Annotated in this window: 49 protein-coding genes and 2 tRNA genes (2 of these 51 only partly in view); 39 read left to right on the top strand and 12 right to left on the bottom strand. The window is 73.9% G+C overall.

The annotated features are described in order from the left end of the window. Nucleotides 1-261 carry the 5' portion of an SDR family oxidoreductase gene (locus tag LIV55_RS03905; RefSeq protein WP_229299235.1) on the bottom strand. The gene continues 498 nt to the left of window position 1, outside the view, so the window shows 261 of its 759 coding nt (coding positions 1-261); the start codon lies at nt 259-261; its stop codon lies off the left edge, out of view. On the opposite strand from LIV55_RS03905, the gene LIV55_RS03900 reads away from it, so the two are divergent. The 6 genes from LIV55_RS03900 to cimA all read left to right on the top strand — a co-directional run bounded on the left by LIV55_RS03900 (nt 260) and on the right by cimA (nt 8,179). Continuing rightward, entirely contained in the window at nt 260-754 is a 495-nt protein-coding gene (locus LIV55_RS03900; protein WP_224766977.1) for a DedA family protein, read from the top strand. The two genes, LIV55_RS03905 and LIV55_RS03900, sit on opposite strands and share 2 nt — an antisense overlap. A gap of 410 nt (nt 755-1,164) precedes the next feature. Further along, nucleotides 1,165-3,006: a dihydroxy-acid dehydratase gene (ilvD, locus tag LIV55_RS03895; protein ID WP_201467387.1), complete on the top strand. Its 1,842-nt coding sequence runs from the start codon at nt 1,165-1,167 to the stop codon at nt 3,004-3,006. 115 nt (nt 3,007-3,121) lie between these two features. After that, nucleotides 3,122-4,192 carry a 3-isopropylmalate dehydrogenase gene (locus LIV55_RS03890; RefSeq protein WP_229299234.1) on the top strand — a complete coding sequence of 357 codons (1,071 nt, stop codon included), beginning with the start codon at nt 3,122-3,124 and terminating at the stop codon, nt 4,190-4,192. Nucleotides 4,193-4,306: 114 nt separating this feature from the next. Next, a complete protein-coding gene (locus LIV55_RS03885; RefSeq protein ID WP_229299233.1) occupies nt 4,307-5,401 on the top strand; it encodes a branched-chain amino acid aminotransferase in 1,095 nt (364 codons plus the stop codon). A gap of 25 nt (nt 5,402-5,426) precedes the next feature. Continuing rightward, nucleotides 5,427-6,224 (top strand): HAD family hydrolase, encoded by a 798-nt coding sequence (locus LIV55_RS03880; protein ID WP_229299232.1) that lies wholly within the window; start codon nt 5,427-5,429, stop codon nt 6,222-6,224. 368 nt (nt 6,225-6,592) lie between these two features. Continuing rightward, nucleotides 6,593-8,179: a citramalate synthase gene (cimA, locus tag LIV55_RS03875; protein ID WP_229299231.1), complete on the top strand. Its 1,587-nt coding sequence runs from the start codon at nt 6,593-6,595 to the stop codon at nt 8,177-8,179. A gap of 173 nt (nt 8,180-8,352) precedes the next feature. Here cimA and LIV55_RS03870 read toward each other — a convergent pair whose 3' ends face one another. Beyond that, entirely contained in the window at nt 8,353-11,814 is a 3,462-nt protein-coding gene (locus LIV55_RS03870) for a bifunctional proline dehydrogenase/L-glutamate gamma-semialdehyde dehydrogenase (protein ID WP_229299230.1), read from the bottom strand. 87 nt (nt 11,815-11,901) lie between these two features. On the opposite strand from LIV55_RS03870, the gene LIV55_RS03865 reads away from it, so the two are divergent. Further along, on the top strand, nt 11,902-13,074 hold the full coding sequence (locus tag LIV55_RS03865; protein WP_191564466.1) for a PucR family transcriptional regulator: 1,173 nt from the start codon (nt 11,902-11,904) through the stop codon (nt 13,072-13,074). A 4-nt stretch (nt 13,075-13,078) separates the two neighbouring features. On the opposite strand, the gene LIV55_RS03860 is transcribed toward LIV55_RS03865, so the two are convergent. After that, a complete protein-coding gene (locus LIV55_RS03860) occupies nt 13,079-13,942 on the bottom strand; it encodes a 3-methyladenine DNA glycosylase (protein WP_229299229.1) in 864 nt (287 codons plus the stop codon). Nucleotides 13,943-14,065: 123 nt separating this feature from the next. Between LIV55_RS03860 and LIV55_RS03855 the strand changes: the two genes are divergently transcribed. The 6 genes from LIV55_RS03855 to LIV55_RS03830 all read left to right on the top strand — a co-directional run bounded on the left by LIV55_RS03855 (nt 14,066) and on the right by LIV55_RS03830 (nt 19,023). Then, nucleotides 14,066-14,971 carry an SGNH/GDSL hydrolase family protein gene (locus LIV55_RS03855; RefSeq protein WP_191564468.1) on the top strand — a complete coding sequence of 302 codons (906 nt, stop codon included), beginning with the start codon at nt 14,066-14,068 and terminating at the stop codon, nt 14,969-14,971. 23 nt (nt 14,972-14,994) lie between these two features. Beyond that, complete coding sequence (locus LIV55_RS03850; protein WP_068274523.1) at nt 14,995-15,771, top strand: fumarylacetoacetate hydrolase family protein; 777 nt, start codon at nt 14,995-14,997, stop codon at nt 15,769-15,771. An 80-nt stretch (nt 15,772-15,851) separates the two neighbouring features. Beyond that, nucleotides 15,852-17,105, top strand: a complete 1,254-nt coding sequence (locus LIV55_RS03845; RefSeq protein WP_229299228.1) for a WXG100 family type VII secretion target — start codon at nt 15,852-15,854, stop codon at nt 17,103-17,105. 28 nt (nt 17,106-17,133) lie between these two features. After that, nucleotides 17,134-18,675 (top strand): glutamate--tRNA ligase, encoded by a 1,542-nt coding sequence (gene gltX, locus LIV55_RS03840; RefSeq protein WP_229299227.1) that lies wholly within the window; start codon nt 17,134-17,136, stop codon nt 18,673-18,675. A gap of 93 nt (nt 18,676-18,768) precedes the next feature. Continuing rightward, nucleotides 18,769-18,840: transfer RNA gene (locus LIV55_RS03835), tRNA-Gln, on the top strand. A 110-nt stretch (nt 18,841-18,950) separates the two neighbouring features. Continuing rightward, a tRNA-Glu gene (locus tag LIV55_RS03830) sits at nt 18,951-19,023 on the top strand. A gap of 185 nt (nt 19,024-19,208) precedes the next feature. Here the strand turns inward: LIV55_RS03830 and LIV55_RS03825 are convergent. Further along, nucleotides 19,209-19,958, bottom strand: coding sequence for an IclR family transcriptional regulator (locus LIV55_RS03825; protein ID WP_068274529.1), 750 nt, complete (start codon nt 19,956-19,958; stop codon nt 19,209-19,211). A 130-nt stretch (nt 19,959-20,088) separates the two neighbouring features. Here LIV55_RS03825 and leuC point away from each other — a divergent pair, with 130 nt between their 5' ends. From leuC to LIV55_RS17100, 3 genes are all read left to right on the top strand, one after another. Further along, nucleotides 20,089-21,525, top strand: a complete 1,437-nt coding sequence (gene leuC / locus LIV55_RS03820; RefSeq protein WP_191565006.1) for a 3-isopropylmalate dehydratase large subunit — start codon at nt 20,089-20,091, stop codon at nt 21,523-21,525. Between the two features lie 3 nt (nt 21,526-21,528). Continuing rightward, nucleotides 21,529-22,122 (top strand): 3-isopropylmalate dehydratase small subunit, encoded by a 594-nt coding sequence (gene leuD / locus LIV55_RS03815; protein ID WP_201467374.1) that lies wholly within the window; start codon nt 21,529-21,531, stop codon nt 22,120-22,122. Nucleotides 22,123-22,293: 171 nt separating this feature from the next. Continuing rightward, on the top strand, nt 22,294-22,986 hold the full coding sequence (locus LIV55_RS17100; protein ID WP_308012867.1) for an HU family DNA-binding protein: 693 nt from the start codon (nt 22,294-22,296) through the stop codon (nt 22,984-22,986). A gap of 59 nt (nt 22,987-23,045) precedes the next feature. On the opposite strand, the gene LIV55_RS03805 is transcribed toward LIV55_RS17100, so the two are convergent. Beyond that, complete coding sequence (locus tag LIV55_RS03805) at nt 23,046-23,255, bottom strand: hypothetical protein (RefSeq protein WP_191565009.1); 210 nt, start codon at nt 23,253-23,255, stop codon at nt 23,046-23,048. 84 nt (nt 23,256-23,339) lie between these two features. Here LIV55_RS03805 and LIV55_RS03800 point away from each other — a divergent pair, with 84 nt between their 5' ends. Together LIV55_RS03800 and LIV55_RS03795 are read left to right on the top strand one after the other, a co-directional pair. Next, nucleotides 23,340-24,113, top strand: coding sequence for a lysophospholipid acyltransferase family protein (locus LIV55_RS03800; RefSeq protein WP_191565010.1), 774 nt, complete (start codon nt 23,340-23,342; stop codon nt 24,111-24,113). Further along, a complete protein-coding gene (locus LIV55_RS03795) occupies nt 24,110-25,105 on the top strand; it encodes an NAD(P)H-dependent glycerol-3-phosphate dehydrogenase (RefSeq protein WP_229299226.1) in 996 nt (331 codons plus the stop codon). Before LIV55_RS03800 ends, LIV55_RS03795 begins: the two co-directional genes overlap by 4 nt. Before the next feature lie 115 nt (nt 25,106-25,220). Here LIV55_RS03795 and LIV55_RS03790 read toward each other — a convergent pair whose 3' ends face one another. Then, on the bottom strand, nt 25,221-26,339 hold the full coding sequence (locus LIV55_RS03790) for a trans-sulfuration enzyme family protein (protein WP_123093293.1): 1,119 nt from the start codon (nt 26,337-26,339) through the stop codon (nt 25,221-25,223). Nucleotides 26,340-26,397: 58 nt separating this feature from the next. Here LIV55_RS03790 and LIV55_RS03785 point away from each other — a divergent pair, with 58 nt between their 5' ends. Next, nucleotides 26,398-27,525: a D-alanine--D-alanine ligase family protein gene (locus tag LIV55_RS03785; protein WP_123093292.1), complete on the top strand. Its 1,128-nt coding sequence runs from the start codon at nt 26,398-26,400 to the stop codon at nt 27,523-27,525. A 4-nt stretch (nt 27,526-27,529) separates the two neighbouring features. Here LIV55_RS03785 and LIV55_RS03780 read toward each other — a convergent pair whose 3' ends face one another. Next, nucleotides 27,530-28,018, bottom strand: a complete 489-nt coding sequence (locus LIV55_RS03780) for a DUF3515 family protein (protein WP_224767050.1) — start codon at nt 28,016-28,018, stop codon at nt 27,530-27,532. After that, entirely contained in the window at nt 28,015-28,248 is a 234-nt protein-coding gene (locus tag LIV55_RS03775; protein WP_068274551.1) for an Lrp/AsnC family transcriptional regulator, read from the bottom strand. Before LIV55_RS03775 ends, LIV55_RS03780 begins: the two co-directional genes overlap by 4 nt. A gap of 108 nt (nt 28,249-28,356) precedes the next feature. On the opposite strand from LIV55_RS03775, the gene thiL reads away from it, so the two are divergent. Then, the gene (gene thiL / locus LIV55_RS03770) at nt 28,357-29,367 is read left to right on the top strand and encodes a thiamine-phosphate kinase (RefSeq protein WP_229299225.1); all 1,011 of its coding nucleotides are present in this window, start codon (nt 28,357-28,359) and stop codon (nt 29,365-29,367) included. A 274-nt stretch (nt 29,368-29,641) separates the two neighbouring features. On the opposite strand, the gene rpmB is transcribed toward thiL, so the two are convergent. Continuing rightward, nucleotides 29,642-29,836, bottom strand: a complete 195-nt coding sequence (rpmB, locus tag LIV55_RS03765) for a 50S ribosomal protein L28 (RefSeq protein ID WP_068274554.1) — start codon at nt 29,834-29,836, stop codon at nt 29,642-29,644. Between the two features lie 196 nt (nt 29,837-30,032). On the opposite strand from rpmB, the gene LIV55_RS03760 reads away from it, so the two are divergent. From LIV55_RS03760 to mutM, 9 genes are all read left to right on the top strand, one after another. Further along, entirely contained in the window at nt 30,033-31,715 is a 1,683-nt protein-coding gene (locus LIV55_RS03760; protein WP_229299224.1) for a DAK2 domain-containing protein, read from the top strand. A 4-nt stretch (nt 31,716-31,719) separates the two neighbouring features. Further along, a complete protein-coding gene (locus tag LIV55_RS03755; RefSeq protein WP_229299223.1) occupies nt 31,720-33,921 on the top strand; it encodes an ATP-dependent DNA helicase RecG in 2,202 nt (733 codons plus the stop codon). A 108-nt stretch (nt 33,922-34,029) separates the two neighbouring features. Next, nucleotides 34,030-34,605 (top strand): 16S rRNA (guanine(966)-N(2))-methyltransferase RsmD, encoded by a 576-nt coding sequence (gene rsmD, locus LIV55_RS03750; protein ID WP_068274561.1) that lies wholly within the window; start codon nt 34,030-34,032, stop codon nt 34,603-34,605. Nucleotides 34,606-34,710: 105 nt separating this feature from the next. Beyond that, nucleotides 34,711-35,271: a hemerythrin domain-containing protein gene (locus tag LIV55_RS03745; RefSeq protein ID WP_123093290.1), complete on the top strand. Its 561-nt coding sequence runs from the start codon at nt 34,711-34,713 to the stop codon at nt 35,269-35,271. A gap of 54 nt (nt 35,272-35,325) precedes the next feature. After that, complete coding sequence (gene coaD / locus LIV55_RS03740; RefSeq protein ID WP_229299222.1) at nt 35,326-35,823, top strand: pantetheine-phosphate adenylyltransferase; 498 nt, start codon at nt 35,326-35,328, stop codon at nt 35,821-35,823. 130 nt (nt 35,824-35,953) lie between these two features. Further along, nucleotides 35,954-36,547, top strand: a complete 594-nt coding sequence (locus LIV55_RS03735) for a YceD family protein (protein ID WP_191564480.1) — start codon at nt 35,954-35,956, stop codon at nt 36,545-36,547. Between the two features lies 1 nt (nt 36,548). Then, complete coding sequence (gene rpmF / locus LIV55_RS03730) at nt 36,549-36,743, top strand: 50S ribosomal protein L32 (protein WP_068274571.1); 195 nt, start codon at nt 36,549-36,551, stop codon at nt 36,741-36,743. An 11-nt stretch (nt 36,744-36,754) separates the two neighbouring features. Further along, nucleotides 36,755-37,546, top strand: coding sequence for a ribonuclease III (gene rnc, locus LIV55_RS03725; RefSeq protein WP_123093288.1), 792 nt, complete (start codon nt 36,755-36,757; stop codon nt 37,544-37,546). Then, nucleotides 37,539-38,414 carry a bifunctional DNA-formamidopyrimidine glycosylase/DNA-(apurinic or apyrimidinic site) lyase gene (gene mutM, locus LIV55_RS03720; protein WP_229299221.1) on the top strand — a complete coding sequence of 292 codons (876 nt, stop codon included), beginning with the start codon at nt 37,539-37,541 and terminating at the stop codon, nt 38,412-38,414. The genes rnc and mutM overlap by 8 nt, the downstream gene beginning before the upstream one ends. A 34-nt stretch (nt 38,415-38,448) precedes the next feature. On the opposite strand, the gene LIV55_RS03715 is transcribed toward mutM, so the two are convergent. Continuing rightward, a complete protein-coding gene (locus LIV55_RS03715; protein ID WP_229299220.1) occupies nt 38,449-40,359 on the bottom strand; it encodes an acyltransferase family protein in 1,911 nt (636 codons plus the stop codon). Nucleotides 40,360-40,447: 88 nt separating this feature from the next. Here LIV55_RS03715 and LIV55_RS03710 point away from each other — a divergent pair, with 88 nt between their 5' ends. The 7 genes from LIV55_RS03710 (at nt 40,448) to ftsY (ending at nt 52,390) form a co-directional block, all read left to right on the top strand. Next, on the top strand, nt 40,448-40,732 hold the full coding sequence (locus LIV55_RS03710; RefSeq protein ID WP_229299219.1) for an acylphosphatase: 285 nt from the start codon (nt 40,448-40,450) through the stop codon (nt 40,730-40,732). Between the two features lie 63 nt (nt 40,733-40,795). After that, nucleotides 40,796-41,119, top strand: a complete 324-nt coding sequence (locus tag LIV55_RS03705) for a chorismate mutase (RefSeq protein WP_229299218.1) — start codon at nt 40,796-40,798, stop codon at nt 41,117-41,119. Between the two features lie 102 nt (nt 41,120-41,221). Further along, nucleotides 41,222-44,788 carry a chromosome segregation protein SMC gene (smc, locus tag LIV55_RS03700; protein ID WP_229299217.1) on the top strand — a complete coding sequence of 1,189 codons (3,567 nt, stop codon included), beginning with the start codon at nt 41,222-41,224 and terminating at the stop codon, nt 44,786-44,788. Nucleotides 44,789-44,876: 88 nt separating this feature from the next. Continuing rightward, nucleotides 44,877-45,089: a hypothetical protein gene (locus tag LIV55_RS03695; RefSeq protein ID WP_123093283.1), complete on the top strand. Its 213-nt coding sequence runs from the start codon at nt 44,877-44,879 to the stop codon at nt 45,087-45,089. Between the two features lie 72 nt (nt 45,090-45,161). Next, complete coding sequence (locus LIV55_RS03690; protein ID WP_229299216.1) at nt 45,162-47,117, top strand: M13 family metallopeptidase; 1,956 nt, start codon at nt 45,162-45,164, stop codon at nt 47,115-47,117. Nucleotides 47,118-47,231: 114 nt separating this feature from the next. Continuing rightward, nucleotides 47,232-50,774: an ATP-binding cassette domain-containing protein gene (locus LIV55_RS03685; RefSeq protein WP_229299215.1), complete on the top strand. Its 3,543-nt coding sequence runs from the start codon at nt 47,232-47,234 to the stop codon at nt 50,772-50,774. Between the two features lie 29 nt (nt 50,775-50,803). Beyond that, nucleotides 50,804-52,390: a signal recognition particle-docking protein FtsY gene (ftsY, locus tag LIV55_RS03680; RefSeq protein WP_191564472.1), complete on the top strand. Its 1,587-nt coding sequence runs from the start codon at nt 50,804-50,806 to the stop codon at nt 52,388-52,390. A gap of 76 nt (nt 52,391-52,466) precedes the next feature. Here ftsY and LIV55_RS03675 read toward each other — a convergent pair whose 3' ends face one another. Then, complete coding sequence (locus tag LIV55_RS03675; protein WP_163562388.1) at nt 52,467-53,195, bottom strand: hypothetical protein; 729 nt, start codon at nt 53,193-53,195, stop codon at nt 52,467-52,469. 355 nt (nt 53,196-53,550) lie between these two features. Then, nucleotides 53,551-53,931: a thiol-disulfide oxidoreductase DCC family protein gene (locus LIV55_RS03670; RefSeq protein WP_229299214.1), complete on the bottom strand. Its 381-nt coding sequence runs from the start codon at nt 53,929-53,931 to the stop codon at nt 53,551-53,553. A 187-nt stretch (nt 53,932-54,118) separates the two neighbouring features. Between LIV55_RS03670 and LIV55_RS03665 the strand changes: the two genes are divergently transcribed. The 3 genes from LIV55_RS03665 to LIV55_RS03655 form a co-directional block, all read left to right on the top strand. Next, entirely contained in the window at nt 54,119-55,561 is a 1,443-nt protein-coding gene (locus LIV55_RS03665; RefSeq protein WP_123093277.1) for an ammonium transporter, read from the top strand. Continuing rightward, nucleotides 55,558-55,896 carry a P-II family nitrogen regulator gene (locus LIV55_RS03660; protein ID WP_068274613.1) on the top strand — a complete coding sequence of 113 codons (339 nt, stop codon included), beginning with the start codon at nt 55,558-55,560 and terminating at the stop codon, nt 55,894-55,896. Before LIV55_RS03665 ends, LIV55_RS03660 begins: the two co-directional genes overlap by 4 nt. A 73-nt stretch (nt 55,897-55,969) precedes the next feature. Then, nucleotides 55,970-57,671: the 5' portion of a [protein-PII] uridylyltransferase gene (locus LIV55_RS03655; RefSeq protein ID WP_201467353.1), read on the top strand. It continues 683 nt past the right edge of the window; the window shows 1,702 of its 2,385 coding nt (coding positions 1-1,702); it begins with the start codon at nt 55,970-55,972; its stop codon lies off the right edge, out of view.

Here is a 57,671-nt window from a genome sequence, read left to right as displayed (position 1 = left end):
CGGGGTGCCCGCCCGGCGGGCCGCGTCGAGCACCGCCCGCGTCCCGCCGACCGTCATCGAGCGCCACCGCCGCGGGCTCGTCGTGTCGGCGGTGTGGACCACCGCCTCCGCGCCCGAGAGGAGGGGGTCGAGACCGGTGCCGGCCTCGAGGTCGACGCCGGTGCGCCGGCTGGCGACGACGGTCTCGTGGCCGTCCTGCTCGAGGTGGTGGACGACCTGGCTGCCGAGGGCGCCGAGCCCTCCGGTGACGACGACGCGCATGCCCGTCAGCATGCCCGAGCCCACGACGTACCGTGGCCGGGTGGAGGAGATGATGCGCGACTGGCCCGTGGGCCTGGCCTTCGTCGTCCTCCTCGTCGCGGCCCTGGTGCGCGGGTCGGCCACCTACGCCATCGGTCGGGGTGCCCGCTCGGCGGCTGCGCGCCGCTCCGGCGCCGACCGGCCGGGCCCGACGATGGCGCGGGCCGAGCGTCTCGTGCGCCGGGTCGGCCCGCCGGCCGTGAGCCTGGGCTTCCTCACCGTCGGGCTGCAGAGCGCGATCAACCTCAGCGCGGGGGCGATGCGGATGCCGCTGTCCCGCTTCGCGCCGGCGCTCGTCGTCGGTGCGACCCTGTGGGCGACGGTCTACACGACGATCGGCTTCGCGGTCATCGAGGCAGCGCTCGGTCGGGGCTCGTGGTGGCTCCTCGGGGCCGTCGTCGTCGCGGTGGCCGTCGTGCTCGCCGGCCGTGCGCTGCGCCGCCGCGCTCGCTGACCGCGTCACGACGAGACGACCGTCACGTCCACCTGCTGGACACGGGGTCCACGACGTGGACATCGCAGGCGTAGCCTCGACGCAGGCGACGTGACCGGGCCGGCGGAGACCCCGCACATCCCACGTCCGCGCACCCCCACCGGGGACCGCGCCGTCGCCGCCCACGTACGCACCACCGTCAGGAGCACGTCATGAGTGACGAGGCCACGCAGGCGCGCCGCGCGCTGCAGGAGAGCATGGACCGCCGCGACCAGGGCAGCGACGACTGAGCCTGCCCCCCTCGCGACGACGCAGCCGCCACGGATCCCGTGGCGGCTGCTCCCGTCTCCGCCCGCTCGACGGGTCACCCCTTCGCCCGCTCGACGGGACACCCCTTCGCCCACCGCACGACGAGAACTAGGTTTGACGACATGCCCCAGCTGCGATCCCGCACCACGACCCACGGCCGCAACATGGCGGGAGCCCGCGCGCTGTGGCGCGCGACCGGCATGGGCGAGGGCGACTTCGGCAAGCCGATCGTCGCGATCGCCAACTCCTTCACCCAGTTCGTGCCCGGGCACGTGCACCTCAAGGACATGGGCCAGCTCGTCGCCGGCGCCATCACCGAGGCCGGGGGAGTGGGCAAGGAGTTCAACACCATCGCCGTCGACGACGGCATCGCCATGGGTCACGCCGGCATGCTCTACAGCCTGCCCAGCCGTGAGGTGATCGCCGACTCCGTCGAGTACATGGTCAACGCGCACTGCGCCGACGCCCTCGTGTGCATCAGCAACTGCGACAAGATCACGCCCGGCATGCTGCTCGCCGCCCTGCGGCTCAACATCCCGACGGTCTTCGTCTCCGGCGGCCCGATGGAGGCCGGCAAGGCCGTCATCGGCGAGGACGGCGAGGTCGCGACGCGTCTCGACCTCATCGACGCGATGATCAAGTCGGTCGACGACACCGTCTCCGACGAGGAGATCACCCAGATCGAGCAGTCCGCCTGCCCGACGTGCGGGTCGTGCTCGGGGATGTTCACGGCGAACTCGATGAACTGCCTCACCGAGGCGCTCGGGCTCTCGCTGCCCGGCAACGGCTCGACGCTGGCGACCTCCGCGGCCCGCCGCGAGCTCTTCCTGGACGCCGGTCGCCTCGTCGTCGACCTGTGCCGCGACTACTACGACGGCGACGACGAGTCGGTCCTGCCGCGCTCGATCGCCGGCAAGCCCGCCTTCGCCAACGCGATGCGGCTCGACATCGCCATGGGCGGCTCGACGAACACGATCCTGCACCTGCTCGCCGCGGCGCAGGAGGCCGGCGTCGACTTCGACCAGCACGACATCGACGCGCTGTCGCGGGTCACGCCGTGCCTGGTCAAGGTCGCCCCGAACAGCACCGACTACTACATGGAGGACGTGCACCGCGCCGGCGGCGTGAGCGCCATCCTCGGCGAGCTGCACCGCGGCGGCATGCTCGAGACCGAGGTCCGCGCGGTCCACTCGCCCTCGCTCGAGCAGTGGCTCTCCGACTGGGACATCCGCAGCGGGGCCGCGACGGCGAAGGCGACCGAGCTCTTCCACGCCGCTCCGGGTGGTGTGCGCACGACCGAGGCCTTCAGCTCGACGAACCGGTGGACGAGCCTGGACACCGACGGCGAGGGCGGGTGCATCCGCTCCGTCGAGCACGCCTTCACCAGCGAAGGGGGCCTGGCCGTCCTCCACGGCAACCTCGCCCCCGACGGCTGCATCGTCAAGACCGCCGGTGTGCCCGAGCACCAGTGGAGCTTCTCCGGGCCGGCGCGCGTCGCCGAGAGCCAGGAGGACGCGGTGTCGATGATCCTCTCCGGCGGCGTGCAGGCCGGCGACGTCGTCGTCGTGCGCTACGAGGGCCCGAAGGGGGGTCCGGGCATGCAGGAGATGCTCTACCCGACCTCGTACCTCAAGGGCGTGGGCCTGGGCCCGAAGTGCGCGCTCATCACCGACGGCCGCTTCTCCGGCGGCTCCTCGGGGCTCTCCGTCGGCCACGTCTCGCCGGAGGCCGCTGCCGGCGGCGCCATCGGGCTGGTCCGCGACGGCGACGTCATCGAGTTCGACATCCCGAACCGCCGGGTCCAGCTGCTCGTCGACGACGAGGAGCTCGCCGCCCGGCGCGAGGAGCAGGACACGAAGGGGTGGACCCCGGTCGACCGCGACCGCCCCGTCTCCCCGGCGCTGAAGATCTTCGCGAAGTTCGCCCAGTCCGCCGACAAGGGCGCCGCCCGCCTCGTCGACTGACCCCCGCCTCGCTGGTCGAGGTGCGAGCGCCAGCGAGCCTCGAGGCCGCCACGTGCTGGACCGCTATGTGGGACACGGTGTCCACATCACGGGACTGCGTCGTAGCCTCGGGGGCATGACGCAGACGCAGGTGGACACCCCTTCGCAGGCCTCCTCGGGCACCCTCGACCTCGCGGTCATCGGGGGCGACGGGATCGGTCCGGAGGTCGTGGCGGAGGCGCTCAAGGTGCTCTCGGCGACCGGCGTCGGCGCCAGCACCACCGACTACGACCTCGGCGCGAGGCGCTGGCACGCCACCGGCGAGACCCTCCCCGACTCGGTCGTCGAGGAAATCCGCGGGCACGACGCGATCCTGCTCGGCGCCATCGGCGACCCGAGCATCCCCTCCGGCGTCCTCGAGCGCGGCGTGCTGCTGCCGCTGCGCTTCGCGCTCGACCACTACGTCAACCTGCGCCCGGCCAAGCTCTACCCCGGAGTGACGAGCCCCCTCGCCGACCACGTGACGAGCAAGGGCCTCGACTTCGTCGTCGTCCGTGAGGGTACCGAGGGCCCGTACGTCGGCAACGGCGGTGCGCTGCGCGTCGGCACGCCCCACGAGATCGCCACCGAGACGAGCGTCAACACGCGCTTCGGCGTCGAGCGGGTCGTGCGTGACGCCTTCGCCCGCGCGCAGGCGCGCCCGCGCCAGCACCTCACCCTCGTGCACAAGCACAACGTGCTCACCCACGCCGGTCACCTCTGGCGTCGCACGGTCGAGGAGGTCGGCGCCGAGTTCCCCGACGTCGAGACCGCCTACCAGCACGTCGACGCCGCGACGATCTTCCTCGCGACCGACCCGGCCCGCTTCGACGTCATCGTCACCGACAACCTCTTCGGCGACATCATCACCGACATCGCCGCGGCCGTCGCCGGCGGCATCGGCCTCGCCGCGAGCGGCAACATCAACCCCACCGGGGCCGCTCCGAGCATGTTCGAGCCGGTCCACGGGTCGGCGCCCGACATCGCCGGCCAGGGCATGGCCGACCCCACCGCCGCGATCCTCTCCGCTTCCCTCCTGCTCGCCCACGTCGGCCGCGCCGACGAGGCCGCGCGGGTCGAGGCGGCCGTCGCGGCCGACCTCGCCGAGCGTGGCGACCGAGTACGCAGCACGAGCGAGATCGGCGACGCCGTCGCCGCTCGTCTCTAGCCCGCGCCCCGTCACCCCCTTCGTCGACCGGGCTCCGCCCGACGTCGGTGCGGCGCCCTCACCCCCCGCCGCTAGTCTGCCCAGAGCAGACGCACACCCACGTCAGGAGCACCGATGACGCTGTCCTACACCCACGAGCAGCACCCGTCCCCCCGCAGCGACGCCGAGCGCGAGGCGATCCTCGCCGACCCCGGCTTCGGCAACCACTTCACCGACCACATGGTCACGGCGACGTGGACTCGTGACGAGGGCTGGCACGACGGTCGCGTCCACCCCTTCGGCCCGATCGCGATGAGCCCGGCCGCCGCGGTCCTGCACTACGCGCAGGAGGTCTTCGAGGGGATGAAGGCCTACCGCCACGAGGACGGGTCCGTGTGGACCTTCCGCCCCGAGGCCAACGCCGCGCGCATGGCGCGCTCGGCCCAGCGCCTGGCGCTGCCGACGCTGTCCGAGGAGGACTTCGTCGGCTCGCTGCGCGCCCTCGTCGAGACCGACGAGGCGTGGGTCCCCGCCTACGGCACCGGCGAGACGAGCCTGTACCTGCGCCCCTTCATGTACGCCTCCGAGGCCTTCCTCGGCGTGCGCCCCGCCCACGAGGTCACCTACTCGGTCATCGCCTCCCCGGCCGGCGCGTACTTCACCGGTGGCCTCACGCCGGTCAAGCTCTGGGTCAGCGAGCACTACGCCCGCGCTGGCGAGGGCGGCACCGGCTCGGCGAAGTGCGGCGGCAACTACGCCTCCTCGCTCGCCGGTCAGCTCGAGGGCATCGACCACGGCTGCGACCAGGCGGTCTTCCTCGACTCCGCGACCCACACGTACATCGAGGAGCTCGGGGGGATGAACCTCTTCTTCGTCACCTCGGACGGGCGCCTGCGCACCCCGGCGCTCACGGGCTCGATCCTCGAGGGCATCACCCGCGACTCGATCCTCACCCTCGCCAAGGACCTCGACCTCCAGCCCGAGGAGGACCGGATCACCATCGACGAGTGGAAGGACGGCGTCGCCTCCGGCGAGATCACCGAGATCTTCGCGTGCGGCACAGCCGCAGTCATCACGCCCGTCGGCGAGCTGCGGTGGGACGGCGGCTCGGCCGCCTCGACCGCGGGCGAAGGGGGCGGCGAGGTCACCCGGTCGATCCGCTCACGACTGCTCGACATCCAGTACGGCCGCGCCGAGGACACCCGCGGCTGGCTCACCCGGCTGGCCTGAGCCTCGGCCCGACCCCGCCGCTGACGTGACCCACCGACCCCGCCTCGTCGCCACCGACCTCGACGGGACCCTGCTGCGCTCGGACGGGACGGTCTCCGACCGCTCCGTCCGGGCGCTGCGGGCGGTGGCCGCGGCGGGAGTCGAGACCGTGCTCGTCACCGCCCGTCCGCCCCGGTGGCTCGACGAGCTCGCCCACGTCGTCGGCGTGCGGGGGATCGCGGTGTGCGGCAACGGCGCCTTCCGCTACGACGTCGCCGAGCAGCGGGTCTTCGCCGAGCGCACGATCGAGCCCGAGCTGCTCGCCGAGGTCGTCGCCGACCTGCGGCGCGAGCTGCCGGGCACGGGCTTCGCGGCGGAGCGGGCCGGGGGTCTGGCGGCCGAGCGGATGTTCGCCGCGATCCACGACCACCCCGAGGACCTCGTGTGCACCCACCGCATCGAGGAGCTCGGCGACGAGCGCGCGGGCAAGCTGCTCGCCCGCAACCCGCACCTCACCGACGACGAGTTCCTCGTCGCGGCCGGTGAGGTCGTCGCCGACCGGCTCGTCCTCAGCTACTCGGGAGCGGGCGGGCTCGCCGAGATGTCCGCCCCCGGGGTGACGAAGGCGAGCGCGCTCAAGGCGTGGTGCGCCGAGCTCGAGATCGACGCCCATGACGTGTGGGCCTTCGGCGACATGCCGAACGACCTGCCGATGCTGCGCTTCGCCGGACGGGCCTTCGCCGTGGCGAACGCGCACCCCGCGGTCGCCGCGCTCGCCGACGAGAGCGTCGCGAGCAACGACGACGACGGCGTGGCCGCCACCCTCGAGCGGCTTCTGCGCTGAGCGCACGAGACCCCTTGGTCCGGCGACTCCGGTGCTGCCCCGTACGCACGGGGCAGCGTCCTAGCCTGCCAACACGTGCCCACGATGCGGACCCCGGCGCGCGCCGTCGGCGTGGTGGTGCCATGGTGTTGGGGTGATGCCCGAGATGACGACGACCGCCACCGCGGTCCGACTTATTACCTAGGCGCGACGAGCCCCGCTCGTCGCGCAGACCTCCCGCACCCGGGGGGTCTTTTGCGTGTCTCGGGCGGAGCAGGGGAGTCCCCGAGACGGCGACCAGGACCAGGCCACACCCCCGGCCAGGACCCGGCGCGACGAGCGGGATCACCCCCTTCGCCCATCCCCGGGCGCCGACGGACCGAGGACAGATGAGCACCGACTTCCACGTCTACGACACGACGATGCGCGACGGCGCCCAGCAGGAGGGGATCAACCTCTCGGTCGCGGACAAGCTCGTCATCGCGCGGCACCTCGACGACCTCGGCGTCACCCATGTCGAAGGGGGATGGCCCGGGGCCAACCCGACCGACACCGAGTTCTTCGCCCGGGCCGCGACCGAGCTCGACCTGCGCACCGCGACGCTCGCCGCCTTCGGGTCGACCCGCAAGGCCGGGGGGTCCGCCGCGAGCGACCCGCAGGTGCAGGGCCTGCTCGACTCCGGCGCCCCCGTCATCACCCTCGTCGCGAAATCGCACGTCGGCCATGTCGAGCGGGCGCTGCGCACGACGCGCGAGGAGAACCTCGCGATGATCACCGACACGGTGAGCCACCTCGTCGCGCAGGGCCGCACGGTCATGGTCGACACCGAGCACTTCTTCGACGGGTACCTGCTCGACCGCGAGTACGCGCTCGCCTGCGTGCGCGCCGCGTCCGACGCCGGGGCCGAGGTCGTCGCGCTGTGCGACACGAACGGCGGGATGCTGCCGGGCCAGGTGCACGACGCCGTCGCCGACGTCATCGCCAGCACGGGGGCACGTCTGGGCATCCACTGCCACAACGACACCGGGTGCGCGGTCGCGAACACGATGGCGGCGGTCGAGGCCGGCGCGACGCACGTGCAGGGCACCGTCAACGGCTACGGCGAGCGCACCGGCAACGCCGACCTCGTCACCGTCGTCGCGAACCTCCAGCTCAAGCTCGGCATGGACCTCGTCGAGCCCTACCGGCTCCAGGACGCCACGCGCATCGCGCACGCCATCAGCGAGGTGACGAACCACCCGCCCTTCTCGCGGCAGCCCTACGTCGGGGCGGGAGCCTTCGCGCACAAGGCGGGGCTGCACGCGAGCGCGATCAAGGTCGACCCCGACCTCTACCAGCACATCGAGCCCAAGGCCGTCGGCAACGACATGAGGATGCTCGTCTCCGACATGGCCGGACGGGCGACCGTCGAGCTGAAGAGCCGGGAGATCGGCGTCGACCTCGACGGGGAGGACGAGACGCTCGCGCGCGTGCTGGCGCGGGTCAAGACGCTGGAGCAGCGCGGGTACACCTTCGACGCGGCGGACGCGAGCTTCGAGCTGCTGCTGCGCCGCGAGGTGGGGGCCGGGCCGACGCAGTACGCGCAGGTCGAGTCGTGGCGCGCGATCACCGACGTGCGTGGTGCCGACGTCGAGGCGCTGTCCGAGGCGACGGTCAAGGTGCACGCCGGGGGGCGGCGGATCGTCGCGACCGGCGAGGGCAACGGGCCCGTCAACGCGCTCGACGAGGCGCTGCGCCAGGCGCTCGTCGTCGTGTACCCCGAGATCGAGCAGCTCGAGCTCATCGACTACCGGGTGCGCATCCTCGACGCCGCTCACGGCACCGACGCGGTCACCCGTGTGCTCATCGAGACGAGCGACGGCACGACGTCGTGGACGACCATCGGCGTCGCCGCGAACATCGTCGAGGCGTCCTGGCAGGCGCTGCTCGACGGCATCACCTTCGGGCTCATGCGCGGGGAAGTCCCCGTCCGCTGAGGCAGGGGTCGCGAGGGTCAGTGGTCTCGAGGCTCAGGCCCTGGCGGGCCCTCGCACCTCGACCAGCAAAGGGCCCTCGCACCTCGACCAGCGAAGAGCTCTGTCCGCTTGGGTGAGCGCGAATCGCCGCTACGCCGGGTGGGTAGCGGCGATTCGTGCTCACCGAGCGCCGGTCAGTGGCGCTCGACGTGACCGAAGCGGTGGCGGGTGCGGCTGATCGCCTGCTCGCGCACGAAGGTGAGCAGCTCGCGGCGGCCGTTGGCGAGGACCGGGCCGTCGATCACCGTGAGAGCGGTCGGCGCGAGCCCGGCGAGCGCTGCGGGCGTCGTGCCGACGACGCGCACCCGGCCGGCGGGACCGGCCTGCTGGACCGCCCCGGCGACGAAGTCCTCGTCGCTCGCCGTGACGACCTGCACGTGACCGAGCGAGCCCGGCAGACGCAGGTCTGGGTCCGCCGACACGAGGGCCGGCGTGCCGGTGAGGGTGGCGGCGGCGACGAGGCGCACGACCTCGGCGACCGACGCGTCGGCACCGGCGCGCACGACGACGCGCGGCACAGGGCGGTAGCGGAAGACGTTGCTCTCCACCGTGAGCCCGGTGCGGTCGTGCTCGACCCCGATCTCCTGCTCCCACGCGAGCGCGTCGCTGGCCAGGGCGGCGTCGAGCATCGCGCGACCGTCGGCGTCGACCCGATCGCCGAGGACGTGGACGAGGCCGTCCACCGTGCGCTGCACGGCGGGGGAGACCTTCGCCCCCTTCGTCGGCAGACCCTCCGGCGCCCACGTGCCGAGCTGGGCGACGTAGCTGGGGCCGCCGGCCTTGGCGCCCGGTCCGACCGAGCTGGACTTCCAGCCGCCGAAGCTCTGGCGCTCGACGATCGCGCCGGTGATGTGCCGGTTGACGTAGGCGTTGCCGACCTCCACCCGCTCGGTCCACTCCTGGACCTCCTGGGCGTCGAGGCTGTGGATGCCGCCGGTCAGGCCGTAGGCCGTCGCGTTCTGCAGCTCCAGGGCCTCGTCGAGCGAGTCCGCCCGCATGAGGCCGAGCACGGGACCGAAGACCTCGGTGAGGTGGAAGAAGGAGCCCGGCGCGACGCCGTCCTTCAGGCCCGGCGACCACAGCCGACCGGACTCGTCGAGCTGCGTCGGCTCGACGAGCCAGGTCTCGCCCGGCTCGAGCGTGGTGAGCGCCCGCAGCAGCTTGCCCTGGGGCGCCTCGATGACCGGGCCCATGCGCGTCGACAGGTCGACGGGGTAGCCGACCTTGATCGAGCGGACCGCGTCGACGAGCTGGCGGCGGAAGCGCTCCGAGCTCGCGACCGACCCGACGAGGATGCCGAGCGAGGCAGCGGAGCACTTCTGCCCGGCGTGCCCGAAGGCGGAGGAGACGAGGTCGGCGACCGCGAGGTCGAGGTCGGCCGACGGGGTGACGACGAGCGCGTTCTTGCCCGAGGTCTCGCCGTAGACGCGTGCGCCGCCCTCGCGGCCCGAGCGCCAGCCCGCGAAGAGCTCGGCGGTCTCGGACGCGCCCGTGAGCACGACGGTGTGGACGTCGCGGTGGGCGATGAGGTGCTGCCCGACCTCGTCCTCGTCGGTGCGCACGACCTGCAGCACGTCGGCGGGCACACCGGCGGCGTGGAGCGCCTCGGCGGCGACCTCGACGCACCCGGGCGTCTGTGGCGCCGGCTTGATGACGACGGCCGACCCGGCGGCGAGCGCCGCGAGCACGCCGCCGATCGGGATGGCGACGGGGAAGTTCCACGGCGGGGTGACGAGCGTGACGGGCGACGGGGTGAACCGCGCCCCGTCCGTCATCGGCCCGTCCTCGAGCTCGAGGGCCCGGTCGGCGTAGTACGCGGCGAAGTCCGCGGCCTCGGAGATCTCCGGGTCGCCCTCGGCGGCGGTCTTGCCCGCCTCGGCGGCCATGACCGCGAGCAGCTGCTCGCGGCGGCCGTCGAGCTCACGGGCTGCCTGGCGCAGCACTGCGGCCCGCTCGGCGGCGGGACGCCCCGCCCAGCCGGCGTGCGCCCCCTTCGCCCGCTCGACGACCTCGTCGACGGCCTCGACGGAGGCGAGGTGCGGCGCGGTGAGGGTCGGGGCGCCCGCGGCGACGGCGCGCGCCGCCCACTCGCGGTTCACCGGCAGGGCCGGGTCGGAGTCGGGGGTGCCGTGGAAGGTCTCGCCGATCTCCGCGCGGCGCGCCACCCGGCGCGGGCCGACGGAGGTCGCCGGGATGTCGGTGATGCTGCGGCGGTAGCGCATCTCCTGGTCGGGCATCGCGGCCGGGTCGCCCTCGGCGAAGAAGGCGTGGAGGAAGTTCTCCGGCGAGGCGTTCTCCTCGAGGCGGCGCACGAGGTAGGAGACCGCGGCGTCGAAGTCACGGGGGTCGACGACCGGGGTGTAGAGGATGACCGTGCCCACGGTGTCGCGCACCGCGCGGGCCTGGCTCGGCGACATGCCCTGGAGCATCTCGACGTCGAGGGCCGCGCTCACGCCCCGGCGCACGGCGAGCAGGTGGGCGCTCGCGACGTCGTAGAGGTTGTGGCTCGCGACGCCGATGCGCACGCCCGCCTCGACGGCGTCCTCGCGCAGGGCGCGCTCCACGCAGCGCAGGTAGTTGGCGTCGACCTCGGGCTTGCTGCCGTAGGGCGCCTGCTCCCAGTCGTGCAGCTGGGCCTCGACCTGCTCCATGGCGAGGTTCGCGCCCTTGACGAGCCGGATCTTGATCCCGGCGCCGCCGGCTGCGCGACGCCGACGGGCGAAGTCGATCAGCCGCTCCATCGCGGGCAGGGCGTCGGGCAGGTAGGCCTGCAGGACGATGCCCGCCTCGAGGTCGGCGAACTCGGGCTCGGAGAGCATCTGCTCGAAGACCTCGAGGGTGAGGTCGAGGTCGCGGTACTCCTCCATGTCGAGGTTGACGAACTTGCGCGGGCTCGACTGCGCGGCGACGCGGTAGAGCGGGCGCAGCCGCTCGAGGCAGCGCGCGACGGTGCCCTCGGTGTCCCACGTGACGATCTGGCTCACGAGCGAGGAGACCTTGATCGAGACGTAGTCGACGTCGGCGCGCTCGAGCAGCTGGCGGGTGCGCTCGGTGCGGGTCGCCGCCTCGTCCTCGCCGAGGACGGCCTCGCCGAGGAGGTTGATGTTGAGCCGGAAGCCCTCCTCGCGGGCGGCCGCGAGGTGCTTGCCGAGCGCGGGGTCGCGCGAGTCGACGAGGAGGTGGCCGACCATCTGACGCATGCGGGCCCGGGCGACGGGCACGACGACACCGGGGGCGACGCGGGCCGCGAGGGCGCCGGCGCGCAGCAGGGTCTTGTCGACGGTGCCGAGGAAGGCGGCGTCGGAGGCGGAGAGGGAGGCGAGCTCCTTCGCGGCGACCGCGCGGTCCTCGGGGCGCACGACCTTGTCGACGAAGCGCACGGCGAGGTCGAGGCCGGCCTGGTCGGAGAGGAGGGAGGCCAGCTGACCGGTGGTCGCGGCCTCCTTCTTCGTCTGCCCCGCCTCGGTGGCGGCGGCCCAGCGGTCGGCGAGGGCGACGGCGTCGTCGGCCAGGGCGAGCAGCTCGGCGACGGCGCGGTCCGAGCCGTGCTCGGAGCCGGCGTCGGTGGCGGTCCGGGTCGTGGGAGGAGTCGTCATGCTCTCGACGGTAGGCCTGTCCAGGACGGCGTGCCATCATCACGTGTCTGACGATGCGTCCATCTCGTCAGACATCTGTCTGACGAGATGACCGAGCCGAGAGCGAAGGGGGACCCGCCCGTGGCCGACGTGCAGGACGTCGTCGACGAGGTCTCCGGCCTGCTCGAGGCGCCGGTCACGCTGGAGGACAGGCGCTTCCGCCTGCTCGCCTTCGCCGCTCAGCCCGACGCGGCCGACCCGGTGCGCACCGAGACGATCCTCGGGCGGGGCGCGAGCGCGCAGACCCGCGAGTGGTTCGAGGGCTTCGGCATCGCCCACGCCCGCGGGCCGGTGCGCATCCCCGCCAACCCCGAGCGCGGGACGCACCCCCGGCTCTGCCTGCCCGCCTGGGGGCGTGGGGTCGTGCAGGGCTACCTGTGGGCCATCGAGCCCGACGGGGTCCAGATCAACGCCGAGCGGGTGCACGAGGCCGAGGTGCTCGCCGAGCAGGCCGGCGAGATCATCGCCCGGCTCGTCGTCACCCGTCGCGAGACCGGGCGTCTCGTCCACGAGCTGCTCGACGCGACCCGCTCCACCGAGGACGCCGCGGCCCGGGCCCTCGCGCACGACCTCGGCGTCGACCCGGCGACGCGGGCCGTCGTCGCGGTCGTCGGGCGACGCGGGGGGTCCGTCGTGCCCGAGCACCTCCAGGGCTGGGGCGGGCTGCCCCGACGGGTGGGCGTCGCCGACCGCGACAGCCGCAGCGTGCTCGTCGTCCCCGTGCCGCAGGAGCGGGCCCGCGCCGAGGCGCAGGCCGTCGTCGAGCAGGCCGTGCGCGCGGTCTCGCGCCACCTGCCCGCCGACGAGCTCGTCGTCGGCGTGGGCGACCCGGCGCCGCTCGCCGAGGCCACTCGGTCGTGGGAGCAGGCCCGTGCCGCGGTGGCGGCCGTCGGCCAGGGCTCGACCGGTCCGGTCAGCGCGTGGTGGTCCGACCTCGGCGTGCGCCGTCTGCTCGGCGGGCCGGCCGCGGCGGAGGTCGTCTCGGCCGCCCTCACCCCCGGCGTGCGCGCCCTGCTCGACGCCGGCGACCCCGACCTCGTGCGCACGGCGCGCACCTACCTCGACGCCGCCGGGTCGGTCGCGGTGACGGCGCGCACCCTCGGGCTGCACCGGCAGAGCGTCTACGCCCGGCTCTCACGGGTCGAGCGCGTCACCGGGCTCTCCCTCGCCGACGGCCGCGACCGCCTCGAGCTGCACCTCGGGCTCACCCTCGCCGGTTGAGGCGTCAGGCCGGCAGCGCCTCGAGCAGCCGTCGTCGCAGGGCGTCCGAGCGCACGGCGAAGTCGCGCTGGCGCCGCGCGTACTCCGCCCGCCCCGCGGGCGTCTCGACCGCCACGGCGTCGAGGCCGAACGCGCTGACGTCGTAGGGGCTGGCCTGCATGTCGAGCACGCGGATCTCGCGGGCGAGGAGGAAGGCGTCGAGCGTCAGCGCGGAGGGCACGAGCGGCGCGAGCGTGAAGCACCACTTGTAGAGGTCCATCCCCGCATGGAGGCAGCCCGGCTGCTCCATCGCGACCTGCGCCTCGCGGGTCGGGCGCAGCGCGTTGAGCGGTCGGGCCGGCTCGGTGAAGAAGCGGTACGCGTCGAAGTGGCTGCACCGCACCGTGGAGCGCTCGACGACCTCGTCGGTCGCGGCCTGACCCAGGCGCAGCGGCAGCTGCTCGTGCCGCTGCTCGCCGGGCGCGAGCCGGTAGACCATCGCCCACTCGTGCATCCCGAAGCAGCCGAGGTGGGCGGGTCGTCCGAGGGTCGCCGTGAGCAGGGTGCGCACGCGCTCGACGGACGCGCCCCGGCGCTCGAGCACCTCGTCGAGGTCCACCTCGGCGGCCCCGTCCTGCACGACGTAGCCCGTGCGCCCCTGGTACTCCGGTGCGTCCCCGAGCACGACCCCGTGGCCCGGGTGCCAGCGGCGCAGGTGACCCACGCGATGGCGGTAGTAGTCGAAGAGGAAGTCCTCGACGGGGTGCTTCTCGCCACGCGCCCGGCGCTCGCGGTGCCCCGCCGTGAGGGCGTCGACGGCCTCCTCGTGGGCCCGGGCCAGCGGGAGCCACTGCTCCCGCGGCACGAGGGTCGAAGGGGGAGCCGTCACCCCTCCAGGGTAGTTCCGTCGGAACGGCCTGCGGACCGCCCTGCCGCGGCTTAGGGTGAGGCACCGCCACCGCCGCCGACCTGCGAGGACGCGGCCGCCACCCCCTGTCAGATGGAGGACGCCATGCCGCGTCGTGCTCACCCCTTCGCCCGCTCCCGGACCACCGCCGCGCTCGTCGCGGCGGCCGCAGCCCTCGGTCTCGGAGCCGGGGCCGTCCAGGCGCTGCCGACCCACTCCGAGCGCGTGACCGGCGCGGCCGCCCCGGCGGCCCCGATCAACCCGCCCGGCCCCTACGGCTACTACATGAGCCTCGGCGACTCCCTCTCGATGGGCTACCAGCCGCAGACGAAGGACCAGCCGCGCGCCGGGTACAACGGCGCCGTCCTCAAGGCGGTCCGCGCGACGAACCGCAACACCGACATCCGCACCTTCGGCTGCAGCGGCGAGACGAGCACGACCTTCCTCAAGGGCGGGCGCTGCGACTACGGCGAGGGCAGCCAGATGGCGCGCGCCGAGGCCTTCATGAAGGGCCGCACGAACGTCCGCACCATCACCCTCAGCCTCGGGGGCAACGACGTCGTCCCCTGCGCCCGCTCGGGCTCGGTCGACGCCGAGTGCATCCAGAAGGCGACGACGACGCTGACGACCAACCTCGCCGAGATCGTGCGCCGGCTGCGCGCCGCCGCCCCGAACGCCCAGATCGTCGTGCTCGACAACTACGACGTCTTCCTCGGCGAGTGGGTCAAGGGTGCCGCCGGCCAGGAGACCGCCAAGCAGTCGCTCATCTTCTCGCACCTGCTCACCGGCGTCGTCTCCTTCGCCGCCTTCGAGGGCCGCGCCGACGTCGCGAAGGTCTCGACGTACTTCCACACGGACAGCTGGCGTCCGCGCAAGAGCGCGTCCTTCGGCACCCTCCCGCGCAACGTCTCGCTCATCTGCGACTGGACGTACTACTGCAGCCAGGGCGACATCCACCCCACGGACGAGGGCTACGCACGGATGGCCACGGCCGTCGTCGCCGAGCTGTGAGGGCCTCGAACTAGGGTGACCCCGTGCGCATCGCGAGGTACACCACAGGAGATGACCCGGTCTACGGCCTGGTCGACGGCGACGGGACGAAGATCGCCGAGGTCAGCGGCGACCCGCTCTACCAGCGGATCGAGCTGACCGGACGGACGACGACGGTCGAGGAGGTGCGGCTGCTCGCGCCCGTGATCCCGCGCAGCAAGATCATCGGGATCGGGCGCAACTACGCCGACCACGCCGCGGAGATGGGCAACGAGGTCCCGGCCGAGCCGATGATGTTCCTCGTGCCGAACACCGCGGTCGTCGGCCCGGGCGACCCCGTCGTCATCCCGCCGATCACGAAAGAGGTCTCCTTCGAGGGAGAGCTTGCGGTGATCATCGGGCGGATGTGCAAGGACATCGAGCCCGAGGAGGTGCGGAAGGTGATCTTCGGCTACACGATCGCCAACGACGTCACCGCGCGCGACCTCCAGCGCGGTGACGGGCAGTGGGCCCGGGCCAAGGGCCTGGACACCTTCTGCCCGCTCGGGCCGTGGATCGAGACCGACCTCGACCCGCAGTCCGTCGACATCGTCACCACGCTCGACGGCGAGGTGGCCCAGGACGGGCACAGCTCGGACATGGTGCACGGCGTCGCCGAGCTCGTCTCCTACGCGAGCAAGGCCTTCACCCTCCTGCCCGGCGACGTCATCCTCACCGGCACCCCCGCGGGTGTCGGCCGGGTGGTCGCCGGGCAGCGGGTCGAGGTCGAGATCGCCCAGATCGGGACCCTGTCCAACCCCTTCGTCGCCGCCGAGGACTGACACGACAGGGGAGTCCTCCCCATCGCGCCCGCCCTCACCCCCTGGTTACGGTGCACGCGACCCCGGGGTGAGGAGCGGCGATGACGCTGACGCACGGCGCCGACGCCGCCGTCCTGCGCGAGATCAGCGCGCGGCTGACGGCGACGGCACGGCAGACGACACAGGTCGGTGACAGCGGTCGCGCCCAGCTCGTCACCCTCCAGGGCGCCTGGGAGGGAGACGACCTCGAGCGCTTCGCGCACCGGTGGGCGCGTGCCCGAGGAGATCTCGAGCGGTGCTCGCAGATGCTCGACGCGCTGGCGGCAGAGCTGCAGCGCCAGGCCCAGGAGCAGCAGGACGCGAGCGGGCAGGTCGGCGGGAGAGCCAGCGGGTCTGCAGGCGGCTCCGTCGCCCCCTTCGGCGGTGGACGACTGCCCCAGGGGCCCACGCCCCAGTCACCGCCCGGTGGGTCCACCTTCGACGACGACGTGCGCGGCACCGAGGGCCAGCCCGTCGACCGGGACCTGTGGGGCCTGGCCTTCTACGCCCAGGGCACGAGGCACCCGCTGCACGGCGTGCCCGTCATCGGCTACCAGCAGCCGGCGCTGCCCGAGGGGTACACCGAGGTCAGCGCCGCTGAGCTCACCGAGCTCGGGCTCGACCCCGCGCGCTTCGGCCCGGACTCGACCCCGCAGGCCTACGTCTTCCGCACCGAGGACGGCGGCTACGTCGTCGCCTTCCAGGGCAGCGTCGAGGGCGAGGACTGGGTGACCAACGGCCGGCAGGCCCTCGGCGCCGGCGACCCGCAGTACACGGCCGCGATGCAGCTCGGGCTCGACGTGCAGGCGGCGACCGGGGGAGAGGTCACCTTCACCGGGCACAGCCTCGGCGGCGGGCTCGCCGCCGCCGCCGGGCTCGCCACCGGCCAGCCCGCGGTGACCTTCGACGCCGCAGGGATCCACCCGACCACCGCCGCCGAGGCCGCAGCGATGCGCGCCGACGGCTCGACCGGCGCGAGCGTGCTCGCCGAGGCCGGCGCCGGGCAGATGCGGGCGTACAGCGTCTCCACCGACGGGCTCACCGGGTTGCAGCAGGCGACCGGTCTGCCCGACGCCCCGGGCACCCAGATCGTCCTCGACACCCCGCCGAGCCCGGAGCGCGACGTCGTCGTCGGCACGAGCGCCGGCATCGGCGGTCTCGTCGGCGGTCTCGTCGGGCTCGGCGACGGCGACCTCACCGACTGGCAGGAGGACGTCGGCGAGGGCGCGGCGGTCGGCGCCGGGCTCGGCGAGGGGGTGTGGGGCCACACGTGGGACCCGATGACCGACGCCCTCGCGGAGCGCTACCCCGACTGATCGGCGGACTCCCTAGACTCGGGGGATCATGACCGAGCAGACCCCCTCCGCGCCCAGCCGTCCCCGCCTCCGCGTCGCCCCGTCGCCCACCGGCGACCCGCACGTCGGCACGGCCTACATGGCCCTCTTCAACCTCGCCTTCGTCCGCCAGCAGGAGGGCTCCTTCGTCCTGCGGGTCGAGGACACCGACCGAGCGCGCTTCGACGCGACGAGCGAGGCCCAGCTCTACGACACCCTGAGCTGGCTGGGCCTGACGTGGGACGAGGGCCCGGACGTCGGCGGCCCGTACGCGCCCTACCGCCAGAGCGAGCGCCTCGACACCTACCGCCCGTACGTCGAGCGGCTCATCGCCGACGGCCACGCCTACCACTGCTGGTGCTCCACGGAGCGCCTGTCGGCGATGCGCGAGGGCCAGCAGAAGCTCAAGCAGCCGACCGGCTACGACCGCATGTGCGTGGGCAAGACGCGCGAGGAGCGCGCCGAGCTCGAGGGCTTCACCGAGACCCCCGTCGTGCGCATGCTCGTGCCCGAGGACGCGCCGACGACCTTCGAGGACGTCATCCGCGGCACCGTGTCGGCGCCGCGCCCCGACGACCAGGTCATCCTCAAGGCCGACGGCTTCCCGACCTACCACCTCGCCGTCGTCGTCGACGACCACGAGATGGGCATCACGCACGTCGTGCGCGGCGAGGAGTGGATCTCCTCGACCCCCAAGCACGTCCTGCTCTACCGGTGGCTCGGCCTCACCCCGCCGAAGTTCGCCCACATGCCGCTGCTGCGCAACGAGAACAAGAGCAAGATCTCCAAGCGCAAGAACCCGTGGGCGCGCCTCACGTGGTTCCGCGAGCAGGGCTACCTGCCGGAGGCGGTCGTCAACTTCCTCGGCCTGCTGGCCTACCCGCCGGCGAAGGGGGAGGACGGCGCCGACGTCGAGAAGTTCACCTTCGCCGACTTCAGCCGCGACTTCGCGTGGAGCAAGGTCAACACGGTCGGGCCGATCTTCGACCTCAAGAAGCTCGACTGGCTCAACGGCCAGTACATCCGCGACCTCGACGTCGACGACCTCGCCGGACGCCTGCTGCCCTACCTGCAGACCGCCGGCGTCCTCGGCGAGAACCCCTCGCTCGGCGAGCTGGCGCGCCTGCGCAGCATCACCGAGCTCATCTCGACGCGGATGGCGCTGCTGTCCGAGGCGCCCGCGCTCGTCGCGCCCTTCTACGTCGCCGACGACGAGCTCGAGATCGCCCAGGACGCCCGGGACGGGCTCAAGGACGACGCGCCCGCGGTGCTCGACGCGGCGATCACCGCGCTCAAGGGCCTGCACGTGCCGGACGGGGTGCTCTCGGCCGAGGCGCGCGAGGGCAACCAGTGGCACGCGGAGCAGATCGAGGCGGCGCTGCGCGCGGCGATCGTCGAGGGGATGGGGCTCAAGCCGCGTCTGGCCTTCGGCCCGCTGCGCACCGCCGTGTCGGGCCAGCGGATCAGCCCGCCGCTCTTCGAGTCGATGGAGATCCTCGGCCAGCACTCGACCCTGGCGCGTCTGCGTCGGCTGCGGGCTGAGCTCGGCTGAGCGCGATTTGGGACGAGCGGCCTTCTTGGCTAGCATCATCCCTCGGTGCGCTGCTCGCGCGTGACTCGTCACGAAGGAGCGGTGGTACCCCCTTGGGGTATGGTGTAATTGGCAACACAGCTGATTCTGGTTCAGTCGTTCTAGGTTCGAGTCCTGGTACCCCAGCGCTGGTCGTCCCGCCTTCTGGCGAGACAGACGGATTCGGAGAATCCGAGCCCTTACGGGTAAGGTCTCCTTCGTTGTCCGAGCGGCTCACGCAGTCGCAGAGCAGCAATGGCCCCGTTGTGTAGTGGCCTAGCACGCCGCCCTCTCAAGGCGGTAGCGCGGGTTCGAATCCCGTCGGGGCTACATCGGTCGAAGACCCCCGCTCGTCAGAGCGGGGGTCTTCGTCGTCTCCGGGGCGGTCGGCGCTCCCCGCGGCACCCCCCCCTTCGCGCCCCTCGACCCACCCCTTCGCCCAGATATGGCGATCCGCCGCCAGATCGGGGGGATCTGCGGCGGATCGCCATACCTCGCGAAGGCGGAGGGGCGGGCTACTCGGTGTCGCGGTCGGCCACCTCGGCGGCCTTCGCGTGGCGCTCGAGGACCTCGGTGAGCTTGTTGGCGCCGGCGATGACCGTCGCGGCGTGCAGCCGACCGGGCTGGCGCGACAGGCGCTCGATGGGTCCGGAGATCGACACGGCGGCGATGACGCGGCCGGAGGGGGAGCGCACGGGGGCGGAGACCGACGCGACGCCCGCCTCGCGCTCGCCGACGCTCTGCGCCCACCCGCGACGACGCACCTGCGAGAGCATCGTCGCGCTGAAGGCGGCGCCGTGGAGGCCGCGGTGCAGCCGGTCCGGCTCCTCCCACGCGAGGAGCACCTGCGCGGCGGAGCCGGCGAGCATGCTCAGGGTCGCGCCGACGGGGATCGAGTCGCGCAGGCCGACCGGTCGCTCGGCGGCCGAGACGCACACGCGGTGCTCGCCCTGGCGGCGGAAGAGCTGGGCCGACTCGTTCGTGTGGTCGCGCAGGGCGCCGAGCACCGGGGCGGCCGCGACGAGGAGCTTGTCCTCGCCCGCCGAGGCGGCGAGCTCGCCCAGGCGCGGGCCGAGGATGAAGCGCCCCTGCATGTCACGCCCGACGAGCCGGTGGTGCTCGAGCGCGACCGCGAGGCGGTGCGCGGTCGGGCGCGCCAGACCGGTCGCCGTGACGAGCTGGGCGAGTGTCGAAGGGCCGGCCTCGAGGGCGCTCAGCACGACGGCGGCCTTGTCGAGTACGCCGACGCCACTTCCGTTGTCCATGTGCTGATACTGGCATCTCACCTCATGAGACGCAACCTCTGGCCCCCCGGAGCCGTGCGAACCTCGACAGGACGGACACGGCCGCCGGCGTCGTCGGCGACCGTCACGACACGCAGAGCAGGAGCAAGCGATGGGCAAGACCCTGGCCGAGAAGGTGTGGGACGCACACGTCGTGCGACGTGCCGAGGGCGAGCCGGACCTGCTCTACATCGACCTCCACCTGCTCCACGAGGTGACGAGCCCGCAGGCCTTCGAGGGGCTGCGTCTGGCCGGTCGCGGCGTGCGCCGCCCCGATCTCACCCTCGCCACCGAGGACCACAACGTGCCGACGACCCCGGGGCCGATCACCGACCCGGTGAGCCGCACCCAGGTCGAGACCCTGCGCAGCAACTGCGAGGAGTTCGGCGTCCGCCTCTTCCCCATGGGTGACGCGGAGCAGGGCATCGTCCACGTCGTCGGCCCGCAGCTGGGTCTCACCCAGCCCGGCATGACGGTGGTCTGCGGCGACAGCCACACCTCGACGCACGGGGCCTTCGGCGCGATCGCGCTCGGCATCGGCACGAGCGAGGTCGAGCACGTCCTCGCCACGCAGACCCTCTCGCTCAAGCCCTTCCGCACCATGGCGATCGAGGTCGTCGGCGAGCCGGCCCCCGGCGTCACCGCGAAGGACATCATCCTCGCCGTCATCGCCAAGATCGGCACCGGCGGCGGCCAGGGCTACGTCCTCGAGTACCGCGGCCCGGCCATCGAGGCCATGTCGATGGAGTCGCGGATGACCGTGTGCAACATGTCGATCGAGGCCGGTGCCCGCGCCGGGCTCATCGCGCCCGACGAGACGACCTTCGAGTACCTGCGCGAGCGCGAGCACGCGCCGAAGGGCCAGGACTGGGACGACGCCGTCGCCGCCTGGCGCGAGCTGCGCACCGACGACGACGCGACCTTCGACGCCGTCGTCGAGATCGACGCGGCGAGCCTGACCCCCTTCGTCACCTGGGGCACCAACCCCGGCCAGGGCGCGCCGCTCGGCGACGCCGTGCCCGACCCCGAGTCCTTCGGCGACGAGTCCGACCGGGTCGCCGCCGCTCGCGCCCTCGAGTACATGGGCCTGACCGCCGGCACGCCGCTGCGCGACATCGCCGTCGACACCGTCTTCGTCGGGTCGTGCACGAACGGCCGCATCGAGGACCTGCGTGCCGCCGCCGAGGTGGTGCGCGGGCGCAGCGTCGCCGACGGCGTGCGGATGCTCGTCGTGCCCGGCTCGGCGCGCGTGCGCCTCCAGGCCGAGGCCGAGGGCCTCGACGAGGTCTTCACGGCGGCCGGCGCCGAGTGGCGCCTGCCCGGCTGCTCGATGTGCCTGGGCATGAACCCCGACATCCTCGCCCCCGGCGAACGCAGCGCGTCGACGTCGAACCGCAACTTCGAGGGCCGTCAGGGCAAGGGCGGGCGCACTCACCTCGTGAGCCCGCTCGTCGCGGCCGCCACCGCCGTGCGCGGCACGCTGGCCAGCCCGGCCGACCTCGACCCCACCCCCGTCGGCGCCGGCGGCGCCAGCAGCGCGAGGAGCTGAGCAATGGAGAAGTTCACCACCCACACCGGGGTCGGCGTCCCGCTGCGCCGCAGCAACGTCGACACCGACCAGATCATCCCCGCCGTCTACCTCAAGCGCGTGTCCCGCACGGGCTTCGAGGACGGGCTCTTCGCCGCCTGGCGCGGTGACGAGACCTTCGTGCTCAACCAGCCGGCCTTCGCGCAGGGCTCGGTCCTCGTCGCGGGCGCGGACTTCGGCACGGGGTCCTCGCGCGAGCACGCCGTGTGGGCGCTCATGGACTACGGCTTCCGCGTCGTCATCTCCAGCCGCTTCGCCGACATCTTCCGTGGCAACTCCGGCAAGCAGGGCCTGCTCACCGCGATCGTCAGCCAGGACGACGTCGAGCTGCTGTGGAAGTACCTCGAGAACGAGCCCGGTGCGCAGATCACCGTCGACCTCACCGCCCGTACCGTGACGGCCGGCGAAGGCGTCTACCCCTTCGAGGTCGACGACTACACGCGGTGGCGTCTGCTCGAGGGCCTCGACGACATCGGCCTCACCCTCTCGCACGCCGAGGACATCGACGCCTTCGAGGCCGGCCGGCCCGCCTTCAAGCCCACGACCCAGCCGGTCTGAGACCCGGGCGAAGGGGGAACCCCCTTCGCCCGGTGACGAATTCGCCCACCCAGTCTGCTCGTTGCCGCCTCGGCGGGCCGCCACGCGTTCTACCGTCGGGGGTGACCGGGCAACGTCGCCCGGTCGTCCACCTGCCGGGGACCCCGGCGCAGACGTACCTGTGGAGCGAACGTGAACAAGGCAGAACTCATCAAGTCGATCGAGGCCAGCCTCGGCAGCCGCAAGGCCGCCACCGACGCGCTGGACGCGGTGCTGGACGCCATCGTGCGCGAGGTGAGCAAGGGGGGCAAGGTCGCGATCACGGGATTCGGGACCTTCGAGAAGGCGGCGCGGGCCGCGCGGACGGGGCGCAACCCGCAGACCGGCGAGCCGGTGAAGATCCCGAAGACGTCGGTCCCGCGCTTCAAGGCGGCCACGAGCTTCAAGGGCTACGTCGCCAACCCGACCTCGTTGCCCAAGGCGGCTCCGGCCGTCGCGCGGGCCGCGGCCGGGACGGTCGCCTCGGCGGTCGACACCGCGGCGAAGGTCGCCGGCCTCGGGGGAGGGGCCGCGGCGCGGCGCTCGTCCGCCGCCGCGGGCTCGGCGTCGAAGAGCACGGCGTCGAAGAGCACGGCGCCGAAGAAGACGGCGTCGAAGAAGACGGCGTCGAAGAGCACGGCGGCCAAGAGCGCGCCCGCGAAGAAGACGGCCGCCAAGAGCACGGCGTCGAAGAGCGCGCCGGCGAAGAAGACGGCGTCCACGAGCACGGCGAAGAAGACCACGTCGACCACGACGAAGACCACACCGGCGAAGAAGACCCCGGCGAAGAAGACCTCGTCGAGCACGACGAAGAAGTCGACGCCGGCGAAGAAGAGCGCGAGCTGATCCCCCTTCGCCCCGACCCGCGCACGCCCACGACCCCCGGTCGTGGGCGTGCGGCGTCGTCAGTCGATCCGCTCGCCCTCGCCGATCCCGACGACCCACGCGCGGCTGACCTGGTCGTCTGCACCGAGCTCGACCGACAGCCGCTGGCCGGGTCGCACGTGGATGAGGCCGCTGCCCGCGAAGGCCGAGAACGGCGCGCGCAGCCGGCGCCCGGTGTCGGTGACGAGGACGACGCCGTCCGTGTCGTTCGAGAAAACCGTGGCCTGCATGGCCGCAACCCTAATCCTGGCTATGGTGACCGCAGCCCGACCGGACGTCGGCGGGCGGGACGACGAGGTCGAGCAGGAGGCGCCGTGGCCGAGCACCGGACGCAGGTGCCGTGGATGTACCGCCTCGTCGCCACCGTGCTGCGCCCGCTGCTGCGCGCGCTCACGCCGTACTCGGTGACCGGGCTGGAGCACGTGCCGAGGTCGGGCGGCTTCCTCGTGACGCCGAACCACATCTCCTACCTCGACCCCTTCCCGTGGGCGCACACGCTCTACGACGAGGGGATCGCGCCGACCTTCATGGCCAAGAGCGAGCTCTTCGAGTCGTGGTGGCTCGGGCCGATCATGCGCCAGGCCCGTCAGGTGCCGGTCTACCGCGAGCGGCACGACGCCGCGTCCGCGCTGCGCGACGCCGTCGCCGCGCTCGAGCAGGGCCGGTGCGTCGCGATCTACCCCGAGGGCACCCTGACCCGTGACCCCGACGAGTGGCCGATGCGCGGCAAGACCGGCGCGGCGCGGCTCGCGCTCGAGGCCCGCTGCCCCGTCATCCCCATCGCCCAGTGGGGGCCGCAGGCGATCCTGCCGCAGTACGCGAAGGTCCCGCGCCTGCTGCCGCGCCGCACGACCCACATCCGCTTCGGCCCGCCGGTCGACCTCAGCGACCTCTACGAGCGCGACCTCACGACGGTCGTCGTCATGGAGGCGACCGACCGGATCATGGCGGCGATCACCCACGAGGTGGAGCAGCTGCGCGGGGAGCGGGCGCCCGCGGTGCGCTTCGACCCCCAGGCCCACGGCATCGCGACGACCGGCGACTACCGCCACGCGCGCGGACGGCTCGACTCAGGAGGAGCAGCATGAGCAAGGTCGCGGTCTTCGGGGGCGGCAGCTGGGGCACCGCCTTCGCCACGGTGCTCGCCGACGGCGGCAACGACGTGAGCATCTGGGCCCGTCGCCCCGAGCTCGTCGCGCAGATCAACCGCGGGCGCAACGAGGACTACCTGCCCGACCACGAGCTGCCGCAGTCGATCTCGGCGACGACCGACCCGGCCGAGGCGGCCGACGGCGCGCAGGTCGTCGTGCTGTCCGTGCCGAGCCAGTCGCTGCGGGAGAACCTCGGGGCGTGGGGCGACGTGCTGAGCCAGGGCGTCGTCGTCTCGCTGATGAAGGGCGTCGAGCTCGGCACGACGAAGCGGATGAGCGAGGTCATCAGCGAGGTCGGGGGGGTGCCCACCGAGCGCATCGCCGTCGTGTCCGGACCGAACCTCGCCCGCGAGATCGTCCAGCGCCAGCCGGCCGCGACCGTCGTCGCCTGCCCCGACCAGGGCGCGGCGGACCTCGTCGCCGCGGCCTGCGCGACGAGCTACTTCCGCCCGTACACCTCGACCGACCTCGTCGGCGCGGAGGTCGGCGGAGCGGTGAAGAACGTCATCGCGCTCGCCGTCGGCATGGCCGAGGGCATGGGCCTGGGCGACAACACGAAGTCCTCGATCATCACCCGCGGGCTGGCCGAGATGACGCGGCTCGGCGTCGCGCTCGGGGCCGACGCGCGGACCTTCGCCGGGCTCGCCGGCGTCGGCGACCTCATCGCGACGTGCATGTCGCCGCTGTCGCGCAACCACTCCTTCGGGGTGGGGCTGGGCCGCGGCATGAGCGTCGCCGAGGTGCAGGAGCACACGCGCCAGACGGCCGAAGGGGTGAAGTCGTGCTCCTCGATCCTCGACCTCGCCCGCGCCCACGGCGTCGACGTGCCGATCATCGAGCAGGTGAGCGCGTGCGTGCACGAGGGGACCTCGGTGCCCGACGTCGTCCACGCCCTGCTCTCCCGGGCCCGCAAGCCCGAGACCGACTGACCCCCCCTCGCCCTGTCACAGCTTTCCCGCCCAGGGCGGGAACATGCGACCTCGGGAAAGAAATGTTCTTGCCCGAGGTCGAGCTTTCCCGCCCTGGGCGGGAAAGCTGGGGCGCTCAGGCGAGTCGGAGCGCGGCGTCGAGGTCGCGCCAGAGGTCCTCGACGTCCTCGATGCCCACGGACAGGCGCACGAGGTCGACGGGGGTGGACTCGGGCTCGCCGGGCTGGCGGCGGCGCCGCTCGAGCTGGCTCTCGACCCCGCCGAGGCTCGTCGAGTGCGACCACAGGTGGGTGCCCGCGCAGACCCGCTCCGCGCCCTCGGCCCCGCCGACGGTCTCGACCGAGACGATCGCGCCGAGACCGGGGTAGCGCACACGGGTGACGGACGGGTGCTCGCGCAGGCGGGCCGCGAGCTCGACGGCGTTCTCGCAGGCGCGCTCGAGGCGCACGGCGAGGGTGCGCAGGCCGCGCAGGACGAGCCAGGCCTCCATCGGGCCGGGGATCGCGCCGCCGAGCAGGCGGTGGCGGGCCAACCGGTCGCGCAGCGCACGGCCGCGCTCGTCGGTGCCGGTGATCGTCATGCCGAGGATGACGTCGGAGTGCCCGGAGAGGTACTTCGTCGCCGAGTGCACGCTGACGTCGGCGCCGAGGGCGAGCGGCTGCTGGAGCAGCGGGGTGGCGAAGGTGTTGTCGACCGCGACGACCGCCCCGGCCGCCCGGCCTGCGTGCGCGAGCCGCTCGACGTCGGCGAGGTCGAGCAGCGGGTTGGTCGGCGACTCGAGCCACAGCAGGTCGGCGCCGGGCAGGGCCGCCTCGACGGCCTCGGCGTCGGTGACGTCGACCCAGCGCACGGCGAGTCGCCCGGCCTCCTGCGCCTCGGTGAGGCTGACGACGACACCGTTGTACGCGGCGAAGGGGGCCACGACGGTGCCGCCCGTCGGCACGAGCGAGAGGACGGCGGCCACCGCGGCCATCCCGGACGCGAAGGCGAGGGCGTCGCCCCCTTCGAGCGGTCCGACCGAGTCCTCGAGCGCGCTCCACGTCGGGTTGCCCGCGCGGGCGTAGTTGACGGGGCCGTCGGCCGCGTACGTCGAGGTGAAGACCGGCGGGACGGCGAGGGGGGCGCCCGGTGCGCGGTCGGGCCGGCCGAGGGCGACGACCTGGGTCGCCGGGGCGAAGGGGGAGCCGGCGTGGGTCGCGTGACCGTCGGCTCCGGTGGGCTGCTCGCTCGTCATGGGCGACACGGTATCCGCAGCGCGGGAGGGCGAGCCGGGCGCACTACAGTCGTGGACGATGACCACTCACGAGCCCCGCAAGCCCCGCGTCGCCGTCGTCTTCGGCGGCCGATCGTCCGAGCACGCCGTGTCGTGCGCGACGGCGGCGGGGGTGCTCTCGGCCATCGACCGCGAGCGCTACGACGTCGTCCCGATCGGGGTCTCCCGCGACGGGTCCTGGGTGCTCGTCGACGACGACCCCGAGCCCCTGCGCCTCGTGCCCGGGCACACCCCCGAGGTCGTCCACGCCGGCACGGAGGTCGCGCTGTCGACCTCGGTCGGCGACCGCACCCTCTCCGTGCACGCGCCGGGGCAGCCGCCCCAGGCCTTCGGCGAGGTCGACGTCGTCTTCCCCCTGCTCCACGGCCCGTACGGCGAGGACGGCACCCTCCAGGGGATGCTCGAGCTCGCCGACGTGCGCTACGTCGGGTCGGGCGTCCTCGCCTCCGCGGCGGGCATGGACAAGCACTACATGAAGGTCGTCTTCGCCGGCGCCGGGCTGCCCGTCGGCCCGTACACGGTGATCACCGACCGGCAGTGGCGTGCCGACCCCGCCGCCGCGATGGACGCGGTCGGCGCGCTGTCGTGGCCGGTCTTCGTCAAGCCGTGTCGCGCCGGGTCCTCGATGGGCGTGAGCCGGGTCGAGCGCCCCGAGGACCTCGAGGCGGCGATCGAGGCCGCCCGCGAGCACGACCTCAAGGTCATCGTCGAGGCCGGCATCGTCGGCCGAGAGATCGAGTGCGCGGTCCTCGAGGGGCACGGGCTCGACGCCCCGCGGACCTCGCTGCCCGGCGAGATCGTCGTCGAGTCCGGGCACGGGCACGACTTCTACGACTTCGAGGCCAAGTACCTCGACGAGTCCGCGGTGCGGCTGTCCTGCCCGGCGGAGCTGAGCGAGCAGGTGAGCGACGAGGTGCGCCGGCTCGCGGCCGAGGCCTTCGACGCGCTGGCGTGCGAGGGGCTCGCGCGGGTCGACTGCTTCGTCACCGACCGCGGCGAGGTCGTCATCAACGAGATCAACACGATGCCGGGCTTCACCCCCCACTCGATGTACCCGCGGATGTGGCAGGCGAGCGGCCTGGCCTACCCCGACCTCATCGACGAGCTCGTCCAGCTGGCCCTCGAGCGGCCCGTCGGGCTGCGCTGAGCGCTCAATCGCACTGCCGCCCGTTGGTGGGCAGCGCCTTCGCCGCGTCGGCGAAGGCCGGCAGGACGAGCGGGGCCTGACCGACCTCGTCGGGCACGAGCACCTCGATCGCGGGCGAGCGCCCGAAGGTCGTGAGCGCGGTCCCGTCGCTCAGCTCACGGGCCACCCAGTCGACGCCGTCGACGCTGATGCACTGCTCGGTGGTCGGCCCGAGGGCCGGCAGGCCGCAGCGGGCGATGACGGCGGGGTCGCCCCACGCGTGCACCGCGGTGCCGGCGGGGTCGGTGTCGCGCTCGTCCTCCCCGGCGACCTCGAGGGGCCAGCGGGTGCCGGCGTCGAGGCAGGCCGGGTCGTCGCCGCCGTCGGGGATCGCGACGTCGACGGGCCCGGTCCGGGTGAGGAGGACGCCGAGGGCCAGGCCCGCGGTCACGAGGACGACGAGCCCGGCGAGCAGAGGTCGCCGGTCGCGACCCGTGCGGTCGGGGCCGCTCACACGTGGACGATGGGGCAGGTGAGCGTCCGGGTGATGCCCGGGACCTGCTGGAGCTGCGCGAGGACGAGCCGGCCGAGGTCGGCCATCGTCTCGGCCTCGACGCGGGCGACGACGTCGTAGGGGCCGGTGACGTCGTGCGCCTCGACGACGCCGGTCAGCTCGGCGATGTCGGTGCACACGCGGGTGGAGACCCCCACCTCGGTCTGGATGAGGACGTACGCCTGGACCATGTCCCTCCCTGGTGCCCGTGCGGTGCGCGCGGCCGCTCCGGGCACCTGCGCCGACGGTAGCCGACGGCAGCGCTCTCGCGCCGGTCGGGTCGGTGAGATGGTGGCGGGGTGGACCACCCGACGCTGCGCCTGGCCGACCTCGACGAGGAGGCCGTGCTCGCCCGGCTGCTGCCGGTGCTCCTCCACGACGAGGCGCCGGGCGTGCCCGTCGGGCCCGGCGACGACGCCGCGGTCGTCGAGGCGCCGTCCGGGTCGGTCGTCGCGACGACCGACTCGATGGTCCTCGGTGTCGACTGGCGCGACGACTGGTCGAGTCCGCAGGACGTCGGGCACAAGCTCGTCGTGCAGAACGTCGCCGACGTCGCCGCGATGGGGGCGCGCCCGACGGGTCTGCTCCTCGCGCTGAGCGCGGACCCCGCCACCCCGGTGGAGTGGGTGCTCGGGCTGGCCGAAGGGGTGGCCGCCGCGGCCCGCGAGAGCGCCACCCCGGTGCTCGGCGGTGACCTGTCGGGAGCGGCCGCCGGCAGCGTGGTCCTCGCGATGACCGTCCTCGGGGACCTCGGCGGTCGGGCTCCCGTGCGGCGCAGCGGTGCCCGCGTCGGCGACGTCGTCGCCGTGTGCGGCACGCTCGGCCGGTCGGGGGCGGGGCTGCGGCTCTACCTCGACGCCGAGCTGGCCGCGGCGGCCGACAGGCAGGCCCCGGAGGCGGCCCACCGGCTGCGCTCCTCGCACCGCCGGCCGCACTGCCCGTGGCAGTCCGGGGCGGAGGCGGCGCGGGCGGGCGCGAGCGCCATGCTCGACGTCTCCGACGGGCTCGTGCGCGACGCCGGTCGCCTGGCCCGGGCGAGCGGCGTGAGCGTCGACCTCGACGGCGCCGCGCTCCGGGCGGAGACGCACGGCGACCTGCTCGACGTCCTCGGGGCCGAGGCGGCGCTGCGCGAGGTGCTCGGCGGGGGAGAGGAGCACGCGCTGCTCGCGTGCTTCGCCGACGCGTCCCGGCTGCCGACGACGGGCGCCCCGTGGCGCGTGGTCGGCCGCGTCGTCGAGCGATCGAGGGCGCCGGTCCTGCTCGACGGGGTGCCCCACGAGGTCGCCGGCTGGGACCACTTCGCCGACTGATCCCCCCTTCGCGCCGGTAGGGACGCCGCTGCCCGCGGCCGGGGCCGCGGGACCGGGCTGGGTCCCCCTTCGCCGGTGCTCAGCACGACTTACCCCTGGTTCGCAGGAGTTTCTTACTCGTGCAGAGCGGGGGTTTATCGGGTGACCCGAGAAACCTGGGGCACGTGGGGCGAAGGGGCGAAGGGGCGGGTGGGGCGACCAGGCGACGAGGTGGTGGGGACGACGAAGGCCGACCACCTCGAAGAGGTGATCGGCCCGTCAGGTGCTCAGCGGGTCAGCGCTTGACCTTGCCGGCCTTGAGGCAGGAGGTGCAGACGTTGAGACGCTTGGGGGTCTTGCCGGCGTCACCGACGAGAGCCTTGACGCGCTGGATGTTCGGGTTCCAGCGTCGCTTGGTGCGGCGGTGGGAGTGCGAGATGGAGTGCCCGAAGCTCGGGCCCTTGCCGCAGACGTCGCAGTTGGCAGCCACGGGTGTTCTCCTCGATCGATGATGCGTACGTGTCGGTGGTGCTGCCGGGGCCGCGTGATCACGAGGTGATCGGGCTCCAGGCAACCGGTCCAGCGTAGCCGAGCAGTGCGTGCGCGACCAAAACGGCTCCGGCGCACGGCACGCGGACCGCTCCGGATGGGGTCGCGGTGACGGTCCTCTCCGTTAGCGTACGAGAGTGCTGACCGCGATCGACGCCGCCGCCATGCGCCGCTGGGCGGTCGTCACCCGTGCCGCGCTCGCCGCGCGGCGGGCCGAGATCGACGCGCTCAACGTCTTCCCGGTGCCCGACGGCGACACGGGCACGAACATGTACCTCACCCTCGACCAGGCGCTCGACGCCGTGCGCGTCGACCACGAGGCCCGCGGGGTGCTCGGCGAGGTCGACCTGCCGGGCGAGGCCGCGGCGATGTCGCGGGCCGCGATGCTCTCCGCCCGGGGCAACTCCGGGGTGATCCTCAGCCAGCTCATCCGCGGCATCAGCGACGAGCTCTCCGGCGCCGGCACCGCGAGCGCCGACGCGCCCCTGCTCGCCCGCGCGCTCGGCGCCGCCGCCCGGCGCGCCCGCGAGAGCGTCGTGCGCCCCCAGGAGGGCACGATCCTCACCGTCGCCGACCGGGCCGCCGAGGCGGCCGCAGCAGCCGCCGCCGACGGCGCCGACCTGCCGACCCTCACCGAGCGCACGGTCCAGGCCACCCGCGACGCGCTCGCCGCGACCCCGTCGCAGCTGCCCGTCCTCGCCGCCGCCGGGGTCGTCGACGCCGGGGGTGCGGGCTACCTGCTCTTCCTCGAGGCCCTCGACCGCGTCGTGCGCGACCACACCCCGCTCGACCGGTACGAGGTCGACGACTTCACGATGAACCTCGACCTGCGCCGCCGGCCCGAGTGGTCCACGGGCGAAGGGGGAGCCGTCACCCGTCCCGCGCCCGCCGAGGCCGGTGGCCCCGCGGCGGCCGAGGGGCCGGCCTTCGAGGTGATGTACCTGCTCGACAGCGAGGACGAGCAGGCGCTGCACGACCTGCGGTGCGACCTCGACGCGCTCGGCGACAGCGTCGTGCTCAGCGGCGACGGCACGACGACGAAGGTCCACGTGCACACCGACGACATCGGCGCGGCCCTGCAGGCCGGGCTGGCCGTCGCCCCGCCCCGCGAGGTCCAGGTGACCCCGCTCGTCCACGCGATGCGCCCCCACCCCCGGGTCGGCCTGGCCGTCGTCGCGTGCGCCGCCGGGCCGGGCATCGCCGCGCTCGTGCGCGAGGTGGGTGCCTCGGTCGTGAGCTCCGGGCCCGGTCGCCGGGCCTCGGCCGGTGAGCTGCTCGACGCGGTCCGCGAGACCCGTGCCGGCGACGTCATCCTCCTGCCCAACGACCGCGACACCGTGCTCGCCGCGAGGGCGTGCGCCCAGGCCGCCGGCCAGGAGGGGCAGCACGTGCACGTCGTCGAGTCGGGCACCGCCGTCCAGGGGCTCGCCGCCCTCGCGGTCTACGACCCCGGCGCCGACGCCCGCCACAACGAGATGACGATGACCCGGGCCGCCGCGGCGACGCGCCACGGCGCGGTGACGACCGCCGTCAAGGCCGGTCTGACGAGCGGCGGGCCGTGCGAGGTCGGCGACGCCCTCGGGGTCGTCGCCGGTGACATCGCCATCGTCGGCCAGGACCTGTGCGCCGTCGCCGCCGAGGTGGTCTCGCGGCTCGCCGGCTCGGGGGCCGACCTCGTCACCCTCGTCGTCGGCGAGGACGCCGACGACGAGCTCGTCGCCGCGGCCCGCGCGGCTGCCGAGGCGCTCGGTCACGGCGTCGAGGTCGAGGTCGTCGACGGCGGCCAGCCGGCCTACCCGCTGCTCGTCGGGGTCGAGTGAGCCGGTGACCACCGAGGACACCCGCCTCAAGGGGCTCGTCGGCTCCGCCGCGAGCAAGCTCGAGAAGCACCGCGGCATCGTCACCGTCGGCGACCTGCTCGACTTCGCGCCCCGTCGCTACCGCACGACCGTCGCCGACCTCGGCGCGCCTGCCGTCGGCGACTACCTCGTCGCCGTCGCGACCGTGGAGTCGGCGACCACACGCACGATGAAGTCGCGCCGCGGCAAGATGCTCGAGGCGGTCATCACCGACGGGCGCAGCCGCATGGACGTCACCTTCTTCTCGGCCTACGGCCACGAGAAGGAGCTCCAGGTCGGCCGTACGCTCCTCTTCGCCGGGCGGGTCGGCGAGTACCGCGGGCGGCGTCAGCTGGCCCACCCCGCGTACTCGAGCATCGAGGCGCTCCACGCGCTCGGCGACCTCGCCGTCGACGAGGGTGGGCTCATCCCCATCTACCGGCACGTGCCCGGGGTGCAGTCGTGGGGCGTGTCCGCCGCGGTGCGTGTCGTCCTGCAGCACCTCGACGAGGTCGTCGACGCGGTGCCCGACGAGGTCCGTGAGCGCCGCGACCTGCTCGGCCGGCTCGAGGCCCTCACCGCGCTGCACGCCCCGCACACCCTCGACGACGTCGAGCGGGCCCGCCACCGGCTGCGCTTCGAGGAGGCCTTCGTCCTGCAGTGCCTGCTCGGCATGCGCCGGGCGGAGCGGGCGGCAGAGGTCACCCGTGCCCGGCGACCCGACGGGCAGCTCCTCGCCACCTTCGACGAGCGGCTCCCCTTCGAGCTCACGGCGGGCCAGCGCGAGGTGGGCGAGGCCGTCCTCGCCGATCTCGCTGCCGACACCCCGATGCACCGCCTCCTCCAGGGCGAGGTCGGCTCGGGCAAGACCGTCGTCGCGCTGCGCGCGATGCTCGCCGCCGTCGACAGCGGCGGCCAGGCCGCGCTCCTCGCCCCCACCGAGGTGCTCGCGGTGCAGCACGAGCGCACGATCCGCGGCATGCTCGGCGATCTCGCCGAGGCGGGGATGCTCGGCGGCGCCGAGGACGCGACCCGCGTGCAGCTGCTCACCGGGTCGATGAGCACCCAGGCCCGCCGCGAGGCGCTCATCCACATCGCGACGGGCGCCGCGGGCATCGTCGTCGGCACCCACGCCCTGCTCGAGGACGTCGTGACCTTCGACGACCTCGCGCTCGTCGTCGTCGACGAGCAGCACCGCTTCGGGGTCGAGCAGCGCGACGCGCTGCGGGCGAAGGGGGAGCACCCGCCGCACCTCCTCGTCATGACCGCGACCCCCATCCCGCGCACCGTCGCGATGACCGTCTTCGGCGACATGGCCACCTCGACGCTGCGCGAGCTGCCCCGCGGGCGCCAGGCGGTGACGACCCACGTCGTGCCCGCCGACAACACCCGCTGGGTGCAGCGGGTGTGGGAGCGCATCGCCGAGGAGGTCGCCGCCGGCCGTCAGGCCTTCGTCGTGTGCCCGCGCATCGGCGGCGACGACGACGTCGAGGAGGGCGTGGACCTGCTGAGCGAGGGGTCGGTCGGGGACGACGAGGCCGACGGCGAGCGCGTGCCGGACGACGACGCGCCCCGCCCGCTCGCCGACGTCTCCGGCACCCTCGAGCTGCTCGCCCAGGTGCCCGCCCTCGCCGGGGTGAGCACGGCGGCCCTCCACGGCCGGATGCGCCCGGAGGAGAAGGACGCGGTGATGTCGGCCTACGCCGCCGGCGAGATCGACGTGCTCGTCGCGACGACGGTCATCGAGGTGGGCGTCGACGTGCCGAACGCGAGCACGATGGTCGTCCTCGACGCCGACCGCTTCGGCATCTCCCAGCTGCACCAGCTGCGCGGCCGGATCGGGCGTGGCGGGCACCCCGGGGTCTGCCTGCTCGTCACCGGCTCCGACGCCGAGAGCGCGCAGGAGCGTCTGCAGGCCCTCGCCTCGACCTCCGACGGCTTCGAGCTCGCCCGGGTCGACCTCGCCCAGCGGCGCGAGGGCGACGTGCTCGGCACCGCCCAGTCCGGGGTCCGCTCGCAGCTGCGCCACCTGTCGCTGCTGCGCGACGAGGACCTCATCGAGGCCGCCCGCGAGGACGTCGAGGTCGTCCTCGCCGCCGACCCCGACCTCTCCGCGCACCCCGAGCTCGCCGCCGCCGTCGCCCGCTGGGCCGACGAGGAGCGCGCCGCCTACCTCGAGAAGTCCTGACCTCCCCTTCGCCCGAAGGCCCTCGAGCGGGCCCCGTCGTCGCCGGGGGAGACGCCCGGGGCGCGGACCGAGGTGGGAGCGCGCGCCGCGATGACCCATGATGGAGGCGTGACGCGCATCATCAGCGGCCAGGCCGGCGGGCGACGCCTGCGCACCCCTGCGGGTGGCGGGACCCGCCCGACGAGCGACCGCGTGCGCGAGGCGCTCTTCTCCGCGCTCGAGTCCCGCGACGCCGTCCAGGGCGCCCACGTCATGGACCTCTACGCCGGCTCCGGCGCCCTCGGGCTCGAGGCGGCCAGCCGCGGCGCCGCGAGCGTGCTCCTCGTCGAGTCCGACCGCGGGGCCATCGGGGTCATCCGCGCCAACATCGCCGACGTCGGCGCCGCCGGCGCGCGCGTCCAGGCCGGCACCGTCGAGGCGGCTCTCGACCGCACCCCGACCCTCGCCTACGACCTCGTCCTCGCCGACCCGCCCTACGACGTCGACGAGGACTCCCTCGCCGCGGTCCTCGACCTCTTGCTCACCCGCGAGTGGCTCAGCCCCGACGCGCTCGTCGTCGTCGAGCGCTCGAGCCGCAGCCCGGAGCCGTCATGGCCCGCCGGGCTCACCGTCGAGGCGCGCAAGGACTACGGCGAGACCGTCCTCTGGTACGCCCGCACCTGGGCCGCCGACTACCAGATCTGAGCACCACGGTCGCGGCCCCGCGGCCGCGCCACTTAGGTCCCCCTTGCGTGGACAGGCCCCGGCGCGAAGTCCCCGATCAGAGGTCGTCCGGCCTACGTTGACGGCATGGCTGATCACGACATCGCACGACCCACGTCCGGAGACATCGTCGAGCTCATCAAGGACGACCACCGCCGCTTCGAGGAGCTGCTGCGCGAGCTGCGCGACACCACCGCCGACCGCGACTCGGCCCGTGCCGCCTTCTCCGAGCTGCTCATCGCCCACTCGGAGGCCGAGGAGGAGCAGGTCTACCCCCGCCTGAAGTCCAAGAAGGTCATCGACGGCGAGGAGGAGGAGCACGGCGAGGAGGAGCACGCCGCGTGCAACGAGGAGCTCCTCCACCTCCTCCAGGCCAAGGGCACCGACACCCAGAAGTACGAGGACGCCGTCGAGAAGGTCGCGACCGCCCTCATGCACCACATCGGCGAGGAGGAGCTGAGCATCCTCAACCCCGCCGCCACCGAGGCGAGCGAGGAGCTGCGCCAGCAGCTCGGCGTCGACTGGTGCACCCACCGCAACCGCCTCCTCGAGGAGGGCTGCGGCTCGCTCGAGCAGGTCGAGGCCCTCGTCAAGCGCGACTACGAGCAGGGCCTGCTGCCCAACGACGAGCAGCCCGAGGACGAGTGACCTGCCGCGGGGTGCGGCGGGGGCGGGCGGCACGGCCTCTGGCACAGTGACGCCATGACCTCAGCCGCACCCCGTCGCGCCCTGTGCCCCGGCTCCTACGACCCCGTGACCGTCGGCCACGTCGACGTCGTGCGCCGGGCGGCCGGGCTCTTCGACGAGGTCGTCGTCGCCGTCCTGCACAACCCCGCGAAGCAGGGCACCTTCGCCGTCGAGGAGCGCATCGGCTTCATCGAGGCCCAGGTGGGCGACCTGCCGGGCGTCCGCGTCGAGGCCTTCGCCAACCGCCTGCTCGTCGACGTGTGCACCGAGGTCGGCGCGACCGCGATCCTCAAGGGGCTGCGCGGCGGCACCGACTACGACTACGAGCTGCCGATGGCGCGGATGAACGCGCACCTCACCGGCATCGAGACGGTCTTCCTGCCCGGGGACCCCGCGCTCGCGCACGTCTCGAGCTCGCTCGTCAAGGAGGTCGCCCGCTTCGGCGGCGACATCACCGGTCTCGTGAGCGACGAGGTGCGCGACGCGCTCCTGGAGCGTCAGGGCGGGCGGTGACCCTCCCTTCGCCACCGGTGCGAAGGGGGACCCGCGACAGCGGGTTTGGGCGCGCGCGAGTGCTCCGGTACCGTTGGGCGTCGGTCCGCGTCACGACGTCGTGGACCGTCCCGAAGACATGTGTGGAGTCATGAAGCACCTCGACGCTGCCTCGCCGTTCGCCCTTGACGCCAAGGACGTCGGCCGCAGGCCAGGATCGATGAGCGAAGTGCGCCGCACGGTCGCGGCGCCGGACGACTTCGGCACCGACGTCCTGGCCGTCGCGCCCGGATCCCCGATGGACCTCGACGTCCGTCTGGAGTCGGTGCACGAGGGGATCCTCGTCACCGGGACGGTCGACGCCACCGCGACCGGGGCATGCGTACGGTGCCTGGACGACATCGACCTCCCGGTCGACGTCCGCTTCCAGGAGCTCTTCGTGTGGCCCGACCGGGCTCAGCACCACCGGCAGGTGGCTGCTGAGCTGGACGCCGACGAGGAGCACGCGATCGAGGACGACGTCATCGACCTCGACCCCGTGCTCCGGGACGCAGTGCTGCCGTCGCTGCCGTTCCAGCCAGTGTGCCGGGAGGACTGCCCCGGGTTGTGCCCGCAGTGCGGAGCACGGCTCGAGGACGACCCGGACCACCAGCACGAGCTGATCGACCCCCGGTGGGCCTCCCTCGAGGCACTCCGTCCCCTGGCAGAAGGTGCCGGGGGAGACGACGAAGAGAAGAGGACCTGACGTGGCTGTCCCGAAGCGGAAGCTCTCGCGCTCCAACACCCGCTCGCGCCGCGCGAACTGGAAGGCGACGCCGGTCGCGCTGTCGACCTGCCCCCAGTGCAAGTCGCCCGCCCCGGCGCACCAGGCCTGCCCGGCCTGCGGCACCTACAAGGGTCGCTACTACGCGACGGCGGACCGCACCGAGCACCAGGGCTGAGCCCGCTCGCTGTGAGCGCACAGCGAGGCGAGACCGCGCAGCGGCCCGTCGAGGACCTCCTCGCTCTCCTCCAGGAGACCACCGAGGAGGTCGTCGACGAGCCGCTGCTCTCGCGTGCCCTGACGCACCGCTCCTACTCCTACGAGAACGGCTCGATCCCGCACAACGAGCGGCTCGAGTTCCTCGGGGACTCCGTCCTCGGGCTCGTCGTCACCGACCACCTGCACAACACGCACACCGAGATGGCCGAGGGCGACCTCGCCAAGCTGCGCTCCGCGGTGGTCAACATGCGTGCGCTCGCCGACGTCGCGCGCACCATCGGGCTCGGCGACTACGTCGCGCTCGGGCGTGGCGAGGAGGCGACCGGCGGGCGTGACAAGGACTCGATCCTCGCCGACACGCTCGAGGCCGTCATCGGCGCGATCTACCTCTCCGCGCCCCAGCCGCGCGGTCTCGACGCCGCCGGCCGGCTCGTGCACAGTCTGCTCGGACCGGTGATGCGCCGCAGCGCGACGCTCGGCGTCGCCCTGGACTGGAAGACCTCGCTGCAGGAGGCCGCCTCGGCCGCCGGCGCCGGGTCGGTCCACTACCGGGTGAGCGCGACCGGTCCCGACCACGAGAAGGTCTTCACCGCCGAGGTCCTCGTCGACGACGTCCCCCGGGGCAGCGGCACCGGCCGGGCGAAGAAGGTCGCCGAGCAGGAGGCCGCGCGCGCCGCGTGGACCGCGATCACCGAGTCGATGGCCGCCGCCGGCTCGAGCGCGCCCGACCCCGCCACCGCACCGGCCGACCGGGGTGCCTGAGCTCCCCGAGGTCGAGGTCGTCCGCCGCGGGCTGGCCGACCACGTCGTCGACCGCACGGTCGCGCAGGTCGAGCTGCGCGGCACCCGGGTGGCCCGGCGCCACCTGCCCGGGCCCGAGGACCTCGTGCGTCAGCTCACCGGCAGCCGGGTCACGGGCGCGCACCGCCGCGGCAAGTACCTGTGGCTCGCGAGCGCCCCGGGGCCCCTCGAGCCACCGGACCACGGGCTCGTCGTCCACCTCGGCATGAGCGGCCAGATGCTCGTGAGCACCCCCGGCACGCCCGACCCGCGCCACCTCCACGCCCGGCTGGGCTTCGCCGACGACGGACCGGAGCTGCGCTTCGTCGACCAGCGCACCTTCGGCGGGCTCGCGTGGTCACCCCTTCGCCCCGACGGGGTGCCCGAGGCGGTCGGCCACGTCGCGCTCGACCCCTTCGACCCCGCCTTCGACGACCGGGCCGTCGCCCGCGAGATCAAGCGCCGCACCAGCGGGATCAAGCGCGTGCTCCTCGACCAGCGGGTCGTCTCCGGCATCGGCAACATCTACGCCGACGAGGCGCTGTGGCGGGCCCGGATCCACGGCGAGCGCCCGGCGTCCTCGCTCACCAAGCCCGCCATCGAGCGTCTGCTCGGCCATGCGCGAGACGTCATGACCCAGGCCCTGGGCGAAGGGGGGACGAGCTTCGACGCCCTCTACGTCAACGTCAACGGCGCGTCCGGGTACTTCGACCGCAGCCTGGCGGCGTACGGCCAGGAGGGCCGGCCGTGCCCGAGGTGCGGCACGCTCATGCGGCGCGAGCAGTTCATGAACCGCAGCTCGACCTCGTGCCCGCGCTGCCAGCCCAGGCCCCGGCTGCCGCGAGCCTGACCGCGGTGTGCCCGACCACGGGGTGCGACGCCCGTCAGGGCATCGGCAGCTCCTTGAGCCGCACCGGCTTGCCCGTGTGCTTCTCGGACAGGTCGGCGAAGGCCTGCCGGATGACCTTGCTGTAGACGTGCGCCCCGGACAGGGACGGGTGGATGCCGTCGGCCTGGAGCTGGGAGGGGTCCTTCGCCACCGCGGCGTCCCAGTCGGCGATCGCGACGTTGGGGTAGTCCTTCGCGATGGCCTCGAGCGTGTCGTTGTCGCCCTCGATGCGCGAGAGCCGGTCGGCGTGGAGGTTGACGAGGACGACCATGCGGTCCGGCCCGATCTCGTCGAGCAGCGCGCGCACGGTGCGCTCGTCGGTGCCGGCGTTGGTGCCGAAGGCGAGGACGACGGCCCGGCGCAGGGAGTCACCGGCCTGCTCGACCGCGCGCTGCCCGTCCGACCACTGCCGGTTGGACTTCGCGTCGATCTGGACGCCGGGGAAGTAGTAGCGCAGGGCGTGGACGCTGCCGACGGCCATCGAGTCGCCGAAGACGTCGATCTGCGAGCCCTTGGGCATGGTGAAGTCGGGGTTGCCCTCGTCGACCTGGTCCTCGGTGCTCGCCCGCGGCGCGGCGGCCTGCGCGGCGTTCTCCTCGAGGGTGGCCTGGGTGCTCGTCTTGTCGGGCGCGGTGAGCAGGACGACGGCGAGGACGAGCCCGCTGACGACGATGACGCCGGCGCCGACCTGGCGCGCCCGGGGCGTCGCCCAGTGCAGGCTGCGGCCGAGGGCCCGCAGCGCGCCGCCGAAGCCGAGCCGGCGCACCGGCGTCTCGACGAGGCGGAAGGACAGGTCGGCGATGGCGATCGTCACGAGGACCGCCCATGCCCGGGTCCACACGAACTCGCCCGTGCCGGCGGCGCTCGGCAGGTCCTGGCCGATGACGAGGATGACCGGCCAGTGCCACAGGTAGATGCCGTAGCTGCGGGTGCCGATCCAGCGCAGCGGCGCGAGCTCGAGGGTGGAGCGCAGCCGGCCGGGCCGGTCGACGGCGCCGAGCAGCAGGACCGCGGTCGCCAGCGAGGCGAGCGGGATGCCCAGGCGGAAGGTCCACGCCGAGCCCTCGTCGGCGAGCGCGAGCAGGGCGAGCAGGACCAGGCCGGCGGCGACGAGGAGGTGGCGGCGGTAGCGGTGCCACGTCGGGCTGGTCGTGCCGGCGCGGGTGGGCCCGGCCCACGACATCGCCATCGCGGCGCCGAGCATGAGCCCGACGAGGTGGGTGTCGGTGCCGTAGTAGACGCGGGTGACGAAGTCGGGGTCGTAGCGCGCCGCCATGAGCACGGCGGAGACGACCCCGATGCCCAGGACCGCGGTGGCGATCGCCCCCCAGCTCAGGCCGAGGTGGCGGCGCACCGCGAGCAGCGCGATCGTCGCCAGCGGCCACACGAGGTAGAACTGCTCCTCGACCGCGAGCGACCAGAAGTTCATGAAGAGCTGCGGGCTCGTCGAGTGGAAGTAGTCGCTGCCACCGGCGATCTCGAGCCAGTTCGTCGAGAAGGTGAGCGCCCCGAGCGCCTGGCGCCGGATGCCGACGAGCAGGTCGGCCTCGACGGTGCGGGCGATGAGGATGCACGCCGGCACGCACACGAGCAGGGCGGGCAGCAGCCGGCGGGCCCGTCGGGTCCAGAAGCCGCGGAGGTCCACGGTGCCGCTCTGCTCGCGCTCGCGCACGAGCAGGGTGGTGATGAGGAACCCGGAGATGACGAAGAAGACGTCGACGCCGAGGAAGCCGCCGGGCAGCCACGCGGGGTCGAGGTGGAAGAGGACGACGGCGACGATGGCCAGGGCCCGCAGCCCGTCGAGCCCGGCGAGATGCCCTCTCGGGGTGCGAGCGGGCAGCACGCCGTCGGGCAGGGGACGGGAGGTGTCCTGCGCCGGGGTCGTCGTCGGGATGGCTGCACCCACGAGGGGCACGCTATGGGCTGCCTGGGACAACCCTGGGGAGGCGCACCGTGGGCGCGCCGAGACCGCCTGCGGCGCTAGCGTCCTCGGCATGAGCGCCAGAGCGACCTTCTTCGTCCGCGGCCGGGTCCAGGGGGTGGGCTTCCGGTGGTGGACCCGGGCGCGCGCCCTCGAGCTCGGCCTCGTCGGTCACGCCCGCAACATGGACGACGGGCGGGTCGAGGTCGTCGCCGAGGGAGAGCCCGAGCAGCTCGATCGGCTCGAGGCCCTGCTGCGCGAGGCGCCGAGCACGACCCGCCGCCCGGGCCGGGTCGAGACCGTCGTGCGCCACGACGCCCCGGCGAAGGGGGACCGCACCGGCTTCGTCGAGCGGTAGCCCGGATCTGGGGGAGTGAGACGGGTTCGCGGGCGAGCGGCGGGAGCGCCTACGGTGCTGGGCGTGAGCCAGACCCCGCCCGAGCTGCACCGCCTGCGCCAGAGCATCGACAACGTCGACGCGGCGCTGGTCCACCTGCTCGCGGAGCGCTTCAAGGCCACGCAGCGGGTCGGGGTGCTCAAGGCCGAGCTCGGTCTGCCCGCCGCCGACCCGGGGCGCGAGGAGCGCCAGATCGAGCGGCTGCGCGCCCTGGCCGACGACGCCGGGCTCGACCCCCACTTCGCCGAGAAGTTCCTCAACTTCATCATCGCCGAGGTCATCCGCCACCACGAGGCGATCGCCGAGGGTGCCCCGGTCGCCCCGCCGCAGGAGCCCGACGCGCGCTGAGCCGCGCACGAAGGACCCGGGGGTCCCCCCTTCGCCCCGGTAGGGTGACGGCCGTCGGCCGCCGCGGCCGTGACCGCCTGCCCATCCGATTGCGAGCGTGACGTGTACGTCAAGAGCCTGACCCTCAAGGGCTTCAAGTCGTTCGCCTCCGCCACCCACCTCGGTCTCGAGCCGGGCATCACGTGCATCGTCGGGCCGAACGGCTCGGGCAAGTCCAACGTCGTCGACGCCCTCGCCTGGGTCATGGGCGAGCAGGGCGCGAAGAGCCTGCGCGGTGGCAAGATGGAGGACGTCATCTTCGCCGGCACGGCCGGCCGCGCGCCGCTCGGCCGCGCCGAGGTCTCGATGACCATCGACAACACCGACGGCGCGCTCCCGATCGACTACACCGAGGTGACGATCCGCCGCACGATGTTCCGCGGCGGCAGCTCGGAGTACGCCATCAACGGCACCTCGTGCCGGCTCCTCGACATCCAAGAGCTGCTCTCCGACTCCGGCATCGGGCGCGAGATGCACGTCATCGTCGGTCAGGGCCAGCTCGACGCGGTGCTGCGCGCGACCCCGGAGGAGCGCCGTGGCTTCATCGAGGAGGCCGCGGGGGTCCTCAAGCACCGCAAGCGCAAGGAGCGGGCGCTGCGCAAGCTCGAGACGATGGAGGTCAACCTCGCCCGGGTGGCCGACCTCACGACCGAGATCCGCCGTCAGCTCGGACCGCTCGGCCGGCAGGCCGAGGCCGCCCGCAAGGCCGCCGTCATCCAGACCGACGCCCGCGACGCCCGGCTGCGCCTCGTCGCCGACGACCTCGTGCAGATGACCTCGGCCCTGGAGCAGGAGGTCGCCGACGAGACGGCCATGCTGCGCCGACGGGCCGCGCTCGAGGAGGCCCTCGCGACCGCACGGGCCGAGATCGGGGAGCAGGAGGCGCTCGCCGCCCAGGCCGCCCCGCTGCTCGCCGACGCCTCGCGCCGCTTCGTCGGGCTGCGCTCGGTCGGCGACCGGCTCGAGTCCACCGCCTCCGTCGCCGCCGAGCGGGTGCGCCTGCTCGGCCAGGACGACGAGCACGAGAGCACGAGCGGGCGCGACCCCGAGCAGCTGCGCCGCCAGGCCGCCCAGGCCCGGGCCGACGAGGACGCCCTGCGCGCCGAGATCGACCAGATCACCCAGCGGCTCGCCGACGCCACCGCCGCCCGCGAGGCGGCGGAGGCCGCCCACAGCGCCGAGCAGGACCGGGTCCAGCGGCTCGTGCGCGCCGCCGCCGACCGCCGCGAGGGGCTGGCCCGGCTCACCGGCCAGGTCGGTGCCCGGCAGAGCAAGGTCGAGGCCGCCGAGGCCGAGGTCGGCCGGCTCGAAGGGGTGATCACCCGCGCCGAGGAGCGTGCCGCCGAGGCCGAGCAGGCCTTCCGCCAGCTCGAGTCCTCGATCGCCGATGCCGAGGGCAGCGAGGCCGGTCTCGACGAGGCCTTCGAGCGGGCCAGCGCCGCCCAGGACGCGGCCGAGGCCGAGGTCACCCGCTGGCAGGAGGCCGAGCGGGCGGCCGAGCGCGACCGCGGGGCGGCCCAGGCCCGGGTCGAGGCGCTCGAGCTGTCGCTGCGCCGCAAGGACGGTGCCCAGACCCTGCGCGACGCCGCGGGTCAGGGCGCCCCGACCATCCTCGGCTCGATCGCCGAGCTCATCACCGTCTCCGGCGGGCACGAGGCCTCGATCGCCGCCGCCCTCGGGTCGGCCTCGGAGGCCCTCGCCGTCGGGTCGGCCACCGACGCGGCCGCCGCCGTGCGCCGGCTGCGCGAGGAGGACGCCGGACAGGTCTACCTCGTCGTCGGCGCCACCGCCGGCGTCGTCGACCGCTCGACCTGGCCGGACCTGCCCGCCTCGGCGACCTGGGCCATCGACGTCGTCGCCGCCCCCGACGAGGTCGCCCCGGCCGTCGCCCAGGTGCTCGACCGGGTCGCCCTCGTCGGCGAGGACGAGGACGCCATCGCGCTGTCCGAGCAGGGCGTCACCGCCGTCACCCGCGCCGGCGACGTCTTCGGGCCCGGCTTCGTGCGGGGCGGCTCCGCCTCGGCGCCGAGCCTCATCGAGGTGCAGTCCGCCCTCGACGAGGCCCGCACGACCGTCGCCGACGCGACGTCGGCGGGGGAGCGCGCAGCCTTCGAGCTCGCGCGTGCCCGCGCCACCCTCGAGCAGGCGCGCGAGGCGAGCGACGCCGCGCTCGACGCCCTGCACGACAGCGACGCGCAGATGTCGGCCGTCGCCGAGCAGCTCGGCAGCCACGGCCAGACCGCCCGGGTCGCCCGGGCCGAGGCCGAGCGCACCCGGACCGCGATCGCCGCGCTGACGACGGGCCTCGAGTCCGACCGGGCCGAGCTCGCCGCCCTTCGCTCCCGGCTCGAGCAGGCGAGCGCCGAGCCCGCTGCCGACGAGGCCGAGCCGACGACCGACGACCGCGACCGCCTCGAGCTCGAGGCGAGCCGGGCCCGCACCGCCGAGACCGAGATCCGCCTCACCCTGCGCACGACGGAGGAGCGGGCGCGCTCCCTGCACGGCCGCGCCGAGAGCCTCGAGGGCGCGGCGCGCAACGAGATCGCCGCCCGCGAGCGGCTGCGGGCCCGCCAGGAGCGCCGCCGTCGTGAGGCGAGCGTGGCCGCCGCCGTCCAGGACGCGGCCCGTCACGCGGCGACCCTCGTCGCCGCCGCCGTCGAGCGGGCCGCCGCCGCCCAGCAGCAGGCCGAGGCCGCCCGCGCCGAGCGCGACACCCGGCTGGCGCAGATGCGCACGGCTCTGGCCGCCCAGCAGGACGAGCTGCGCGAGCTCACCGACACGGTCCACCGCGACGAGGTCGCGCGCGCCCAGCAGACCGCGCGGATCGAGCAGCTGCAGCAGCGCGCCATCGAGGAGCTCGGCATCGACCCCGACGTGCTCATGGAGGAGTACGGCCCCCACCAGGGCGTGCCGCACGTGCCCTCGCCCGACGACGACCCGGACGCCGAGCCGCCGGCACCGCGCCCCTACGTGCGCGAGGAGCAGGAGAAGCGCCTGCGCGCCGCCGAGCGCGGCCTCAAGGCCCTCGGGCGGGTCAACCCCCTCGCGCTCGAGGAGTTCGCCGCGCTCGAGGAGCGGCACACCTTCCTCACGACCCAGCTCGAGGACCTGCGCCAGAGCAAGAAGGACCTCCTCGACATCGTCGCCGAGGTCGACCAGCGGGTCGAGCAGGTCTTCGCGGAGGCCTTCCGCGACACCGCCGAGCAGTTCGAAGGGGTCTTCGGCCGCCTCTTCCCCGGGGGAGAGGGCCGCCTGACCCTCACCGACCCCTCGGACATGCTGACGACGGGCATCGAGGTCGAGGCGCGCCCCCCGGGCAAGAAGGTCAAGCGCCTGTCGCTGCTCTCCGGCGGGGAGCGCTCGCTCGTGGCCGTCGCGCTGCTCGTCTCGATCTTCAAGGCGCGGCCGAGCCCCTTCTACATCATGGACGAGGTCGAGGCCGCGCTCGACGACACCAACCTCGGGCGTCTCATCACCCTCTTCGAGGAGCTGCGCGACTCCAGCCAGCTCATCGTCATCACCCACCAGAAGAAGACGATGGAGGTCGCGGACGCCCTCTACGGCGTCTCGATGCGCGGCGACGGCATCACCACCGTCGTCAGCCAGCGCATCCGCGACGTCGCGTCCTAGGCCCGCCGCGACCTCGACCCTGGACACGAGCACCCCTGCGGGGCGTGTCGATTCGTGCCCCGGGGCAGCGGTCGGCGACGATACGACCATGACTGCGATCGTCGTCGGCCTCCTCCTGTGCGTCGCCCTCTCGTTGGCGGTGCTCGGCGTCGTCCTCGTGCCGGCCCGCCGTGAGGGCCGTGACCTCCTCACCCCCCGCGGGGAGCGCGTCGTCGTGCGCGTGCGCGGCGGCGCCGACGCCGCCGCGAGCCGGACCTCCGCCGCGATCAGCGGCGCGACGGCCGGTCGCAAGCGCGACTGACGACCGTCCTCGCGGCGTGCGCCCACCCCCGGCGCACGCGCCGGCGTCGGCGCTGCGTGCTTGACTGACGGCGTGACGCAGACGCCGACCTTCGACCACCCGCTCGACCCGACGACCCGCCCGCAGGACGACCTCTACGGTCACGTCAACAACAGCTGGCTGAGCTCGGTCGAGATCCCCGCCGACAAGGGCCGCTACGGCGTCTTCGACGTGCTGCGCGAGCGCAGCGAGGAGGACGTGCGGGCCATCGTCGAGGAGGCGGCGGCCGACCCCGGCTCCGACCCCGACGCCCGGCTCATCGGCGGGCTCTTCTCCTCCTTCATGGACGAGGAGGCGGTCGAGGCCGCCGGGCTGGCCCCCCTTCGCCCCCGTCTCGACGAGGTCGACGCGGTCGACGACGCACGCTCCCTGCTCGTCGCGACCGGGCGCCTCGGGCGGCTCGGCGTCGGCGGGCTGCTCGCCCCGATCGTCGCGACCGACGACGGCAACCCCGACGAGTACGTCGTCTACCTCGAGCAGTCCGGTCTCGGGCTGCCCGACGAGAGCTACTACCGCGACGAGCAGCACGCCGCCGTGCTGCGGGCCTACCGCGGCCACGTCGAGACCCTCCTGTCGCTCGCCGGCACGGCCGACGCCGGGTCGGTCGCCGACGCCGTGCTGCGTGTCGAGCACCGTCTGGCGACGGGCCACCTCGACCGCGTGAGCAACCGCGACGCCGTCGCGACGTACAACCCGATGACCGCCGACGAGCTGGCGCAGGCCGCCCCGTCCTTCGACTGGGCCGCATGGTCGCAGGCGTGGGGCATGCCCGAGGGCGTGCTGGACCGGGCGATCGCCCGGCAGCCCGACTACCTGCGCTCGCTGTCGGCCGCGCTCGACGAGGTCGACGTCGCCGACTGGCGCGCCTGGCTGCGCTGGCACGTCGTCCTCGCCTCCGCGCCGCACCTCGGCCGCGACCTCGTCGCGGCCCACTTCGACCTGGCCGGGCGCACGCTGTCGGGCATCCCCGAGCAGCGGGCCCGCTGGAAGCGCGGCGTCAGCCTGCTCGAGGGGGCGCTCGGCGACGCCGTCGGCAAGCTCTACGTCGAGCGGCACTACCCGCCGGAGAGCCAGGCGGCGATGGACGAGCTCGTCGAGCACCTCGTCGAGGCCTTCCGGCGCTCCTTCGCCTCGCTGTCGTGGATGAGCGAGGAGACGAAGGCGGAGGCCCTGGCCAAGCTCGAGTCCTTCACCCCGAAGGTCGGCGCCCCCGTGCGCTGGAAGGACTACTCCGCGCTGGAGCTGACCGGTGACCTGCTCACCGACGTCGGCCGGGCCAACGCCCTGGCCGCGGACCGCGAGATCGGCAAGCTCGGCGGCCCGGTGGACCGCGACGAGTGGTTCATGACCCCGCAGACGGTCAACGCGTACTACAACCCGGGGATGAACGAGATCGTCTTCCCCGCGGCGATCCTCCAGTCGCCCTTCTTCGACGCCGACGCCGACCCGGCGGTCAACTACGGCGGCATCGGGGCGGTCATCGGGCACGAGATCGGGCACGGCTTCGACGACTCGGGCGCGAGCTTCGACGGCACCGGCGCTCTGCGCGACTGGTGGACCCCGCAGGACAAGGAGGCCTTCACCGCGCTGGCCGACCGTCTGCGCGCGCAGTTCGACGGGCAGCGCAGCCGCACCGCGCCGGACCGGGCGGTCAACGGCGCGCTCACCGTCGGCGAGAACATCGGCGACATCGGCGGCCTGGCCATCGGTCACGCCGCCTACCGCATCGCGGTCGGCGAGGAGGCCGCGACGAGCGTGGGCGACGACGGCCTCACCGGTGACCAGCGCTTCTTCGTCAGCTGGGCGCGGGTGTGGTGCGGCGACGCCCGCCGCGAGGAGGCCGAGCGCCTGCTCGCCATCGACCCGCACGCCCCGCAGGACCTGCGCGGCAACGCCTGCCGCAACATCGACGCCTTCCACGAGGCCTTCGAGGTCGCCGAGGGCGACGGCATGTGGCTCGACCCGGCGGACCGGGTCCTCATCTTCTGAGGCCTCCTCCCTCCCGCGGGCCCGACGAGGTCCGCGGGAGGGCGAAGGGGGCGGCCTCCCGGCCGAAAACTCGGTGTCGCGTCGTCGGTGGGCGGTCGTACGCTCAGGGACGCCATGACGACGCTCGACCTCGTCCCCCAAGGGACCACCGCACCGCCCACGACCACCCCGCCCCCGCGACGGCAGGTGACGTGGACGCGTCTGCGGCACCCGCTCGTCACGATCTCCTGGCTCGCCCTCGCGGGCTACGCCGCCGGTCAGGCGGCCGGGTCCGTCCTCGCCGGACGGCTCGCCGAGGACCCGAGCGCGGTGCTCGTCTCCTGGCTCGCGCTGTGCCTCGTCGGCGGGGCGGTGCTCGACACCGTCGGCCGGCTCGTGTGGGCCTACGTCGTCGACCGGGCCGAGGGCCGGCTGCGCGAGGACCTGCTCGACGCCGCGCTCGACCAGCCGCTGTCGGCGCTGTCCGACCAGGCGGTCGGCGAGGTGCTCGACCGGGTCGACGACGACACGCACGACGTCGGCACGCTCGTGCGCGAGCAGGTGTGGACCGCCCTGCGCGCGGTCTTCACCGCGATCCCCATGTGGGTCGTCGCGGCCCTCACGTGGTGGCCGGCGTGGGTCCTCTTCCCGGTCTTCGCCGTGGGTGCCTACGTCGTCATGCGCCCGCTCATGGCCGAGGTCGCCTCGCGCAAGGTCGTCGAGGAGATGGCCTGGACCGACCACGCGGCCGCGCTCGAGGAGGGCATCGCCGGGCGCGACGACCTGCGCACGAGCCTGGGGTCCCCCTTCGCCGTCCAGCGTCTGGCCCGGCTGTCGGCGGACGTCCACGCCCGCTTCCACGAGGTCATCCGGGTCGAGCGCTCGATGACCCTGCGCGCCATGCTCCTGCTCCACGGGCTGCTCGCGGCGATCGCCGTCGTCGGCATCGCCGTCGCCTCGCGCGGCGGGCTGTCCGTCGCGCAGCTCGTCACGCTCTTCCTCGTGACGACGAGCTTCGTGAGCATCGTCGGCCGGGTCGCCGAGCAGCTGCCCGACCTCCAGGCCGGTCTCGGCGCGGTCATCCGGCTGCGCCAGATGCTCGCCGTCGAGCCCGAGCCGCGCGGTGGTCTGCCGGTGCCGACCGAGCAGGTCGACCTCGACTTCGCCGACCTGCACTTCAGCTATCGCGAGGGGACCTTCGCGCTCGCCGGTGTCGACCTGCACGTGCCGGCCGGTCAGACCATCGCCCTCGTCGGGCGCACCGGCTCGGGCAAGTCGACGCTCGCCTCGCTCGTGTCACGGGCGGTCGACCCCGAGCCCGGCACCGTGCTGCTCGGCGGCGTCGACGTGCTCGACATCGACCTGCAGGAGCTGCGCCGAGCCGTCGGCGTCGTCACCCAGCGCACCGAGATCCTCGCCGGGACCCTCGCGCAGAACGTCGCGCTCTTCGCCGACGTCGAGCGCGAGCGCGTCGAGCAGGTCGTCGCCGAGCTCGGGCTCGCCGAGTGGGTCGACGGGCTCGACGACGGCCTCGACACCGTCCTCGGGCCCGGGGGAGCGACGCTGTCGGCCGGGGAGGAGCAGCTCGTCGCCTTCGCCCGCCTGCTGCTGCGCGAGGTGCGCGTCGTCGTGCTCGACGAGGCCACGGCACGGATGGACCCCGTGACCGAGCAGCGGGTCGTCGCCGCCGCCGACCGGCTGCTGCGCCGGCGCACCGGCATCCTCGTGGCCCACCGACTGTCGACGATCTCGCGGGCCGACCTCGTCGCCGTGCTCGACCACGGACGGCTCGTCCAGCACGGCCCGCGGGTCGCGCTGGCGACCCAGGAGGGGCCCTTCCGCGAGCTGCTCCGCGCGGCGAGCACGGCCTCACCGGGCGCCCCCGAGCCCGTCTCCGGAGAGCCGGTCGGCCCGGCCGACGCGCCTCTCGTGGTGGCGCCGACCCTCGAGGGGTCACGGCGGCGGGTCGACCCGCCGCCGAGCCGCGACCCGGGCGACGGGCCGTCGCTGACGAAGGGGATCTGGCACGCCCTGCGCATCCGCCCCGCATGGGGGCTGCTCGCCGCCGGGCTCTTCCTCGGCTTCTCCCTCACCGGGTCGCTGGGTGCGCTCACCGGCTTCACGTGGGGGCACACCGTCCAGGCGCTGCGCGACGGCGAGCAGGTCACGCCGTGGCTCGTCGCGTGCGTCGTCGCGATCCTCGTCGGCCCGGTCCTCTTCGCCGTCGCCATCGGGCGCTACCCCCGCTGGTGGGTCGAGGTGCTGCTGCGCGTGCGCATGTCGGTGCTCGTGGGGCAGACCGCCGACCGGCGGCTCGACCGCGTGCCCGCCGGCGAGATCGTGGCCCGCGCGATGGACGCCGACCGGTACGCGCGCTACGCCGACCGCTGGGTCGACCTCGTCAACGGCATGGCGATCGTCGTCATCACCGCGGTCTCGGCCCGCAGCCCGCTCGCCGGCCTCGTGCTCCTCGTCGTGCTCGTCGCCGCCGCCGGGGCCTCGGCCCTCGGCCGTCCGATCGCGGGGCGCTCGGCGGCCTACGCCTCGACGACCCGGGCGCAGTTCGGGCGGGTGCTCGTCTCGACGCTCGAGTCCGCGCGCACGGTCAAGCTCGCCGGGCAGGTGCCCGACCTGCGGCGCCACCTGCGCTCGGTCGACGGCGGTCGCGTCGACGCGGCGATCCGCGAGCACAGGGTCCGCGCGGTGCTCGACGGCGTCCCGATGCTCATGGTCCAGGCCGGTCTCGTCGTCACCTGGGCGGGCGTGCTCTGGGGCTGGTGGGGGCTGGCCACCGCCCTGCTCCTCGTCGGCGCGGTCGGCGGCTTCGACTGGTTCGGCCGGGTCGCGGGCGCGGTCGTCACCGAGGCCCCGGGCACCCGCGCCTGGCAGCAGGTGACCAGCCGCCTGGCCGGCGGGGCCGATCTCATGGACACGGCGCCGGGGGTCGACCTCGTCACCGGTGCGGCGCCCGCGCCGCCGGAGGTCGACCGGGTGCCGCTGCGCCGGCTCTCGCTCGTCGGGATGACGGCGGTGCACGAAGACGGCACCGTCGGCGTCGAGGACGTCGACCTCTCGGTGGGGGCCGGCGAGCTCGTGCTCCTCCTCGGCCAGGTCGGCTCCGGCAAGTCGAGTCTGCTGCGCGCGCTCGCGGGTCTCGTCGACCACCGCGGCGGCCTGCACTGGAACGGCCACGAGGTCGACGACCCCGAGGTCTTCCTGCGACCGGGCCAGGTGGCCTATGTCGCGCAGGTGCCCCGGGTGGTGTCGGGCACCTTCGCCGACAACGTCCAGCTGGGCTACGAGCGGCTCTTCGAGGCGCCGGTGCAGGCGGCGCGTCTCGGCCCGGACGTCGCGACCGCCGGCGGGCCCCACGCCGCCGTCGGGCACCGAGGGGTCCGGCTGTCCGGCGGGCAGGTCCAGCGCCTCGCGCTGGCCCGCGCGCTCGCGGCCGACACCGAGCTGCTGCTCGCCGACGACGTCTCGAGCGCGCTCGACGCGACGACCGAGGTCGAGCTGTGGCGCTCGCTGCGTGAGCGCTCGGTCACCGTCGTCGGCGCGACCTCGAAGCGGGCGGCGCTCGCTCAGGCCGACCGGGTCGTCGTGCTCGCCGACGGGCGGGTCGAGGCCAGCGGTCCGTGGGCGCAGCTCGAGGCCGACTTCGGTCACCTCGCTGGCTGACGCCGCGGGCTGCGAGGATGGGCGGCGTGATGGGTATCGACACTGTCCTTGAGTACGTCCTCGTCGCCGTCGGTCTGCTCGTCCTGCTCGGTGGGCTGCTCGTCGGCCTGCTGCGCGGGCGCGGTGGGTCCGACGGCGACCTGCCCGAGCAGCACCGGCCGCCGGAGCGGCCGAAGGGCACCACCGACCACCGCAGCGGCACGATCGTCCTCGACCGGCCGAGCGGCAAGGCGACAGGGGCCCCCGAGGCACCGCAGCGCCCGACCGAGCGCGACACCCCCTCCAGTGCGACCGCCCCCGCGGAGCCCGCCGAGGCGACCGAGGTCACCCCGGCGGCGCCGAGCGCGCCCGCGCCGGAGGCCCCGCAGAGCACCACACCGGCGGACCCCGCCCCCTCGGAGGCGACGAGCGCGCCGACCACCGGCCAGGACGAGCCGGACGTCTACGAGCGCGACGCCGACGTCGCGCCGATCACCGACGCGCCGCAGGCCCCGGAGTCGCCGGCCCCGGCAGCCGAGCCCGAGGCCCCGGCTGCCCAGGCCCCTCAGGCGCCGCCCGCTGAGCCGGCCCAGGCGCCTGCCGCCGAGCCGGAGGCCCCCGCGGCCGAGCCCGCCCCGGCGTCGGCCGCCGAGCCCGAGGTCCACCCGCTCGACGCAGTCGAGGCCGAGCCGGTGACCCCGGTCGACACCCCGGCCCCCACCCGTGACCGCATGCGCACCCTGCGCACCCGTCTGGCCACGTCGAACAGCGCGATCGGCAAGACCCTGCTCGCCCTGCTCAGCAGCGGCTCGCTGTCGGAGGAGGACTGGGAGGACGTCGAGGACGTCCTGCTGCGCGCCGACCTCGGCATCGAGCCGACGACCGAGCTCGTCGACTCGCTGCGCGCCCACGTCGCCATCGACGGCACGACCGACCCCGAGGTGGCCAAGGACTGGCTCTACGCCGACCTGCTCCAGCTCGTCGACCCGACCATGGACCGCGGGCTCGCCGCGAGCCGCGTCGACGGCCGGCCCGCCTGCCTGCTCGTCGTCGGGGTCAACGGCACCGGCAAGACGACGACCGTCGGCAAGCTCGCGCGCGTGCTCGTCGCCAACGACCGCGACGTCGTGCTCGGCGCAGCAGACACCTTCCGCGCCGCGGCCGCCGACCAGCTCGAGACCTGGGGCGCGCGCGTCGGGGTCCCCGTGGTGCGCAGCGACCGCGACGGGGCCGACCCGGCGGCCGTCGCCTTCGACGCCGTGCGTGCCGGCGCCGAGATGGAGGCCGACTGCGTCGTCATCGACACCGCGGGCCGGCTCCACAACAAGGTCGGGCTCATGGACGAGCTCGGCAAGATCAAGCGGGTCGTCGAGAAGCAGCAGCCGGTCGACGAGGTGCTCCTCGTCATCGACGCGACGACGGGCCAGAACGGCCTGGCCCAGGCGAAGGTCTTCGCCCAGGCCGTCGACGTCACCGGTGTCGTGCTCACCAAGCTCGACGGCACCGCCAAGGGCGGCATCGTCGTCGCGGTCCAGCGTCAGCTCGGCGTCCCCGTCAAGCTCGTCGGTCTCGGCGAGGGTCCCGACGACCTCGCCCCCTTCGTCCCCGAGGCCTTCGTCGACGCCATCGTCGGCTGACCTCTCACGGCAGCACGAAGGGGGTGAGCGCTCGGCGCCCACCCCCTTCGTCGTCCGCTCCGGTCTCTGCCGGGCGCTACGTGCTCTTCTTCGTCTTCAGCTCGAAGCCGAGGTAGTAGCGGATGCTCGTGCCCGAGATCTGAGCCCACTCGACGGTCGCGGTGATCGTCGCCGTGCCGTCGCCGACGGGGTTCGGCGCGGTGCACGTCGCGGTCTTGTCCGCGACGAGGACGAGGGCTGAGGGGCAGTCGACCTCGGACTTCTTCAGCCCGATGCCCCCGAGGCCGCGGACGACCTCGGACTCGAGCTGGTCGGGCTTGAGGGTGTAGCGGCTGTCGGTGTTGGCCGTCGAGCCCGCCGGGGTCGGGGGCACGCTCGAGCTCGGCGCCGACGGCAGGGTCGAGCTCGTGCTCGACGGCTCCGGCTCCTGGGTCGGCTCCGGCTCCTGCGTCGGCTCGGGCTCCGGCGAGCTCGAGGTGTCCTCGCTGGGGGCGGTCGTGCTGCTCTGCGGCGCCACGGACGTCGTCTCGTCGTCGACCGGGCTGCTCGCGACGCCGAGGGCGACGAGCGCCGCGAAGCCGACGCAGCACGCGAGGACGAGGGCGGTGATGCCGCCGACGACCCACGCCCAGACCGGCACCCGACGGCGGCCGGAGGGCTGGCCCCCGGGCTGGCCGGGGTAGCCACCCGGACCGGGGTACCCGCCGGGGCCACCCGTGGGGGGACCGCCGTGGGGCGGGGGACCGGGGGGTCGCTGCCCGGGGCCACCGGCCCCTGGACCGGGCGGCGGCGGTGGGATGCTCATGCGGGGCTCCTCAGATCTGACGGACCCCTTCGGCCCGGTGCGTCATCATCGCCTCCCACAGGACCGCTCCGAGGGATTAGCGCGCCCTGGCTCGTGGCGGGTGGTGGTCTCGAGGCTCGTCGCAGAGCTCCTCGCACCTCGACCAGCGAAGTGGGTGGTCTCGAGGCTCGTCGCAGAGCTCCTCGCACCTCGACCAGCGCAGGGGCCTTGGTGGTTGAGGTGCGACGGGCCCTCAGGGCCCGAGCCTCGAAACCGGCGAGCGTGCGAAGGGGGTGGTCTCGAGGCTCGTCGCAGCGCTCCTCGCACCTCGACCAGCAAGAGCCTTCCTCGCACCTCGACCAGCGAGGGGGGCGGGTCAGGGGGTGGGTGGGAGCTGGCAGGCGGCGGTGCCGCCGGGGAAGAGGTGGCGGTTGCGTGCGACCCACCGGTAGACGACACCGGCGAGCGGGTTGACCCCCGGCAGGAGCAGCGCGGCGCCCGCAGGCCGCAGGACGGGCCGGGACGCGAGGAGCATCCGGGCGACGGCGTCCTGGGCGCTGCTCACCTCGCCGTCGGCGCCGACCCACTGCAGGGCCTCCTCGCACTGGTGCGCGGTGAGGCCGAGGGCCTGGAGGTCGAGCGCCTGCGAGGGCTCGACGTCGTAGGTGTCGGCGGACGGCCGCAGCCGCCGGGAGACGAGGCTCGCGGCACGCGTGCACATGCCGCAGTCGCCGTCGTAGACGAGCACAGGTGTCATGCCTCCATCATCCCAGCCCAGGTCGCTCACGCCCGCACCCGGTGGGCGGTCGCCGTCCCCCTTCGCGTCCCGCATCGTGGGACGCAGAGGTGTCGGTAACGCACCGCTTACGAAGGGGGGCCATCCGCAACCTCGTCGAAACAATCGGCCGAGGGAGGCGAAACCTGCGCCGCGTTGGCTGCTCCGCATGAGTCCAGCACTGATGCCCCTCGCGGCGGAGCCACCGGCGATCGACCCCGCGGCGACCGCCTTCATGATCATCTGCGCGGCCCTGGTCCTCCTCATGACCCCGGGTCTCGCCCTCTTCTACGGCGGCATGACCCGCGCCAAGTCCGTCCTCAACATGATGATGATGAGCTTCGGCGCCATGGGCGTCGCCGGCGTCGTCTACGTCCTGTGGGGCTACTCGATGTCCTTCGGCGGTGCCGACGTCGCGGGCATCTTCGCCAACCCCTTCGACAAGTTCGGCCTGCGCGGCGTCGCGAGCACCGTCGAGGGCGTGACGACGACCGTGGGTGCCGACGGCATGCCGGTCATCGACGTCTTCGGCGCCGGCGTCTGGCTGCCGGAGGTCCTCTTCGCGGGCTTCCAGCTGACCTTCGCGATCATCACCGTCGCCCTCATCTCCGGCGCCATCGCCGACCGCGTGAAGTTCTCGACGTGGATGGTCTTCGTCGCGATCTGGCTCACCCTCGTCTACTTCCCGATCGCCCACATGGTGTGGGGCGGGGGCCTGCTCTCGGGCGCCGAGGGCGGCATCGCCGGTGCGATGTACGGGATCACCGACGGGGTGGCGAACGTCGCACCCATCGACTTCGCCGGTGGGACGGTCGTGCACATCAACGCCGGCATCGCCGGTCTCGTCCTCGCCCTCGTCGTCGGCAAGCGCCTCGGCTTCGGCAAGACCGCGATGCGCCCGCACAACGTGCCGCTCGTCATGATCGGCGCCGGGCTGCTGTGGTTCGGCTGGTTCGGCTTCAACGCCGGCTCCGAGCTCGCCGCGGACGGCCTCGCCTCGCTCGTGTGGGTCAACACCACCGCTGCGACCGCTGCGGCGATCCTCGGCTGGCTCCTCGTCGAGAAGATCCGCGACGGGCACGCCACCTCGATCGGCGCCGCCTCCGGTGTCGTCGCCGGTCTCGTCGCCATCACCCCGGCCTGCGGCTCGCTCTCACCCGTCGGCTCGCTCGTCCTCGGCGCGGTCGCCGGTGGTCTCGCGGCCCTCGCCGTCGGCCTCAAGTACCGCTTCGGCTACGACGACTCCCTCGACGTCGTCGGCGTGCACCTCGTCGCCGGGCTCTGGGGCACCGTCGGTGCCGGTCTGCTCGCCACCGAGACCGGGCTCTTCTACGGCGGCGGCATCGACCAGACGGTCGTCCAGGTCGTCATCGCCCTGGCCAGCCTCGTCATCTCGGCGGTCCTCACCCTCGTCATCGCCCTCGCCCTCAAGGCGACGATGGGCTGGCGGGTCAGCGAGGACGACGAGGTCGCCGGCATCGACGCGGCGGAGCACGCCGAGTCCGGCTACGACCTCGTCGCCCGCGGCGGCCGCCTGGGCGTCAGCAGCGCCGGCGTCCAGCACGACGCGCGTCACCACGAGGAAGTCACCACCGAAGGAGCCAAGGCATGAAGCTCGTCACCGCCATCATCAAGCCCCACCAGCTCGACGAGGTGAAGGAGGCGCTCGAGGCCTACGGCATCACCGGCATGACGGTGAGCGAGGCGAGCGGCTACGGGCGCCAGCGCGGGCACAGCGAGGTCTACCGCGGGGCGGAGTACACGGTCGACTTCGTGCCGAAGATCCGCCTCGAGGTCCTCGTCGAGGACATGGACGCCACCTCGGCGGTCGACGTCGTCGTCTCGACGAGCCGCACCGGCCGGATCGGCGACGGCAAGGTCTGGGTGACCACCGTCGACGAGGTCGTCCGGGTCCGCACCGGCGAGCGCGGCGTCGAGGCGCTCTGACGCCCGCCGGCCACCGCCGGCACCGCACCAGCACGGCACCACCGCACGAGACCGCAGCGAGCACAGGAGCGTCATGACCTCGACGAGCACCGACCCCTCGGCGCCGCAGGACCTGCGAGCAGCTCGGCTCGACCTCGCCGGCACCCGGGACTTCGCCGTCCCGGGTGCCGGCGGGACGCGGCGGGCCGCCATCGCCGCCGCCACGGACCGGTGGCTCACCGGGGTCTTCGACGAGGCCGTCGGCGCCCGGCCGGGTCTGGCGCTGGCCGCGGTCGGCAGCCTCGGGCGGGCCGACTCCGGCCCGCTCAGCGATCTCGACCTCGTCCTCCTGCACGACGGGCGCAGCCACCGCGAGCGCGAGGTCGCCGTCCTCGCCGACCGCATCTGGTACCCCGTGTGGGACGCCGGGCTGCGCCTCGACCACAGCGTCCGGACGGCAGGGGAGTGCCGCTCGGTCGCGGCCGACGACCTCACCGCCGCCGTCGGCCTGCTCGACCTGCGTCTCGTGGCGGGCGACGCGGACCTCGTGTCGGGCGTGCGCTCGAGCGTCGCGCACGACTGGCGGGCCAACGCCCGCAAGCGGCTGCCCCAGCTCGTCGAGGCGACCGCCGCCCGGCACCTGCGCCACGGCGAGCTGGCCCAGTCGCAGGAGCCCGACCTCAAGGAGAGCCGCGGCGGGCTGCGTGACATCACCGTGCTGCGCGCCCTCACCCAGGCGTGGCTCACCGACCGCGACCGCGGCCGACTCGACCAGGCCCACGCGCGCCTGCTCGACGTCCGCGACGCCGTGCACCTCACGACGGGGCGCGGTCGCGACCGGCTGCTGCGCGACGACGCCGACGCCGTCGCCGCCCTGCTCGGCCTGTCAGACAGCGACGAGCTCCTCACCGTCGTGTCGACCTCGGCCCGCACCATCGCCTACGCGCTCGACGGGGCCACCCGTCGGGCCGGCCAGTCGCAGCGCGCGCGCACCCTGCGCGTCGGGCCTCGGCGCCCGGCGATGGTGCCGCTCGGCTACGGGCTCTTCCGCCACGACGGCGAGGCCGTCCTCGGCTCCACCCAGCAGGTCGGCGTCGACGCGGAGCTGCCCCTGCGGGCCGCCGTCGTCGCCGCCCGGAACCGGCTGCCGCTGGCCCCCCAGACCCTCGCCAACCTCTCCCGGGCCCCTCGGCTGAGCACACCGTGGCCGGACGGGGCCGTGCGCCAGCTCACCGAGCTGCTCGCCAGCGGTGCGGGCCTCGTGCCCACCTGGGAGGGGCTGGACCAGGCGGGCCTGGTCTCGCACTGGCTCCCGGAGTGGGACGCCGTGCGCAGCCGCCCGCAGCGCAACGCCGTGCACCGGCACACCGTCGACCGGCACATCCTCGAGGCGGTGACCCAGGCCGCCCGGCTCTCGCGCGACGTCCAACGCCCTGACCTGCTCCTCCTCGGCGCCCTCATGCACGACATCGGCAAGATCGCCGGCGCCAACGACCACAGCGTCGAGGGGGCGAAGATCGCCCGCGGCGCGATGCAGCGCCTCTCCCTGCCCCCGCAGGACGTCGCCCTCGTCGAGCTGCTCGTGCGCGAGCACCTCACCCTCATCGAGGTCGCGACCCGCCGAGACCTCGACGAGCCCGCGACCATCGACGCCGTCGTCGAGGTCGTCGACGGCCGGCTCGAGACCTTCGAGCTGCTGCGGGCCCTCACCGTCGCCGACAGCCAGGCCACCGGCCCGAAGGCGTGGACCCAGTGGCGCGCCGACCTGCTCGGCACGCTCACCGACCGCGTCCGCG

Origin of the sequence: Janibacter melonis, assembly GCF_020567375.1 — a bacterium.
Lineage (GTDB): Bacteria > Actinomycetota > Actinomycetes > Actinomycetales > Dermatophilaceae > Marihabitans > Marihabitans melonis.
This window is presented reverse-complemented; position numbering and strand designations above follow the sequence as displayed.

Bases quoted from the DNA above. Each gene is read 5' to 3' on its own strand.
- LIV55_RS03900 (WP_224766977.1), top strand. From the start codon at position 260: ATGCCCGTCAGCATGCCCGAGCCCACGACGTACCGTGGCCGGGTGGAG.
- ilvD (WP_201467387.1), top strand. From the start codon at position 1,165: ATGCCCCAGCTGCGATCCCGCACCACGACCCACGGCCGCAACATGGCG.
- LIV55_RS03890 (WP_229299234.1), top strand. From the start codon at position 3,122: ATGACGCAGACGCAGGTGGACACCCCTTCGCAGGCCTCCTCGGGCACC.
- LIV55_RS03885 (WP_229299233.1), top strand. From the start codon at position 4,307: ATGACGCTGTCCTACACCCACGAGCAGCACCCGTCCCCCCGCAGCGAC.
- cimA (WP_229299231.1), top strand. From the start codon at position 6,593: ATGAGCACCGACTTCCACGTCTACGACACGACGATGCGCGACGGCGCC.
- LIV55_RS03870 (WP_229299230.1), bottom strand. From the start codon at position 11,814: ATGACGACTCCTCCCACGACCCGGACCGCCACCGACGCCGGCTCCGAG.
- LIV55_RS03865 (WP_191564466.1), top strand. From the start codon at position 11,902: ATGACCGAGCCGAGAGCGAAGGGGGACCCGCCCGTGGCCGACGTGCAG.
- LIV55_RS03855 (WP_191564468.1), top strand. From the start codon at position 14,066: ATGCCGCGTCGTGCTCACCCCTTCGCCCGCTCCCGGACCACCGCCGCG.
- LIV55_RS03845 (WP_229299228.1), top strand. From the start codon at position 15,852: ATGACGCTGACGCACGGCGCCGACGCCGCCGTCCTGCGCGAGATCAGC.
- gltX (WP_229299227.1), top strand. From the start codon at position 17,134: ATGACCGAGCAGACCCCCTCCGCGCCCAGCCGTCCCCGCCTCCGCGTC.
- LIV55_RS03825 (WP_068274529.1), bottom strand. From the start codon at position 19,958: ATGGACAACGGAAGTGGCGTCGGCGTACTCGACAAGGCCGCCGTCGTG.
- leuC (WP_191565006.1), top strand. From the start codon at position 20,089: ATGGGCAAGACCCTGGCCGAGAAGGTGTGGGACGCACACGTCGTGCGA.
- leuD (WP_201467374.1), top strand. From the start codon at position 21,529: ATGGAGAAGTTCACCACCCACACCGGGGTCGGCGTCCCGCTGCGCCGC.
- LIV55_RS03805 (WP_191565009.1), bottom strand. From the start codon at position 23,255: ATGCAGGCCACGGTTTTCTCGAACGACACGGACGGCGTCGTCCTCGTC.
- LIV55_RS03795 (WP_229299226.1), top strand. From the start codon at position 24,110: ATGAGCAAGGTCGCGGTCTTCGGGGGCGGCAGCTGGGGCACCGCCTTC.
- LIV55_RS03790 (WP_123093293.1), bottom strand. From the start codon at position 26,339: ATGACGAGCGAGCAGCCCACCGGAGCCGACGGTCACGCGACCCACGCC.
- LIV55_RS03785 (WP_123093292.1), top strand. From the start codon at position 26,398: ATGACCACTCACGAGCCCCGCAAGCCCCGCGTCGCCGTCGTCTTCGGC.
- LIV55_RS03775 (WP_068274551.1), bottom strand. From the start codon at position 28,248: ATGGTCCAGGCGTACGTCCTCATCCAGACCGAGGTGGGGGTCTCCACC.
- LIV55_RS03745 (WP_123093290.1), top strand. From the start codon at position 34,711: ATGGCTGATCACGACATCGCACGACCCACGTCCGGAGACATCGTCGAG.
- coaD (WP_229299222.1), top strand. From the start codon at position 35,326: ATGACCTCAGCCGCACCCCGTCGCGCCCTGTGCCCCGGCTCCTACGAC.
- LIV55_RS03735 (WP_191564480.1), top strand. From the start codon at position 35,954: ATGAAGCACCTCGACGCTGCCTCGCCGTTCGCCCTTGACGCCAAGGAC.
- LIV55_RS03710 (WP_229299219.1), top strand. From the start codon at position 40,448: ATGAGCGCCAGAGCGACCTTCTTCGTCCGCGGCCGGGTCCAGGGGGTG.
- LIV55_RS03695 (WP_123093283.1), top strand. From the start codon at position 44,877: ATGACTGCGATCGTCGTCGGCCTCCTCCTGTGCGTCGCCCTCTCGTTG.
- LIV55_RS03685 (WP_229299215.1), top strand. From the start codon at position 47,232: ATGACGACGCTCGACCTCGTCCCCCAAGGGACCACCGCACCGCCCACG.
- ftsY (WP_191564472.1), top strand. From the start codon at position 50,804: ATGGGTATCGACACTGTCCTTGAGTACGTCCTCGTCGCCGTCGGTCTG.
- LIV55_RS03675 (WP_163562388.1), bottom strand. From the start codon at position 53,195: ATGAGCATCCCACCGCCGCCGCCCGGTCCAGGGGCCGGTGGCCCCGGG.
- LIV55_RS03670 (WP_229299214.1), bottom strand. From the start codon at position 53,931: ATGACACCTGTGCTCGTCTACGACGGCGACTGCGGCATGTGCACGCGT.
- LIV55_RS03665 (WP_123093277.1), top strand. From the start codon at position 54,119: ATGAGTCCAGCACTGATGCCCCTCGCGGCGGAGCCACCGGCGATCGAC.
- LIV55_RS03660 (WP_068274613.1), top strand. From the start codon at position 55,558: ATGAAGCTCGTCACCGCCATCATCAAGCCCCACCAGCTCGACGAGGTG.